General features: G+C 73.2%; 50 protein-coding genes (1 of these 50 cut by a window edge). 26 read left to right on the top strand and 24 right to left on the bottom strand.

The window, feature by feature from the left end; genetic code table 11:
* The 4 genes from dgcA to BM314_RS22725 form a co-directional block, all read right to left on the bottom strand.
* A protein-coding gene (gene dgcA / locus BM314_RS22740) for an N-acetyl-D-Glu racemase DgcA (RefSeq protein WP_056526441.1) crosses the window boundary here: on the bottom strand, window positions 1–233 show its start. Its footprint begins 751 nt before the window's first position; only the first 233 of its 984 coding nucleotides appear in the window; the start codon lies at window positions 231–233; its stop codon lies off the left edge, out of view.
* Window positions 234–396: 163 nt separating this feature from the next.
* Window positions 397–1,410 carry an N-acetyltransferase DgcN gene (gene dgcN / locus BM314_RS22735; protein WP_091980367.1) on the bottom strand — a complete coding sequence of 338 codons (1,014 nt, stop codon included), beginning with the start codon at window positions 1,408–1,410 and terminating at the stop codon, window positions 397–399.
* Between the two features lie 258 nt (window positions 1,411–1,668).
* The gene (locus BM314_RS22730) at window positions 1,669–2,220 is read right to left on the bottom strand and encodes a GNAT family N-acetyltransferase (RefSeq protein ID WP_091980365.1); all 552 of its coding nucleotides are present in this window, start codon (window positions 2,218–2,220) and stop codon (window positions 1,669–1,671) included.
* Window positions 2,221–2,473: 253 nt separating this feature from the next.
* Window positions 2,474–3,640 (bottom strand): type III PLP-dependent enzyme, encoded by a 1,167-nt coding sequence (locus BM314_RS22725; protein WP_091928082.1) that lies wholly within the window; start codon window positions 3,638–3,640, stop codon window positions 2,474–2,476.
* Window positions 3,641–4,398: 758 nt separating this feature from the next.
* Between BM314_RS22725 and BM314_RS22720 the strand changes: the two genes are divergently transcribed.
* From BM314_RS22720 to BM314_RS22690, 7 genes are all read left to right on the top strand, one after another.
* Window positions 4,399–4,905, top strand: a complete 507-nt coding sequence (locus tag BM314_RS22720; protein WP_091928081.1) for a GNAT family N-acetyltransferase — start codon at window positions 4,399–4,401, stop codon at window positions 4,903–4,905.
* A gap of 426 nt (window positions 4,906–5,331) precedes the next feature.
* Window positions 5,332–7,431 (top strand): methyl-accepting chemotaxis protein, encoded by a 2,100-nt coding sequence (locus BM314_RS22715; RefSeq protein WP_091980362.1) that lies wholly within the window; start codon window positions 5,332–5,334, stop codon window positions 7,429–7,431.
* 126 nt (window positions 7,432–7,557) lie between these two features.
* On the top strand, window positions 7,558–9,000 hold the full coding sequence (locus BM314_RS22710) for a polysaccharide biosynthesis C-terminal domain-containing protein (protein ID WP_091980360.1): 1,443 nt from the start codon (window positions 7,558–7,560) through the stop codon (window positions 8,998–9,000).
* A gap of 129 nt (window positions 9,001–9,129) precedes the next feature.
* Window positions 9,130–10,317 (top strand): FAD-binding protein, encoded by a 1,188-nt coding sequence (locus BM314_RS22705; RefSeq protein ID WP_091980357.1) that lies wholly within the window; start codon window positions 9,130–9,132, stop codon window positions 10,315–10,317.
* Between the two features lie 58 nt (window positions 10,318–10,375).
* Window positions 10,376–11,716, top strand: a complete 1,341-nt coding sequence (gene glcF / locus BM314_RS22700) for a glycolate oxidase subunit GlcF (RefSeq protein ID WP_091980355.1) — start codon at window positions 10,376–10,378, stop codon at window positions 11,714–11,716.
* Between the two features lie 590 nt (window positions 11,717–12,306).
* On the top strand, window positions 12,307–15,453 hold the full coding sequence (locus BM314_RS22695) for an Rne/Rng family ribonuclease (protein WP_091980352.1): 3,147 nt from the start codon (window positions 12,307–12,309) through the stop codon (window positions 15,451–15,453).
* 170 nt (window positions 15,454–15,623) lie between these two features.
* The gene (locus BM314_RS22690; protein ID WP_091980350.1) at window positions 15,624–16,868 is read left to right on the top strand and encodes a methyl-accepting chemotaxis protein; all 1,245 of its coding nucleotides are present in this window, start codon (window positions 15,624–15,626) and stop codon (window positions 16,866–16,868) included.
* 61 nt (window positions 16,869–16,929) lie between these two features.
* On the opposite strand, the gene BM314_RS31395 is transcribed toward BM314_RS22690, so the two are convergent.
* From BM314_RS31395 to BM314_RS22675, 3 genes are all read right to left on the bottom strand, one after another.
* Window positions 16,930–17,229, bottom strand: coding sequence for a DUF2934 domain-containing protein (locus BM314_RS31395; protein ID WP_020091154.1), 300 nt, complete (start codon window positions 17,227–17,229; stop codon window positions 16,930–16,932).
* Window positions 17,230–17,281: 52 nt separating this feature from the next.
* Complete coding sequence (locus BM314_RS22680; protein ID WP_020091155.1) at window positions 17,282–17,452, bottom strand: DUF3606 domain-containing protein; 171 nt, start codon at window positions 17,450–17,452, stop codon at window positions 17,282–17,284.
* A gap of 122 nt (window positions 17,453–17,574) precedes the next feature.
* Window positions 17,575–18,579 carry a 2-keto-3-deoxygluconate permease gene (locus tag BM314_RS22675; protein WP_091980347.1) on the bottom strand — a complete coding sequence of 335 codons (1,005 nt, stop codon included), beginning with the start codon at window positions 18,577–18,579 and terminating at the stop codon, window positions 17,575–17,577.
* A 380-nt stretch (window positions 18,580–18,959) separates the two neighbouring features.
* On the opposite strand from BM314_RS22675, the gene BM314_RS22670 reads away from it, so the two are divergent.
* Window positions 18,960–20,063 (top strand): four-carbon acid sugar kinase family protein, encoded by a 1,104-nt coding sequence (locus tag BM314_RS22670; protein WP_091980344.1) that lies wholly within the window; start codon window positions 18,960–18,962, stop codon window positions 20,061–20,063.
* Window positions 20,060–21,088, top strand: a complete 1,029-nt coding sequence (gene pdxA / locus BM314_RS22665; RefSeq protein WP_020091158.1) for a 4-hydroxythreonine-4-phosphate dehydrogenase PdxA — start codon at window positions 20,060–20,062, stop codon at window positions 21,086–21,088. The genes BM314_RS22670 and pdxA overlap by 4 nt, the downstream gene beginning before the upstream one ends.
* Before the next feature lie 100 nt (window positions 21,089–21,188).
* Here pdxA and yidD read toward each other — a convergent pair whose 3' ends face one another.
* Together yidD and BM314_RS22655 are read right to left on the bottom strand one after the other, a co-directional pair.
* Window positions 21,189–21,521 (bottom strand): membrane protein insertion efficiency factor YidD, encoded by a 333-nt coding sequence (gene yidD, locus BM314_RS22660; RefSeq protein WP_091980341.1) that lies wholly within the window; start codon window positions 21,519–21,521, stop codon window positions 21,189–21,191.
* Between the two features lie 4 nt (window positions 21,522–21,525).
* The gene (locus tag BM314_RS22655) at window positions 21,526–21,969 is read right to left on the bottom strand and encodes an iron-sulfur cluster assembly scaffold protein (RefSeq protein ID WP_020091160.1); all 444 of its coding nucleotides are present in this window, start codon (window positions 21,967–21,969) and stop codon (window positions 21,526–21,528) included.
* Window positions 21,970–22,209: 240 nt separating this feature from the next.
* Here BM314_RS22655 and folE point away from each other — a divergent pair, with 240 nt between their 5' ends.
* From folE to BM314_RS22635, 4 genes are all read left to right on the top strand, one after another.
* On the top strand, window positions 22,210–23,028 hold the full coding sequence (gene folE / locus BM314_RS22650; RefSeq protein ID WP_020091161.1) for a GTP cyclohydrolase I FolE: 819 nt from the start codon (window positions 22,210–22,212) through the stop codon (window positions 23,026–23,028).
* 20 nt (window positions 23,029–23,048) lie between these two features.
* Window positions 23,049–23,471 (top strand): phosphoribosyl-AMP cyclohydrolase, encoded by a 423-nt coding sequence (hisI, locus tag BM314_RS22645; RefSeq protein WP_020091162.1) that lies wholly within the window; start codon window positions 23,049–23,051, stop codon window positions 23,469–23,471.
* Entirely contained in the window at window positions 23,468–24,454 is a 987-nt protein-coding gene (locus tag BM314_RS22640; protein ID WP_091980338.1) for a patatin-like phospholipase family protein, read from the top strand. The genes hisI and BM314_RS22640 overlap by 4 nt, the downstream gene beginning before the upstream one ends.
* Before the next feature lie 91 nt (window positions 24,455–24,545).
* Window positions 24,546–26,117: an alkaline phosphatase D family protein gene (locus BM314_RS22635; RefSeq protein WP_091980335.1), complete on the top strand. Its 1,572-nt coding sequence runs from the start codon at window positions 24,546–24,548 to the stop codon at window positions 26,115–26,117.
* Between the two features lie 171 nt (window positions 26,118–26,288).
* On the opposite strand, the gene BM314_RS22630 is transcribed toward BM314_RS22635, so the two are convergent.
* Both BM314_RS22630 and BM314_RS22625 read right to left on the bottom strand, forming a co-directional pair.
* Window positions 26,289–26,720, bottom strand: a complete 432-nt coding sequence (locus BM314_RS22630) for a CBS domain-containing protein (protein ID WP_020091165.1) — start codon at window positions 26,718–26,720, stop codon at window positions 26,289–26,291.
* Between the two features lie 151 nt (window positions 26,721–26,871).
* On the bottom strand, window positions 26,872–27,693 hold the full coding sequence (locus tag BM314_RS22625) for a rhomboid family intramembrane serine protease (RefSeq protein ID WP_056526486.1): 822 nt from the start codon (window positions 27,691–27,693) through the stop codon (window positions 26,872–26,874).
* A gap of 348 nt (window positions 27,694–28,041) precedes the next feature.
* Here BM314_RS22625 and BM314_RS22620 point away from each other — a divergent pair, with 348 nt between their 5' ends.
* Together BM314_RS22620 and BM314_RS22615 are read left to right on the top strand one after the other, a co-directional pair.
* Complete coding sequence (locus BM314_RS22620) at window positions 28,042–28,641, top strand: PAS domain-containing protein (protein ID WP_020091168.1); 600 nt, start codon at window positions 28,042–28,044, stop codon at window positions 28,639–28,641.
* A gap of 229 nt (window positions 28,642–28,870) precedes the next feature.
* Window positions 28,871–29,512, top strand: coding sequence for a PilZ domain-containing protein (locus BM314_RS22615; RefSeq protein WP_020091169.1), 642 nt, complete (start codon window positions 28,871–28,873; stop codon window positions 29,510–29,512).
* A 27-nt stretch (window positions 29,513–29,539) separates the two neighbouring features.
* Here the strand turns inward: BM314_RS22615 and BM314_RS22610 are convergent, their stop codons facing one another.
* Together BM314_RS22610 and BM314_RS22605 are read right to left on the bottom strand one after the other, a co-directional pair.
* Entirely contained in the window at window positions 29,540–30,121 is a 582-nt protein-coding gene (locus tag BM314_RS22610) for an SCO family protein (protein WP_020091170.1), read from the bottom strand.
* 108 nt (window positions 30,122–30,229) lie between these two features.
* Window positions 30,230–30,748 carry a PRC-barrel domain-containing protein gene (locus BM314_RS22605; RefSeq protein WP_020091171.1) on the bottom strand — a complete coding sequence of 173 codons (519 nt, stop codon included), beginning with the start codon at window positions 30,746–30,748 and terminating at the stop codon, window positions 30,230–30,232.
* 180 nt (window positions 30,749–30,928) lie between these two features.
* Between BM314_RS22605 and BM314_RS22600 the strand changes: the two genes are divergently transcribed.
* From BM314_RS22600 to BM314_RS22585, 4 genes are all read left to right on the top strand, one after another.
* On the top strand, window positions 30,929–31,399 hold the full coding sequence (locus tag BM314_RS22600; RefSeq protein ID WP_020091172.1) for a tRNA (cytidine(34)-2'-O)-methyltransferase: 471 nt from the start codon (window positions 30,929–30,931) through the stop codon (window positions 31,397–31,399).
* Window positions 31,400–31,592: 193 nt separating this feature from the next.
* Complete coding sequence (locus BM314_RS22595) at window positions 31,593–33,020, top strand: protein adenylyltransferase SelO (protein WP_091980332.1); 1,428 nt, start codon at window positions 31,593–31,595, stop codon at window positions 33,018–33,020.
* 364 nt (window positions 33,021–33,384) lie between these two features.
* Window positions 33,385–33,612, top strand: a complete 228-nt coding sequence (locus BM314_RS22590; RefSeq protein ID WP_020091174.1) for a hypothetical protein — start codon at window positions 33,385–33,387, stop codon at window positions 33,610–33,612.
* A gap of 18 nt (window positions 33,613–33,630) precedes the next feature.
* Window positions 33,631–33,987, top strand: coding sequence for a hypothetical protein (locus BM314_RS22585; protein WP_091980329.1), 357 nt, complete (start codon window positions 33,631–33,633; stop codon window positions 33,985–33,987).
* Here the strand turns inward: BM314_RS22585 and BM314_RS22580 are convergent.
* The 4 genes from BM314_RS22580 to BM314_RS22565 all read right to left on the bottom strand — a co-directional run bounded on the left by BM314_RS22580 (window position 33,923) and on the right by BM314_RS22565 (window position 39,557).
* The gene (locus tag BM314_RS22580) at window positions 33,923–35,164 is read right to left on the bottom strand and encodes a GNAT family N-acetyltransferase (protein ID WP_091980326.1); all 1,242 of its coding nucleotides are present in this window, start codon (window positions 35,162–35,164) and stop codon (window positions 33,923–33,925) included. The genes BM314_RS22585 and BM314_RS22580 overlap by 65 nt on opposite strands.
* Window positions 35,165–35,174: 10 nt before the next feature.
* Entirely contained in the window at window positions 35,175–36,590 is a 1,416-nt protein-coding gene (locus BM314_RS22575; protein WP_091675739.1) for a lipopolysaccharide biosynthesis protein, read from the bottom strand.
* A 131-nt stretch (window positions 36,591–36,721) separates the two neighbouring features.
* Window positions 36,722–38,233, bottom strand: coding sequence for a 2,3-bisphosphoglycerate-independent phosphoglycerate mutase (gene gpmI / locus BM314_RS22570; protein ID WP_091980413.1), 1,512 nt, complete (start codon window positions 38,231–38,233; stop codon window positions 36,722–36,724).
* Between the two features lie 256 nt (window positions 38,234–38,489).
* Window positions 38,490–39,557 (bottom strand): glycosyltransferase family 2 protein, encoded by a 1,068-nt coding sequence (locus BM314_RS22565; protein WP_091980323.1) that lies wholly within the window; start codon window positions 39,555–39,557, stop codon window positions 38,490–38,492.
* A 305-nt stretch (window positions 39,558–39,862) separates the two neighbouring features.
* Between BM314_RS22565 and BM314_RS22560 the strand changes: the two genes are divergently transcribed.
* From BM314_RS22560 to BM314_RS22550, 3 genes are read left to right on the top strand one after another with little or no spacing between them, the layout of a single operon-like run.
* Window positions 39,863–40,756, top strand: a complete 894-nt coding sequence (locus tag BM314_RS22560; protein WP_244534881.1) for an ABC transporter permease — start codon at window positions 39,863–39,865, stop codon at window positions 40,754–40,756.
* Window positions 40,756–41,991 (top strand): ABC transporter ATP-binding protein, encoded by a 1,236-nt coding sequence (locus tag BM314_RS22555; RefSeq protein WP_091675731.1) that lies wholly within the window; start codon window positions 40,756–40,758, stop codon window positions 41,989–41,991. Before BM314_RS22560 ends, BM314_RS22555 begins: the two co-directional genes overlap by 1 nt.
* Before the next feature lie 15 nt (window positions 41,992–42,006).
* Window positions 42,007–43,695, top strand: a complete 1,689-nt coding sequence (locus BM314_RS22550; RefSeq protein ID WP_091980321.1) for a glycosyltransferase — start codon at window positions 42,007–42,009, stop codon at window positions 43,693–43,695.
* A 284-nt stretch (window positions 43,696–43,979) separates the two neighbouring features.
* Here the strand turns inward: BM314_RS22550 and BM314_RS22545 are convergent, their stop codons facing one another.
* From BM314_RS22545 to BM314_RS22515, 7 genes are read right to left on the bottom strand one after another with little or no spacing between them, the layout of a single operon-like run.
* Window positions 43,980–44,948, bottom strand: coding sequence for a glycosyltransferase family 2 protein (locus BM314_RS22545; RefSeq protein ID WP_091980318.1), 969 nt, complete (start codon window positions 44,946–44,948; stop codon window positions 43,980–43,982).
* Window positions 44,945–45,745 (bottom strand): polysaccharide deacetylase family protein, encoded by an 801-nt coding sequence (locus BM314_RS22540; RefSeq protein WP_091980316.1) that lies wholly within the window; start codon window positions 45,743–45,745, stop codon window positions 44,945–44,947. The genes BM314_RS22545 and BM314_RS22540 overlap by 4 nt, the downstream gene beginning before the upstream one ends.
* Window positions 45,742–46,878, bottom strand: coding sequence for a DegT/DnrJ/EryC1/StrS family aminotransferase (locus BM314_RS22535; RefSeq protein WP_091980314.1), 1,137 nt, complete (start codon window positions 46,876–46,878; stop codon window positions 45,742–45,744). The genes BM314_RS22540 and BM314_RS22535 overlap by 4 nt, the downstream gene beginning before the upstream one ends.
* A complete protein-coding gene (locus BM314_RS22530) occupies window positions 46,875–47,906 on the bottom strand; it encodes an NAD-dependent epimerase/dehydratase family protein (RefSeq protein WP_020091186.1) in 1,032 nt (343 codons plus the stop codon). The genes BM314_RS22535 and BM314_RS22530 overlap by 4 nt, the downstream gene beginning before the upstream one ends.
* The gene (locus BM314_RS22525; protein ID WP_091980311.1) at window positions 47,890–49,005 is read right to left on the bottom strand and encodes a DegT/DnrJ/EryC1/StrS family aminotransferase; all 1,116 of its coding nucleotides are present in this window, start codon (window positions 49,003–49,005) and stop codon (window positions 47,890–47,892) included. Before BM314_RS22525 ends, BM314_RS22530 begins: the two co-directional genes overlap by 17 nt.
* A complete protein-coding gene (locus tag BM314_RS22520; protein ID WP_020091188.1) occupies window positions 49,002–50,030 on the bottom strand; it encodes a Gfo/Idh/MocA family protein in 1,029 nt (342 codons plus the stop codon). The genes BM314_RS22525 and BM314_RS22520 overlap by 4 nt, the downstream gene beginning before the upstream one ends.
* A 13-nt stretch (window positions 50,031–50,043) precedes the next feature.
* Window positions 50,044–50,592, bottom strand: a complete 549-nt coding sequence (locus BM314_RS22515; protein ID WP_026604627.1) for an acyltransferase — start codon at window positions 50,590–50,592, stop codon at window positions 50,044–50,046.
* A gap of 354 nt (window positions 50,593–50,946) precedes the next feature.
* Between BM314_RS22515 and BM314_RS22510 the strand changes: the two genes are divergently transcribed.
* From BM314_RS22510 to BM314_RS22495, 4 genes are all read left to right on the top strand, one after another.
* A complete protein-coding gene (locus BM314_RS22510) occupies window positions 50,947–52,236 on the top strand; it encodes a polysaccharide biosynthesis/export family protein (RefSeq protein WP_091980308.1) in 1,290 nt (429 codons plus the stop codon).
* Window positions 52,237–52,334: 98 nt separating this feature from the next.
* The gene (locus BM314_RS22505; protein ID WP_091980306.1) at window positions 52,335–54,707 is read left to right on the top strand and encodes a GumC family protein; all 2,373 of its coding nucleotides are present in this window, start codon (window positions 52,335–52,337) and stop codon (window positions 54,705–54,707) included.
* Window positions 54,704–55,942 (top strand): glycosyltransferase, encoded by a 1,239-nt coding sequence (locus BM314_RS22500; protein WP_091980303.1) that lies wholly within the window; start codon window positions 54,704–54,706, stop codon window positions 55,940–55,942. Before BM314_RS22505 ends, BM314_RS22500 begins: the two co-directional genes overlap by 4 nt.
* Window positions 55,943–56,050: 108 nt before the next feature.
* Window positions 56,051–56,326 (top strand): IS5 family transposase (locus BM314_RS22495; protein ID WP_107353637.1); only part of this gene is annotated, 276 nt, incomplete at its 3' end.

Raw genomic sequence — 56,326 nt, 5'->3', positions numbered from 1 at the left:
GCGTCCCGCCCGATCCCGGCCGCGATCGCCTCCGCCTGGCCCTCGATCAGGGCGCTGACGCTCTCGACGCTCTCCCCGTAGCGCGGATAGGGCACGCACTCGCCGCGCCCGACCGCGTCGCCGTCCGCGATCGTCGCCACCACGACGGCGATCTCGGTGCGGCTGCCGCGGGAGATCGTGAAGGCGCCGGCGATCGGGAAGCGCTCGACGGCGAGGGTCAGGCGGCGGGCCATGTCGTACGGTCTCCGGTTCAGGCCTGCGGTCGATGCAGCCCGCTCCGTCATCACGGGCGGAGCGAAGTGACCCAGGGCAGCGAGCGGCCGGTTGGCATGGCGCTGCTGGATCGCTTCGCTCGGCTCACGGGGACGGAGTGAGAGCCGGCACAGGGAAGCGGTATCAGATCGCCGGGAAGTCGGCGACGATCTGGTCGACCAGCCCGTCGACGCCGAAGCGCACCGGGTCGGTGGCGGGCAGGCCGTGCTCGGAGCCGAGCGCGTCGAGGAGCGCCCGGGCCTCGCCCTCGGCGAGCGCCTGGGTGTTCACCGCGATGCCGACCGGCTTGATCCCCGGATTGGTCAGGCTGCCGAGCTGCACGGTGAGGTCGATCACCTGCCGGATGGTCGGAAGCGGGTGCTTCACGCCGCGCATGTTGGTGCGGGTCGGCTCGTGGCAGACCACGAAGGCGTCGGCCTGGGCGCCGTGCAGCAGGCCGAGGCTCACGCCCGCGAAGGACGGGTGGTAGAGCGAGCCCTGGCCCTCGATCAGGTCCCAGTGGTTCGGCTCGGCCTCGGGCGAGATCGTCTCGACGGCGCCGGAGATGAAGTCGGCCACGACGGCGTCGATGGCGACGCCCCGGCCGGAGATGAACACGCCGGTCTGGCCCGTGGCGCGGAAATCGGCGTCGAGGCCGCGCTCGCGCATGCCGCGCTCCAGGGCCAGCACGGTGTACTTCTTGCCGACCGAGCAGTCGGTGCCGACGGTGAGCAGGCGCCGCCCCGTCCGCTTCGTGCCCTTGCCGGTGGGGAAGCGCTCGTCGGTGTGGCGGACGTCGTGGAGCTGGCGGCCGCGGCGGGCGGCGGCCTCCGCGATGGCCGGGACCGCGCCGAGCTTCACGTGCAGGCCGCTCGCCACGTCGAGCCCGGCCTCGATCGCCGCGACGATCTCCTTGACCCAGTGGTCCGGCAGGACGCCACCGGCGTTGACGACGCCGATCACCAGGGTCCGGCAGCCCTTCGCCAGGGCCTCGGGCAGGGTCATGTCGGGGATGCCGAGATCGGCGGCGCAGCCCGGCAGGCGCATCTGGCCGACGCACCATTCGGGGCGCCAGTCCTTGATCCCGTAGGCGGTCTTGGCCGCCAGCGTGTCGGGCACGTCGCCCAGGAACATCAGGTAGGGCGTGGCGATCTGCATCGGTCGAGCAACCTTCTCCGGGAGGCCGGCGGACCGTCTATGCGGGATCGCGGGCGGCGTGCGCAATGCATGGGGCTGGCCAAGGCGGTCGATGCGGCCGCCCCACGGAGCATACCGGCTCTGCACGCCGTCATCGCGAGCGCAGCGAAGCGACCCAGGGCAGCGCGACGTCATTGAGCGGGGCGCGACCCTGGCTCGCTTCGCTCCGCTCGCGAAGACGGTTCGTCGCCTCAGATCGGCGGAGCGCCGAAGCCCCGTTCAGGCGGCGCGTCGTCGCGCCACCCCCGCCTCGTCGGCCACCGCGCCCACCGGCGCCGGCACTCCGGTCGCCCGGACCATCCCCTCGGCGCCCGCCAGCGCGCCCGCGCGCAGCTCGAGACCGAGGAAGCGCGCGCGCTCGAACGGCCCCGGCAGGGTCAGGCCCTCCGCGAGCGCCCGGTCGAAGCCGAAGCGCGCGTAGTAGGGCGCGTCGCCGACCAGCAGCACGGCGCCGTGTCCGAGGGATTCCGCCCGGCCGAGGGCCGCCTGCATCATCACCGAGCCGAGCCCCTGGCCCTGGATCGCCGGATCGACGGCGAGCGGGCCGAGCAACAGCGCCGGGCGGGCGAGCCCGGCCTCGACGTGCCACAGCCGCAGGGTGCCGACGAGCCGTCCCGCCCGGGTCGCCGCGAAGGCGAGGCCGCGGGCCGGCAGGCGGCCCTCGCGCAGGCGCTCCGAGGTCTTGGCGCGTCGATTGCCGGGAAAGCACGCGTCGAGCAGGCGCTCGCGCGCCGGGACGTCGTGGAGATGCTCCGCGCGGATCTCGATCATGGCTGTGCCCTCCCCGGGCCGGCGAGCGGGAGAAGCGATTGTCTGTGACCGAGAGCCGGACGCCCTCGGTCGACGCGGTGGTGGACGTCAGCGTCCAGCCGGGTCGCCCTCCCCGTCATCACGAGCGAAGCGACGTGACCCAGGGCAGCGAAACGTCGGAAGGCGTCGCGCGTCCCTGGATCGCTTCGCTCCGCTCGCGAGGACGGAGGAGCCTGCGTCCCTCAGCCGGAACCCGTCCTGATCCTAGGAAGGATCAGATGACGATCTGCTGAAGGGGCGGGAAGCCGTTGAAGGCCACCGCCGCGTAGGTCGTGGTGTAGGCGCCCGCCCCCTCGATCAGCACCTTGTCGCCGATCGAGAGCGAGACCGGCAGCGGGTAGAGCTGCCGCTCGTAGAGCACGTCCACCGAGTCGCAGGTCGGGCCGGCGATGACGCAGGGCTCGGTCGCCTCCCCGTCCCGCGCAGTGCGGATCGGGTAGCGGATCGCCTCGTCCATGGTCTCGGCGAGCCCCCCGAACTTGCCGATGTCGAGGTAGACCCATCGGACCTCGTCGGCCTCGGCGGACTTCTTCGACACGAGCACGACCTCGGCCTCGATCAGGCCGGCATTGCCGACCATGCCGCGGCCCGGCTCGATGATCGTCTCGGGGATCTGGTTGCCGAAATGCTTGGTCAGGCCCCGGAAGATCGCCTCGCCGTAGCTCTCCACGCCCGGCACCGCCTTGAGGTACTTGGTCGGGAAGCCGCCGCCGAGATTGACCATCGACAGGCCGATGCCGCGCTCCGCGCACTCGCGGAAGATCGCCGCCGCGGAGCCGAGCGCCCCGTCCCAGGCCTCGGTGTTGCCCTGCTGCGAGCCGACGTGGAACGAGATGCCGTAGGCCTCGAGCCCCTGGCGGTGGGCGTGCTCCAGCACGTCCGCAGCCATCTCGGGCACGCAGCCGAACTTGCGGGAGAGCGGCCAGTCGGCGCCCGCGCCGTCGCACAGGATGCGGCAGAACACCCGCACCTCGCCCGCCGGCACGCCCAGCGCGTCGGTGGCCCGGGCGATCTTCTCGACCTCGGCCTGGCAATCGACCGCGAACAGGCGGATGCCGAGCTTGAGGGCGCGGCCGATGCAGCGCTCCTTCTTGATGGTGTTGCCGAAGGAGATCCGGTCGGCGGTGGCGCCGGCGGCCAGCACCATCTCCATCTCGGCCACCGAGGCGGTGTCGAAGCAGGAGCCCATCTCGGCGAGCAGGCGCAGCACCTCGGGCGCCGGGTTCGCCTTCACGGCGTAGAACACGCGGGTGTCCGGCAGGGACCGCGCGAAGGCGGTGTAGTTGTCGCGCACGACGTCGAGGTCGAGGACCATCACGGGGCCCTCGTCCTGACCGAGGTCGCGGCGCACGCGCAGGTAGTCACGGATGCGGTCGGTCATGGTCGTCTCCCGGCACGGGTTCGCGAGCGCCCTACGCGGGGCGCGCTGTCGAAGGTGACGGCCCGAACGGGCCGCCGGCGTCAGGGGGCGATGCGTCGCGCGGACCCACGCGCTTTGGAGACGCGTGCGTCGGAGCGGGCGCAGAGCACCCGGAAGCTGCCGTGGATTGGAAGGGAGGACCCCCACCGCACGCCGGGCAAAGAGAAACAAGCCTCTTCGGTGCCGGCCTGTGGAGGGCCGACGAGACCAAAAAAGCCCGTTCGTCGTTGCTTTAAGCTGCGTCCCCCGTGGAGAGCGGGGTTCGCCGGTTTCGCCTCCGGCTGCCGGTTGTTGTCGGGGTCCGGTGTTGCCACCTGGATGCCGGCCGTAGGGATCCACCCTTGCGACCATCGATCCTTTAAGACCCCTGGCGGCTGTCCGGCAGTTGACCGGATGCCCACCAACCGACACGCGGCCACAGGCACGTGCGAAATTGGGCACGGCGCATATACGGAGACGGGACCCGCGCGACAAGGGGAAACCGCCCCGGAACGCCCGATTTTCCGCCCGCAATCCACACCCCGCGCGCTCCGTTGCAAAAACGACGCATCGACGACGCGCCCCGACCGCTTCGACGGGGCCGTGCGGGCTTCCCAAGCGGGGCGGAAGCGGGCATCTGACCAGACGGGGCAGAGTACTCAGGCGAGCGAGCGATGGCCGGGCCGACCAGATTCACCGCGACGGCGCGGGCGTGAGCGCCTCCCTGTGAGCGCCCGGTCATGAGCGCCCCCTTGCGCAGCCCGGTCGGCGACGGGCTCCCCGAGCCGACGATTCGCACCGCCACGCTCGCCGATCTCGACGCCCTCGTCGCCCTGGAGCACGCCGCCTTCGCCACCGACCGGGCCGAGCGCCGGGCGATCCGCCACGCGATCCGCTCGCCCTCCATGGACGTGCTGGCGGCCCTGATCGACCCGCCGGACCGGGATCCCGTTCCGGTGCTCGTCGGCGCCGCGGTGCTGGAGCGGCGGCGCGGCAGCCGGATCGCCCGGCTGGCCTCGATCGCGGTGGCGCCGAATCGCGGCGGCCTCGGCCTCGGCGGCCGTCTCCTCGACGCCGCGGAGGCCCGCGCCCGCGCCGAGGGCTGCGACCGGCTCCGGCTGGAGGTGCGCGCCGACAACGGCGCCGGCATCCGCCTCTACGAGCGCCGGGGCTACACCCGCTTCGCCGTGCGGCCGGACTATTACGAGGACGGGATGGAGGCGTGGCGCTACGAGCGCGCACTGTAGGCGCCGCGCGGACTGCCGCGCGGACCACCGCCCAGCCGCCGGCTGGCCCGCACACCGTCCCGGCGATAGCGAGATCGGGCCAGGCGCGTCCTCGCGCCACACTCCGTCATCGCGGGGCACCGGCAGGCCGACAGCGCTGAACCTGCGGCTCTTCGGGAGTGCGCCCGCAGGATACCTGGTCCCTCGCGCCGCGCCACGGACCGGCACAAGCCCGCCGCGCGGCCGGCGACCGCGCCGATATCGTCACGCGAGAATGCGGTCCAATTCCCGACAATACTCGCCAATTCCGTTATTTGTCTCATATTGCTTCACAATTCGGTCCATCTTCGATTTATAAATCCGTATTTCTGTCGAAGAATTTCGGTCGATTGCCTGACAAAACCTTACGTTCTAAGACAGAGCATCGCGGGACATGAGATCTCACCGATGACTCGCTGGCTGGGACGCTTCTCGATCCGGATTTTGCTGTGCCTGGTGATCGTCATCATGGCCTGCATGGCGCTGGGCAACGCGGTGCGGACACTCGTCGACGCGCGGGCGCGGGCGGCGGGCGCCGCGAGAGCCCTGACCCTGACGCAGGCGAGCCAGGGCCTCCTCCGGACGATCCTGCCGCTGCGGCTCGAGCGCGGATCGACCCTCGCCCTCGGGGGTGAGGCGCCGGCGGACGCGAAGACCCTGTCGACCATCGCGGGGAGCCGGCAGGCGCTGACCGAGCATTACGGCCGGGCCCGGCGCAGCCTGGGCGATCTGGCAGAGCCGGCGGTCAGCGCGACGCTCGAGCGCCTGAGCACCGCGCAGGCGGCGATGGCGGACCTGCGTCCCCGCATCGACGCGGCCCTCGGGCTGCCGCTGGCCCGGCGTGACCCGGCGCTGCGGGACGCCGCGATGGCCGCCTTCCAGGACCTGCTCGAGGCGCTGACGGCCACGCTGAAGGCGGTCGACGCGGCCATTCCCCGGTCCGATCCGGTGCTGCAGCGCTATCTCGCCCTCAAGCAGGCGGCCTGGGAGACGCGCGTCGCCAGCGGCAACGTCGCGGTCCGGGTACAGGCCTCGCTGGTCGCCGGCGCGGCGTGGTCCCTGCCCGAGACGGTCGCGGCGGCGGCGGAGCGGACCGAGCTTCTGTCCGCGTGGCGCCGCACCACCGAGGCCGCGGTCGACGTCTCGGAGACGGTGCGGGCCGCGTACGAACGGGCGAAGGCCGCCAATTTCGAGGGCGACACCGAGGCCATCGCGCGGGCGGTCTTCGACGCGCTCAGCACGCACGCGCCCCCGCGCCACACCTTCGCTGAGCTGCGCGACCGCAACACCGCGAACCAGCGCTCCCTCGTGGCCCTCTGCGACGCGGCCCTCGACGCGATGGTGGCGCGCGCCGAGGCCCTCGCCGAGGACGCGCGGGGCGACGTCGCGCGCAGCGGGGCGGCGCTGCTGGCGGTGATCCTGCTGGTGGCCCTCGGCCTGTGGACCCTGTTCGGCGGCGTGCTGCGCCCGCTCCGGGTGCTGACCGCCACGATGGGCGCGCTGGCCGACGGGGACGCCTCCGTCACGGTCCCGGCGCGCACCTACCGCAACGAGATCGGCGCCATGGCGCGGGCCGTCCAGGTGTTCAAGGACAACCTCATCCGCGGCCGCCAGCTCGAATCCGAGGCCGCCGAGGCGCGTCAGGCGGCGGAGGCACGGCGCCGGTCCGACCTGCGGGCGATGGCCGAGCGCTTCGAGCGGACGGTCGGCGGCGTCATCGCCCAGGTCTCGGACGCGGCCACCGCGCTGCAGGGCACGGCCCAGACCATGACGGCCACCGCGACCGAGACCGCCAGCCAGTCCAGCACCGTGGCGACTGCCGCCGAGGAGGCCGCCACCAACGTCGGCACTGTGGCGGCTGCGGCCGAGGAGCTCGGCGCCTCCGTGGAGGAGATCGGCCGGCAGGTCGAGGGATCGACCCGGCTCGCCCAGGGGGCCGTCGCGGAAGCGGGGCAGACCGGCGCGATGGTCCGGGACCTGAGCGACGCGGTCGCGCGGATCGGCGACGTGATCGGGCTGATCGCGGCGATCGCCGGGCAGACCAACTTGCTGGCGCTGAACGCCACGATCGAGGCCGCCCGGGCCGGCGAGGCGGGTCATGGCTTCGCGGTCGTCGCCGGCGAGGTGAAGGCCCTGGCCGCGCAGACCGCCCGGGCGACCGAGGAGATCGCGGGCCAGATCGCCGGCATCCAGGGCGTGACCGGCGGGGCCGTCGCGGCGATCGGCGCGATCACGGGGCGGATCCAGGAGATCAGCGGCGTGGCGAGCGCGATCGCGGCGGCGGTGGAGGAGCAGGGATCGGCCACCCGGGAGATCGTCCACAACATCGGGGAGGCGGCCGTCGGCACCGGCGCGGTGACCCGCACGATCCTCGGCGTCGCCGGGGCCACCGAGGAGACCGGCCGGGCGGCCAACGCGGTGCTCGCGGCGGCGTCCGCGCTGTCGCGCCAGTCCGAGACGCTCGCGGCCGAGGTCGCGCGCTTCCTCGACACCGTCCGGGCCGCGTGACCGGACGGTGCCGGGAGCCGCGCGGGTCTCCGCCCCGATCTCGCCCGTTTAGGGGAGTCTTACGGCTCGCGCGCTACAGCGTACGCAACGGGCGGGGGCAATCCCGCCGCGCATGAGTCGCCGTCCATGGCCGTGATCGTCGCCTTCGTCATCAATGCGGGGCTCAACTTCGTCCTCGGCCTGCTGATCGCCAAGCTGCTGGGGCCGGCGGATTTCGGCCGGTTCGCCCTCGCGACCACCGGCGCCATCGTGCTGAACACGGTGCTGTTCGAGTGGCTGCGCCTGTCGGCGACGCGGTTCTACTCGGGGCGCGTGCGCGTCGACGAGCCGTGGATCCGCCACGGGCTCGACCGGGCCTACCTGCGCATCGGCGCGCTGCTCCTGGCCGCCGCGGCCCTGTGCGGGGCCTTCGGCTTCGCCGGCGGCGCCGACGGGCGCGAGGCGGTCCTGTGCGGCACCGGCCTCGCGGCCCTGGGCATCGGCGTGTTCGACTACCACGCGGCCCTCGCCCGGGCGCGGTTCGACGGCAAGCTCTATCTCGGCCTCGTGGCGGTGAAGAACGTCCTGTCCTTCGCCATGATGGCCGCGGCGGCGTGGTGGCTGCCCCAGCCGGCCTGGGTGCTGGCGGCGGCGGGGCTCAGCCAGCTCCTCGCGGTGGCGGTGCTGCGCCACCCCCTGCGCGACCCGCGCACGCCCCTCGAGCGGCCGCGCCTGTCGACGACCTGGCGGGTCTTCGCGCGCTACGGCCTGCCGCTGATCGCCGCCAACACCGCCTACCAGTGCCTCGCCTTCGTCAATCGCGGCGCCATCGCGGGCCATGCCGGCTTCGCCGAGGCCGGCTACTTCGCCCTGGCGGCCGACGTCACCTCGCGCTCGCTGATGACGCTGGGCACCGCCCTCGACCTGCTGCTGTTCCAGTTCGCCGTGCAGGCCGAGGAGCAGAGCGGCCGCGCCGCCGCCGAGGCGCAGGTCGCCGCCAATGCCGGCACCGTGTTCGCCCTGCTGGCACCCTGCGCGGTCGGCTTCTGGGCGGTGCTGCCGGCCCTCCAGGGCCTGGTGGTGCCGGACGCCTATCGCGGACCGTTCGAGACCTACAGCACCGTGCTGATGCCGGGCCTGTTCTGCCTCGCGATGATGTTCTACGCCCTCAACCCGGTCTTCCAGATCCGCCGCAAGACCCTGCCGGTGGTCGCCGCCGCCCTGGTCGGCCTCGCGGTGAACGGCGCCGGCCTGCTGGTCCTCCCGGACCGGATGGGCGGGCTCGGCGTCGCGGTGGCGCAGACCGCGGGCCTCGCCGCCGCCGGAACGTGGCTCGGCTGGCGCGCCCTCACCGGCCCGGGGCGCATCGCGCTGCCCTGGGGCGAGATCGGCGTCGCCGCGCTCGCCTGCGCGGCGATGGGGCTCGCCCTCGCCCCCTTCCGGCAGCTGCCGCCCGCCACCGCCCTGGCCGTGCTGGTCCCGTCCGGGATGGTTCTCTACGGCGCCCTGGTCTGGATCTTCGACATCGCCGGCCTGCGCCGTCAGGTCCTGGCGCGCCTGCGCCCGGCGCGGACCGTGGCGGCGGAGTAGGCTCACGCGAGGGCAGCGCAGTGGAAATCCCGCCGCTGAAACCCCGCGACTCCGCCTGCGCTTGAATCCGCCGCCGGATCCGGCGACACCCGTCCTGGAATGGATACAAACAGGACCGGGACGGGAACGATGGGCGTCTACGAGCCCGGCACCGAGGCGGAGGCCGGGGAGATCGTGCGGGCGGCCGCCGGCCGCGGCGAGGGCCTGCGCCTCGCCGGCGGCGGCACCGCCGCGGGGCTCGGCCGGCCCGCACAGGACAGCGCGACGCTCTCCGCGCAGGCGCTCACCGGCGTCACGCTCTACGAGCCCGCCGAGATGGTGGTGGCGGCCCGGGCCGGGACGCCGCTCGCCGAGGTCGAGGCGCTGCTCGCCTCCCGCGGCCAGATGCTGCCCTTCGAGCCGATGGACCTGCGCGGCCTGTACGGCACCGCCGGCGAGCCGACCCTCGGGGCCGTGGCGGCGATCAACAATGCCGGCCCCCGGCGGATCAATGCCGGCGCCGCCCGGGACAGCCTGATCGGCGTGCGCTTCGTCAACGGGCGCGGCGAGGCGATCAAGTCGGGCGGCCGGGTGATGAAGAACGTCACCGGCCTCGATCTCGTGAAGCTGATGGCCGGCGCCCACGGCACGCTGGGCCTCCTCACCGAGGTCACCTTCAAGGTGCTGCCCGCCTGCGAGCGGGTGGCGACCCTGGTCTTCTCCGGCCTGGACGACACGCGGGCGGTGACCGCCCTGTCGGAGGCGCTGGGCTCGCCCTTCGAGCTCACGGGCGCCGCGCACCTCCCGGCCGGGATCGGCGCCCCGGAGGCGCGGACCCTGATGCGCCTCGAGGGTTTCTCCGACTCCATCGACTACCGCACGGGCGAGCTGCGGCGCCTGCTGAAGCGCTACGGCCAGCCCGAGATCATCGACGGCGAGGCCGGCGCCGCCCTGTGGCGGACGGTGCGCGACGCGGCGCCGCTCGCCGAGCCGCGGGAGGCCGCCCTGTGGCGGATCTCCACCGCGCCGACCCGCGGGCCGGCCCTGGCGGCGGCGGTCGCGGCCGAGCGCGACGCGCGCTGGTTCTTCGACTGGGGCGGCGGCCTGATCTGGCTCGCCACCGGCGCGGCGGGCGATGCCGGCGCCGCGACGGTGCGCCGGGCGGTGGGGGCTCAGGGCGGCCACGCCACGCTGGTGCGGGCCCCCGACGCCGTGCGCGCCGCCGTGCCGGTGTTCGAGCCGCTGGCCGAGCCGCTGATGCGGCTCACCGCCGGCATCAAGGCGGCGCACGACCCCGCCGGGGTGCTCAACCCCGGCCGGATGTACGCCGGACTCTGAAGCTTCAGATCCCGCCCCTCCCCGAGCGTGGGGAGCCGTGGCGCCGAGGACGCGACCCGTGCAGACCAACTTCGCCCCCGCCCAACTCGCCGATCCCGCCATGGCGGCGTCGGAGAAGATCCTGCGGACCTGCGTGCATTGCGGCTTCTGCACGGCGACCTGCCCGACCTACCTGCTGCTCGGCGACGAGCTCGATTCCCCGCGCGGGCGGATCTACCTGATCAAGGACATGCTGGAGGGCGGCAAGCCGGCCTCGCAGGAGGTGGTCAAGCACGTCGACCGCTGCCTCTCGTGCCTGTCCTGCATGACCACCTGCCCGTCGGGGGTGCACTACATGCACCTCGTCGACCACGCCCGGGCCCATATCGAGGAGACCTACGTGCGCCCCGCCGGCGACCGGTTCCTGCGGGCGCTGCTCGCCCAGGTCCTGCCCTGTCCGGGCCGCTTCCGCCTCGCGCTCACCGCCGCCAAGCTCGGCGCGCCGTTCCGGGGGCTGGTGGCCCGGCTGCCGCGGGTCGGCAACCGCCTCGCGGCCATGCTCGACCTCGCGCCGGCCGGGGCGCCGCCCCGCGAGCCGACGAACCGGCCCGGCCGGTTCCCGCCGGCGGGCGGCCAGGCGGCCGGGACGCCCGCCCGGCGCGTCGCCCTCCTCCGCGGCTGTGCCCAGAGCGTCCTGCGGCCGGACTTCAACGCCGCCGCGATCCGGCTGCTCAACCGGCACGGGATCGAGGTGGTGCACGCGAACGAGGGCTGCTGCGGGGCGCTGACCCACCACATGGGCAAGGAGGAATCGGCCCACGCCCACGCCAGGCAGGCGATCGACGCCTGGGACGCCGAGATCGCCGAGGGCCTCGACGCGATCCTGGTCACGGCCTCGGGCTGCGGCACGACCATCAAGGATTACGGCTTCATGTTCCGCGACGACCCTGCCTACGCCGAGAAGGCGCGGCGGGTCTCGAGCCTGGCCAAGGACGTGACCGAGTACCTCGCGCTGCTCGACCTGGCCCCCGTGGCCGAGACCGACCTCGTCGTGGCCTACCACTCGGCCTGCTCGATGCAGCACGGCCAGGGCATCCGCCTCGAGCCCAAGACGCTGCTGAAGCGCGCGGGCTTCACCGTGAAGGACGTGCCCGAGGGCCACATCTGCTGCGGCTCGGCGGGGACCTACAACATCCTGCAGCCGGAGCTCGCCGCGAAGCTGCGCGCCCGGAAGGTCGCCAACATCGAGCGCGTGCGCCCCGACGTGATCGCCACCGGCAACATCGGCTGCGCCACGCAGATCGGGAAGGGCACCGGCATCCCGATCGTCCACACGGTCGAGCTGCTCGACTGGGCGACCGGCGGCCCGAAGCCCGCGGCGCTCGCCGGGGTGACACCGCGGCTCGAAGCGGCGGAGTAGGCACACGCCTGTCGCGTGGCGCCGCGTTCACCGTGACAGGCCCGTGACATCTATTCACGTTGACCCTTGCCAAATCCGCGCAGCGGTCTGTAATGATGTCGACCCCTCTCCGGTCCCGCCGGTCGCCGCAACGGCCCGCGGACGTGACCGAATTCCTCGCGAAAGCGGTCGCGGTGTCGCGGCGGGCCCTGTCGGTCCGCTTGGCGGCGGCATGTGCCGCCCGCGATCGGGCAGGTGTCGCACGACGCGGCGGAGATCCTCCGCCGCACCCAGGAATTCACGGCCGGTCCCCCGCCGGCCGAGATTGTTTCGCGAGGTCGGGACCACGATGGACGGACGCACGGCCCAGCATAAGGCTGCGCGTGCCCCGGAGGCGCAAACGGTGCGTCACGCCGGTCCGTCCGTCCGCCCGGCCTGTTTCAACCCCAGGCGCCCAGGGCGCCGAACGGCGGTTGACGGCAATTTCCCCTCGAACCCATCCGCCTCGGCGACGAGGCCGGCATCCCGCCCGACAGCATTGACGTCGGGCGAGGCGCCGCCGGGACCACGGGCACGGAGAACGACGTCGGCCGCCATGCCGAGAGTCCGACATGGCCAACAAAATGCTGATCGACGCGATGCACCCGGAGGAGACCCGGGTCGTCACGGTCCACGGGTCTAGGGTCGAGGAGTTCGACTTCGAAGCCGCCAACCGGCGCCAGCTGCGCGGCAACATCTACCTCGCCAAGGTCACCCGGGTGGAGCCGTCGCTCCAGGCGGCGTTCGTCGAGTACGGCGGCAACCGCCACGGCTTCCTGGCCTTCAACGAGATCCATCCCGACTACTACCAGATCCCGCTGGCCGACCGGCAGGCACTCCTCGAGGAGGAGGCCCGCGACGCCGAGGAGCACCGCGAGCGCGAGGAGCGCCGTCGCCGGTCGTCGTCGCGCCGGTCCCGCGGCCGCCGTGCCGAGGCCCGCGCACGCGGCGCGGACGAGACCGTGAGCGCCGAGGACACGCACGCGGCGTCCGAGAGCGAGGATCAGGCCGAGATCCGGAACGAGTCGGGGATCGACCCGGCCGTCCAGCCCGACACGCTGTCCGAGAACCCCGAGGCCGTGCAGGAGGCCCTCGCCTCCGAGGCCGCCGCCGGCGACCTCCCGGAGGGTGAGCCGGCGCAGGCCGCCGAGCCCGCGACCGAGACCGCGCCGGTCGAGGCGCAGGCGGCCCCCGCCGCGTCGGAGCCGGTCGCCGCCGACTCCGCCCCGTCCGAGGACGCCCCCTCCGAGCCGGAGGCCCGCATCGCCGTGGCGGAGGCGCTGACCGTGTCCGACGCGCCGGACGAGACCGCCGCGCACGCGATCGTGACGGAGGAGAGCGAGGCCGAGGAGACCGCGCCGACCGCCGCCGACCCGTCGGCCGAAGCGTCGGACGAGGCCTCCGAGGAGGACGACGAGGAATCCGACGACGACGAGGATGAGGACGACGAGGACGAGTCCGACGAGGATGACGACTCGGACGAGGAATCCGATGAGGAGTCCGACGATCCCGACGCCGAGCCCAAGATCGCCCAGGTCGGCGGCAACGGTGACGCGCTGGCCGAGATCCCCGAGCGTCCGCGCCACTACCGCCGCCAGTACAAGATCCAGGAGGTGATCAAGCGCCGCCAGATCATCCTGGTGCAGGTGGTCAAGGAGGAGCGCGGCACGAAGGGCGCGGCGCTCACGACCTATCTGTCGCTCGCCGGCCGCTACTCGGTGCTGATGCCCAACACCGGCCGGGGCGGCGGCATCTCCCGCAAGATCACCTCGGCGGCCGACCGCAAGCGCCTGAAGGAGGTCGTGCAGGACCTGGAGGTGCCCGAGGGGATGGGCGTCATCCTGCGCACCGCCGGCGCCTCGCGGTCCAAGCCCGAGATCGCCCGCGACTTCGAGTACCTGATGCGCCTGTGGGAGTCGGTCCGCGAGCTGACCCTGACGTCGATGGCGCCGGCCCTCGTCTACGAGGAGGGCTCGCTGATCAAGCGCGCCATCCGCGACCTCTACAACAAGGATCTGGACGAGGTTCTGGTCGCCGGCGAGGACGCCTACCGCGAGGCCAAGGACTTCATGCGGATGCTGATGCCCGGCCAGTCCAAGGTCGTGAAGCCCTACCGCGACTCGACGCCGATCTTTGCCCGCTTCGGCGTCGAGCAGCAGCTCGACGCGATGTTCTCCACGCACGTCTCGCTGAAGTCCGGCGGCTACCTCGTGATCAACCCGACCGAGGCCCTGGTCTCGATCGACGTGAACTCCGGCCGCGCCACCCGCGAGCACGACATCGAGGACACCGCCCTCAAGACGAACCTGGAGGCCGCCGAGGAGGTCGCCCGCCAGCTCCGGCTGCGCGACCTCGCGGGCCTGATCGTCATCGACTTCATCGACATGGAGGAGAAGCGGAACAACCGCGCCGTCGAGAAGAAGCTCAACGAGTGCCTGAAGAACGACCGCGCCCGCATCCAGGTCGGCCGGATCTCGCCCTTCGGCCTCCTGGAGATGAGCCGCCAGCGGATCCGCACCGGCGTGCTCGAATCCTCCTCGATCCCCTGCGCCCATTGCGGCGGCTCGGGCTTCGTGCGCGCCACCGCGTCGGTGGCGCTGCACATCCTGCGCTCGATCGAGGAGGTGCTGCTCAAGTCAGCCTCCCACAACCTCGTCCTGCGCACCCGCACCGAGATCGCGCTCTACATCCTCAACCAGAAGCGCGGACACCTGCGCGAGCTCGAGGTGCGCTTCGGCGTGACGATCACGATCGCGGCCGACGAGCGGCTGGCGGCGACCACACCGTTCCAGCTCGACCGCGGTGAGCCGGCCCAGCGGGCGGAGGGCCCGGTCACGGGCGTGCGCGCCCAGGCGATCTCGCCCGCGATGGAGTTCGACGACGAGGACGAGGAGGCCGACGAGGCCGAGACCGAGATTGAGACCGAGACCGACGCCGAGGGCGAGGCCGACGAGGGCCGCGCCGAGGCCCGCGAGGACGGGTCGCGCGAGGAGGGCGAGGGCCGCCGCCGCCGCCGTCGCCGCCGCCGGCGCGGCGGTCGCCAGGAGGGCCGCGGCGAGGACGGGCGCGCCGAGGACGATCGCGGCGATGACGATCAGGACGACCAGCAGGACGACGGCCGCGACGACGCCCGTTCGGACGCGGAACGGAGCGATGGGGACTGGGACGGCGCGCAGCCGGCCGGGACCGAGGCTCCCGCTGCGGCCGTCGCCGCGGAGGCCGGCGAGGCCGACGAGGCCGTCGCAGGTTCGGACGAGGCGGCGCGGTCCGAGGACGAGGGCGGCCGTCGCCGCCGCCGCGGGCGCCGGGGCGGCCGCGGTCGCAGCGAGGGCCGCACCCGCGAGGCGTCCGAGACGGACGACGCGCCGGAAGCCGCGGGCGATGTCGTCGCCCTGTCGGCGGAGGAGCCGGTGAGCGCCCAGGCTGTGGCCGAGGCGATCGAGGCGGCGCCGGCCGCGGCCGCCGAGGACCGGACCGAGACCGCGGTGGACCTGCCGGTGACCGCGGTGGACCTGCCGGTGGCCCCGGTCGAGTCCGCGGCGCCGGCGGCCGATCGGGCGACCGTCGGCGCGCAGGCCGAGGCCGGCTCGCCCGAGGCCGCTCCCGCCGAGCCGGCGCCCGAGCCCGTGGCGATCGTGCTGACGCCGCCGTCCGATCCGGACCGGCCGAAGCGCGCCGGCTGGTGGTCGCGCACCAAGGCGGCCCTGACCGGCGAATGAAGCATTGCGCCCCCTGATAGAGCGCTATCAGGGGGCGCAACTTCTCGAAGTAGACGTGTTGCGCTGCACCGATGCCCCGCAACGCTTGTCGAGAGACTGGTCTATCCTTCACCATTGGTTGAAGGTTCTGTGTGACCATGCGCCCCGATTAGAGTGTCGGAGAGGCCCGCATGTTCAGTTTGCGCCGGCAGCGTCAGATCCCTGACGCGCTAGCAACCCCGGTGACGACGACCGCCCCGGTCGAGACGGCGGCGGTCTTGCCAGTCGAGACGGCCCCGACGCCCGTCGCGGAGCCGACCGTCGATCGGGAATGGCTGACTCTCCTGGCGCGCCTGTCCGCCTCCGCGTCCGACGCCGGCACCTCGATCGGCTGGATGACCCACGACGCCTCCGGCACCGCCGAGCAGGCCCGGCTCATCGCGGCCGCCAGCGAGGAGCTCGCCGCGACCACGGGTGAGATCGCCGCCCGCTCCTCGTCGGCGGCCGAGATGGCCGAGACGGCCCGGGCCGGCATCGCCACCTGCGTGGGCGACCTGCATCGCGCCACCGACGGCATGCGCGGGATCGAGGAAGGCACCGAGGAGATCGGCAGCCGGCTCGACAGCTTCTCCACCGCGGCGCTGCGGATCGAGGAGATGGCCGGCACGATCGCGGCGATCTCGGCCCAGACCAACCTGCTGGCGCTCAACGCCACGATCGAGGCGGCGCGGGCCGGCGAGGCCGGCCGCGGCTTCGCGGTGGTCGCCGCCGAAGTGAAGACGCTCTCGGCGCAGACCGCGAAGGCGACGGACGAGATCCGGGCGCGGGTCAGCGGCCTGCGCGAGGAGATGGCGGCGATGCAGGCCGCCGTGACGCGCAGCCGCAACGCCGTCGAGGCCGGCGCGTCCGCGATGGTTCGGGCCAATGCCCGCGTCGAGGCCGAGAGCGGCGCCGTCGCGAACGTCGCGGCGCAGATGCGTGAGGCCTCCGAGATCCTCGGCCAGCAGATGCAGGCCACCGGCGACATCGCCCAGAACGTCGGCCGCATCGCGGAAGGGACTGACAAGGCCCGCCGCGAGATCGGCGACGCCCTCGCGCAGCTCGGACGGATCGAGGATCTCGGCCGCACCCTGCTCGACCGGCAGACCGGCACCGCCGCGGATCAGCGGGTGATCCGCCTGTCGGCGGACTGCGCCGCGTGGCGGCGCGCCATCGCGGCGACCCTGGTCGGCATGCGCTCGACCGACACGCCGCCGGAGGGCATCCCCGCCGACGCGACGCGGCCGGCCGCCATCGAGAAGCCCCTGGCGCAGGCCCGCGAGCAGGCGGCCGCCCTGGTCCGCTACGTGCGCAGCCAGACCTGGGACTCGGCGACCACGGCGTTCGTCGCCTTCGAGGCGGCGGTGAAGGAAGCCCGGGCGGCGATCGAGGCCTGAAGGTCATCCGACCCCGGGTCCGCCGTGACCCGGGACCGTCTCGGATGAAGGTCGGAGACCGTCAGGCCGGCGGCGGATCGGAGCGCGGCGCTGCCGGCGCCGCGTCGGCCTTTCGGCGATCGCGCTCCTTGCGCAATTCCCGTTCGGCCAGCAGCCAGAACTCGATCTCGAAGCCCTCGGGCCTGTGGTTGCGCTCCCAGAGCTCGTAGGCCCGCTCGCGAATCTGCTCGAACGTGATCGTGTCGGACGACCGCGCCGAAGGCTGCGGTGCCGCCGCGTCGGTCCCGGACGCGGGTCCCGGCGCGGGCTCGGACCCAGACTCGGACCCGAGTGCGGATCCGTGCGCCGGTGTCCCCGCCATCGGATGATCCGGAGGCGGACGGAAATCGGGGGGCACTTCCATGGCGCCGGTCTCAGGCGGCCGGCTTGTCGAGATAGGCGGCGACGCTGGTGATCCGGCTGCCGACCATGGTCACTGCCTTGCGCAGCCTCTCCTCGCTGACTCCGAAACGCTGCGCCCACTCCTCGCGGGTGGCGCGGTCGTAGATGTCGATATGCGTCTTGCCTCTGGATTCGGTCGACATGCAGTGCCCGCTCCGGTTCGCCGTGAGACGCGGCCGTGCCGCGCTTCCTGGAGGGACAACCGGACTCGGAGACTTCGGTTGCCGCCGGTCGCGCGGGACGCGCAGCTAGACCGCGCGAGACGTCAGGGTGCGGTCGGAGCGGGGCTGGGGACCGGCGCCGGATCCTCCTCGGCCGCGTCCGGGCGGACCCGCCCCGCCACGAAGGCGGTCAGCAGCGGCACGAGCAGCGCCGTGACCACCACGCTTGCCGCCACCAGCACGGTGGCGGGGCCGGCGGCCTCCTTGTAGGCCGGATTGGCGGCGGCGATGATCGCCGGCACGGCGGCGGCGTTGCCGGCCGTCGAGGCGGCGGCGACGCCCGCCACGCCGTTGCCGCCGGTGAGGCGGTCGGCGACGAACAGGGCGGCCCCGGTGATCGCCACCACCGCCGCGCCGAGGCCGATGCCGAGGAGGCCCGCCTGCCAGATCTTGGCGAGGTCGAGCCCGAAGCCGAGGGCGAAGGCGAAGAACGGGATCATCACCGGCGCCGCCCCCGACAGGAAGGCGCGCATGTCGCGGTCGAGGTTGCCGAGGATCATCCCGATCAGCAGCGGCAGGATGCTGCCCACCAGGGTCGGCCACGGGAAGGCCGACAGGCCCGCCAGACCGAGCGTCACCATGGTGAGGAACGGCCCGGATTCGAGGCTCATGATCGCGTAGGCGCCCGCATCCTTCGGGCGGCCGAACTGGCCCATCAGGGCGAGGTAGAGCCCGCCGTTGGTGTCGTTCATGGCGGCGACGATCGCCAGCGTCGACAGCCCCGCGAAGGCGCCCCCGACCATCGGCGCCTCGCCGAGGATCTGCCCGAACACCACGCCCATGATCGCCGCGACGCCGACCTTGGCGGCCAGCAGGACGCCGCCCTTGCGGGCGATCGCCGGGGCGGCGCGGAAGTCGATGCCCGCGCCCATGCAGACGAAGAACACCGCCAGGATCGGCAGCGCGCCGTTGAACAGCGCGCCGGTGAACGAGCCGAAGAACGTCGCGGTGTCCGGGAAGAGCGTGTGGAGGATCGCGCCGAGGAACAGCGGCACCACCATCAGGCCGCCGGGCACGCGCTCCAGGGAGCGCTTGATGGGAATCTGCATGGGTCGCCCTTCCGGTGCCGGCCCGTTCCGGATCCTGGCACCCGCCTTCCCCCCGGCGGCCTGCTACATCCTTTCGACGAGTCCGCGCAACGCGCGGCCGGACCGGTGCACATGGTGACAACTGCGCGGGCCCATCCCTGCCTGGGCGCGGCCCGGCACGATCTGCGGCGGCCCGGATGTCGTCAGCGACGTCCCCGTCCCTGTCCGGCTCTCTGGACCCGGCGGCCTCGCCCGGGCGGCGGTCGATCCGAGGCGCGGGGCTGCCCGCTTGACCGCCGCGCCGGCCGGTCGGTATGCCGCGCGACAACCTGACAACGAGCACGCGAGCCGCGCTCGGCCGGGGGCGCGGCCGGCGCGGCTCCCGCCATGATCCGCCCGACATGACCCGCCTGCGCCTCATCGCCGACGATCTCACCGGCACCCTCGACACGGCCGCGGGCTTCACCGGCCTGTGCGGGGCGATCCCGGTGGCGTGGCCGGAGCTCCTGGCGGGGGATGGATCCGGCTGTTTCGCGATCGATTCCGGTACCCGGGAAGTCTCGGCCGCGGAGGCCGACCGGATCGTCGGCGCCCTCGCGCCCCGGCTGGACGGGGCCGACATCGCCTTCAAGAAGGTCGACAGCCTGCTGCGCGGCCCCTGGGCTGCCGAACTCGCGGCCGTGCTTCGCACCGGGACCTGGGGGCGCTGCGTGGTGGCGCCGGCCTTCCCGTATCAGGGACGCCGCACGGAGGGCGGGCGGCAGCTCGCCCGGCGCGGCGCGGGCTTCGAGCCGGTCTCGGGCGACATCGCCGAGGGCCTGCGGGCGGTCGGGCTGCCGGCGCGCCGGGCCGACGTGTCCGACGGGCCGGTGGCGGGCGTCGCCGTCTACGACGCGGCGAGCGACGCCGACCTCGCCCGGGTCGCGGATCTCGGCGGCGGCGGGCCGGTGCTCTGGTGCGGCAGCGGCGGCCTCGCGGCGGCCCTGGCGCGCGGCGTGGCGGCGCCGGGCGACGACCGGCTCGCCGGCCCCGTCCTCGGGCTGTTCGGCTCGGACCGGCCCGAGACCGCGGCGCAGCTCGCGGCCTGCGGCGCCCACCACCTCGTCCTGTCGGCGCGCCATCCGGACCATGCCGGCGCGGTGGCCGCGCGCCTCGACCGGGACGGCGTCGTCCTGGCGAGCCTCGCGCTGCCCGAGGGCACCGGCCGGGAGGAGGCCGCGGCGCGGATCGCCCAGACCTTCGCGCAGGTGGTCGACCGCGTCCCGCGGCCCGGCACGCTGCTGGTGGCCGGCGGCGAGACCCTGAAGGCGCTGTGCCTCGCGCTCTCCGTCGCGCGCCTCGACGTCACCGGGCAGATCACCCCGGGCCTGCCCCGCTCGACCCTGCGGGGCGGACGCTGGGACGGGCTCGCGGTCGTGTCCAAATCCGGCGCCTTCGGAACAGAGGGCGTCTGGCGCGATCTACTTCACGGCAACGGCTTTCCGCGCAGCAGGAGCGACGCGTGACCTCACATCTCGCCATCACCATGGGCGATCCGGCCGGCATCGGCCCGGAGATCATCGTCAAGGCCGCCGCCCGGCTGAAGCACCGGATCGACGCGGGCGACCTCAAGCTCGTCGTCATCGGCAGCGCCCCCTCCCTGCGCCGCGCGGAGCGGGCGCTCGGCCTCCTGCCCGATCCCGTTCCCGAAGTCGCCGAGGACGGCGATTGGCCGGCGCTGTGCTGCCTCCAGGCCGACGCGGAGGGCGCGCCGATCGAGCCGGGCCGGCTCTCGGCCGACGGCGGCCGCTTCGCCTACAAGGCGATCGAGGCCGGCGTTCGCCTCGCCCTGGCCGGCCGGATCGGCGGCATCGTCACCGCGCCCCTCAACAAGGAGGCGCTCAACAAGGCCGGCTACCACTATGCCGGCCACACCGAGATGCTGGCGGAGCTGACCGGCGTGCGCGGCTCGGTGATGATGCTGGCCCACGGCAACATGCGGGTCTCCCACGTCACGACCCACGTCGCCCTGGAGGACGTGCCCAAGCGCCTGACCCCGGAGCGCCTGCGCCTCGTCATCGACCTCACCGACAGGGCGCTGAAGGGGCTGGGTCTCGCCCGGCCGAAGATCGCGGTCGCCGCGCTCAACCCCCACGCCGGCGAGGGCGGCCTGTTCGGGCGCCAGGACATCGATGTCAGCGCGCCGGTGATCGAGACCGCCAACGCCGACGGGCTCGACGTGCACGGCCCGGTGCCGGGCGACACGGTGTTCGTGAAGCTGCGGGCGGGCCAGTACGACGCGGTGGTGGCGATGTACCACGACCAGGGACACATCCCGGTCAAGCTCCTGGGCTTCGAGATCGACCCGGCCACGGGCAAGTGGATGGACCTGTCAGGGGTGAACATCACCCTGGGGCTGCCGATCATCCGCACCTCGGTCGATCACGGCACCGCCTTCGACATCGCCGGCACCGGCGTCGCCAACGAGCGCAGCCTGATCGAGGCGATCGAGTTCGCCGAGAAGCTGGCGGCGAACCGTCAGGCCGGTTGAGCGCGGGGCGGGCGCACGGGATCTCCGAAAAGCGATCTCCGATCCGCCAGCCCGACCGCCCGGCACCCGTGTTTCACGTGAAACAAAGCAGGAACGAAATCTACCGCGCCTCGGCCTCCTGCCCCACGGCCTCGCAGGCGAAGGGCGACGGCGGCGCCTCGACGCCGCGCCAGCGACCGTAGGCCCAGGGGCGGTACCACGCCGCCCGCGCGGGCACGCGCTCCGGGACTAGGTCGATGCCGTGGGTGCCGAACGGCCCGCAGCGGCAGATCCGGGCGAAGCCCATCCAGCCGCCGGGCCAGAGGCCGTGCCGGGCGATGGCCGTATCGGTGTACTCGGAGCAGCTCGGCCAGTGGCGGCACTGGCGCCCGATCAGGCCCGACAGCGTCAGCTGGTAGCCGCGGATCGCCCAGTGGGCGGCGCGCCGGACCATCCCGTCAGGCGGCCTGCCGCTTGGCGGCGATCTGGTCGAGGGCGTCCACCACCGCGTCGAAGGTCAGGAGCGTCGAGGCGTGGCGCGCCTTGAAGTCCCGCACCGGCTCGAGCACCGCGAGGTCCGACCACGCGCCGCCGGGCGCCGGGCCGTTCTCCTTGAGCATCGACCGCATGGCCGCGCGGACGCCGCGCAGCTCGTCCGCGCTGGCGCCGACCACATGCCGGCCCATCAGCGACGAGGAGGCCTGTCCCAAGGCGCAGGCCCGGACCTCCTGGGCGAAATCCGCGACCCGGCCGTCCTCGCCCAGGACGAGGTCGACCGTCACGGTCGAGCCGCACAGGCGCGAATGGGCCGTGGCACTCGCGTCCGGGTTCTCGAGCCGGCCGAGCCGGGGGATGTCGGCGGCGAGTTCCAGGATACGGCGGTTGTAGATGTCGTCGAGCATCGGGTCCTCGGCCGGAGGCACACTTCCCATCGGGACTCTGCCGCGTGCATCGCGCATTGCGCGTTACCCCGCGAACGATGATATAGGCGCCATACGGCCGCTTCGCGAGGAGGCGGGCCGTCGACCAGGGTCGCGCCAACGGCCACGGTGGTTCCCACGGCCTTTCGTCCATCCCGGGGCGCCGGCTTGAAACCTTTTCGAGCCCGGGATCTTCCCTCGAACGCCCGACGCGATCCGACGATGTACGCCAAGCCCGACAGCACCCCGATGAAATCCCGCATCGCGCGGGCCGGAGATGCCATGGATGCCGCGCTCAAATCCTTGTCCTACCAGGGTGACGGCCAGGGTTTCGACCGGAACGGGGGCGACGGGCAAGGGCTGAACGGCATGCGCAATGACAATCGGCCGGTGGATGAGGGCCGTCCCGTCGAGGTGGCGCCCGAGCCGGCCTCCGCGACCCGCGTCCCGGACGGGATCGAGACCGGCCGCCCGAGCCGCGCCGAGGCCGAGGCCGCCGTGCGCACCCTCCTGCGCTGGGCCGGCGACGACCCGACCCGCGAGGGCCTGCTCGACACCCCGGCCCGGGTCACCAAGGCCTACGAGCAGCTGTTCGGCGGCTACGCGGTCGACGCCGAGAAGCTGCTGGAGCGCGTGTTCGAGGAGGTCGAGGGCTACTCGGACATCGTGCTGGTGCGCGACATCCCGTTCCACTCCCACTGCGAGCACCACATGGTGCCGTTCATGGGCCTTGCCCACATCGCCTATTACCCGACCCGGGGCGTGGTCGGCCTGTCGAAGCTCGCCCGCGTGGTCGACACCTTCGCCCGCCGCCTGCAGACGCAGGAGACCATGACCGCCCAGATCGCCGACGTGATCGAGAGCATCCTCAAGCCCCGCGGCGTCGCCGTGATGGTCGAGGCCGAGCATCTCTGCATGGCGATGCGCGGCGTCCAGAAGGCCGGCGTCTCGACCATCACCAGCCAGTTCCGCGGCGTCTTCAAGGACAACGCCAACGAGCAGGTCCGCTTCCTGACCCTGGTGCGCGGCGGCGCCAAGTAGCCCCGGGCGACGCCTCGACCATGACCGCGCGCGACACCGCCTTCGCTCCCCCCGGCACCCGGGCCGAGATCGAGGAGGGCACGGCCCTCACGCCCCGGTTCGACCGCGACGGCCTCGTCGCCTGCATCGCGGTGGACGCGCGGGACGGGCAGGTGCTGATGCTCGCCCACATGAACGCCGAGTCGCTGGCCCGCACCCTCGAGACCGGCGAGGCGTGGTACTGGTCGCGCTCGCGCCGGGAGCTCTGGCACAAGGGCGCGACCAGCGGCCAGATCCAGCGCGTCGTCGAGATGCGGGTCGACTGCGACCAGGACGCCCTGCTGATCCGCGTCGAGGTCGGCGGCGACGGCGGCTGCTGCCACACCGGCCGGCGCGACTGCTTCTACCGCAGCGTCGTCCGGGAGGCGGACGGCCGGGTCGTCCTGAAAGCCGCCGGGCGATGAACCGCCCTCTTGCCACGCGGTGGCAAGACGAGTCCGCCGACCCGCATTTCCCGCCCGGAACCGTCGAGCCGGTCCGCGCGCCGCCGAGCCCCGGCCCGCAGGTCGGGCTCGCCCTCGGGGGCGGCTCGGCACGGGGCTGGGCGCATATCGGGGTGATCCGCGCCCTGGAGGAAGGCGGCATCACGCCGACCGTGGTGGCCGGCTGCTCCATCGGCGCCGTGGTCGGCGCCTGCTACGCGGCCGGGCGCCTCGACCGGCTCGAGGCCTTCGCCCGGGCGCTGACCCGGCGTCGGGTGGTGGGGCTCATCGACCCCCGCCTGCCGGGCTCAGGCCTGATCGCCGGCAACCGCCTGCGCCAGCGCCTCGCCGCGGATCTCGGCGAGCGCCGCATCGAGACGCTGCCGATCCGCTTCGGCTGCGTCGCCACCGAGTACGGGACCGGCCACGAGGTCAGCCTGACCGAGGGCCCGGCGGTGGACGCGGTGCGCGCCTCCTACGCGATCCCCGGCCTGTTCCCGCCGGTGGCCCATGACGGCCGCGTGCTGATGGACGGGACCCTGGTCAACCCGGTGCCGGTGGCGCTCGCCCGGGCGCTCGGGGCCGACCTCGTCATCTGCGTGAACCTCAACGGCGACACCGGCGGACCGGTGGTGCGCGAGGCGCCGCACCCGGCCCCGCCGCGCCGGGGCTTCCTGCAGGTCGTGCGCGGGCGCCTGCCGGGCTTCGACCGACCCGAGCCCGAGATCGCCGTGCCGGGCATCGCGCGGGTGGTGCTCGACGCGTTCAACACCACCCAGGACCGGATCTCGCGGGCCCGGCTGGAGCGCGACCCGCCGGACGTGGCCATCGGCCCGGATCTCGGGGCCTTCGGGCTGTTCGACTTCCACCGGGCCGCGGAGGGCATCGCCCTCGGGCACCGCGCCGCCCGCGCCGCCCTGCCCCGGATCCGGGCCGTGCTGGAGGGCGCGGCCGCGCGGGCCTGAGGGATCCGGGCGCGCTCCGTCCGGGAGGGGGCCGTCATCCGGCTGTCGTGGCCGCCTGCGATGGGCGCCCGTGCATGCTGGAGGACCTCCAATGTATACGAGTCGCCGTCAGATCCTGCTGTCTGGAGGCGCCGGCCTCGTCGGGCTGGCCACGGGCCTCGGACGGCCCGGCCTGAGCCGCGCCGCCGACCGGCCGCTCCTGACCCACGGCCTCCAGTCGGGCGACGTCGGCACCGACTCGGCGGTGGTCTGGGCCCGGTCCGACCGGCCAGCCCGGGCGATCATCGAGTGGGCGACCACCGAGAGCTTCGCCGACATCCGCGGCGGCGTCTTCGCCGACGCCCTGCCGGAGACCGACGGCACCGTGAAGGTGGCGCTGACCGGGCTGCCGGCCGGCCAGGACGTGTTCTACCGGGTCCGCCTGGAGGACGTCGCCGCGCCGACCATCGTCGGGCCGGACCAGGTCGGGCGGTTCCGGACCGCGCCAGCGGACCGGCGCTCGGTGTCGTTCTGCTGGTCGGGCGACACGGCGGGCCAGGGCTGGGGCATCGACGAGGCCCGCGGCGGCATGACGATCTACTCCGCCATCCTGAAGAACCGGCCGGACTTCTTCATCCATTCCGGCGACACGATCTACGCCGACGGGCCGATCCAGTCCGAGGTGAAGCTCCCCGACGGCAGCCTGTGGCGCAACCGGGTGACCGAGGAGGTGGCCAAGCCGGCCGAGACGCTCGCGGAGTTCCGGGGCCGGCACAAGTACAACCTCACCGACCGGAACGTGCTGGCGATGAACGCCGCCGTGCCGATCCTGGCCCAGTGGGACGACCACGAGGTCACCAACAATTGGTGGCCGGGCGAGCCGCTGACCCGGGCCGAGCACCTGAAGAAGAAGTACGCCGACCCGAACGTGCTGGCGCTGCAGCTGCGGGCGGCGAAGGCCTTCCACGAGTACATGCCGATGCGCTTCGAGCCGTCGGAGCCCGGCCGGGTCTACCGCAAGATCGGCTACGGCCCGCTGGTCGACGTGTTCATGCTCGACATGCGCTCCTACCGGGGCCCGAACGGCGAGAACCGGCAGACGGCGTACGGGCCCGAATCCTACTTCCTCGGGCCGCAGCAGATCGCGTGGCTGAAGCGGGCGCTGCTCGAGTCCCGCGCCACCTGGAAGGTGATCGCCGCCGACATGCCGCTCGGCCTCGTGGTGACCTACGACACCGACCGCAATTTCGGCTCGGAGGCGGTGGCGCAGGGCGACGGGCCGCCGCTGGGGCGCGAGCTGGAGATCGCTGACCTGCTGCGCTTCATCAAGAGCGCGGGGATCCGCAACACGGTCTGGCTGACGGCCGACGTGCACTACACGGCCGCCCACTACTACGACCCCGACAAGGCGCAGTTCCAGGATTTCGAGCCGTTCTGGGAGTTCGTCTCCGGGCCGCTGCACGCCGGCACCTTCGGGCCGAACGCGCTGGACAACACGTTCGGGCCGCAACTGCGCTACGTGAAGGCGCCCGACAAGGGCCAGGTGAACCTGTCGCCGGCCGCCGGCTACCAGTTCTTCGGCCACGTCGCGGTGGACGGCGCCACCGAGCAGATGACCGTGACCCTCAAGGACGCGGCCGATACCGACCTCTGGCACGTCACGCTCGATCCCGTGAAGGCGTGAGGCGGACCGCGGGCGGTACGGGCTCGCGATGTCGGCCTGCTCGCCCGTCGACGAAGGGGCGCGGGTCCCCTCTCCCGCACGGGAGAGGGAGCGCGTCGCGCCGCAGCGGCCTGCCCTGAACCGGCGCGGCCCGGGGGCGGAGGGCGAGAGAAACGCGCGGTGCCGGCGCCCCTACGCCATCGTGATGTAGTCGCGCAGGGCCTGGTGCTCGGCCTCGACGGTGGCGATCTTGCGCGCCACCACGTCGCCGATCGAGACCAGGCCGATCAGCCGCCCGTCCTCGCAGACCGGCACGTGGCGGAAGCGCCCGTCGGTCATGAGGGTCATGACCTCCTCGATCGTGGTGGTCCGGCCGCAGGTGGTGACCGCGGTGGTCATGTGGGCCGAGACCGGCGCGTCGAAGGCCGAGCCCCCGTGCCGGGCGAGCGCCCGCATGATGTCCCGCTCGGAGATGATGCCCGCCACCGTCCCGTCGGCCTGGGCGACCACGAGGGCGCCGATCCGCTTGTCGGCGAGGATCTGGATCACCTCATCGAGGGTCTTGTCGGGGCCCACGGTGACGACGGAGCTGCCCTTCTCGGCGAGGATGCGTGCGACGGTCATGGCTCTCTCCCTGTGTGACGCGGCCGGTGCGCCGTCAGCCCGCGGCGCCCTGATGGCGTTCTCGGCCGGGTTGGCCCGGCTCGTTCACATTGTGGCGAGTGTGTGATCGATCCGGCCGGATGGCAAGGTGCCGGGCGTCGATGGCAGGGACTCAGTGCCGGCGCGGCTCCCGGGGATCCACCAGGGGGAACAGGAAGAAGCCCGCGATGAAGCCGCCGAGATGGGCGTCCCAGGCGATGGCGGCGTTCTCGCCGACGAGCGGCACGCTGACGAGGCCGAAGAGCAGGTTGGTCAGGAGCCAGATCACCAGGAACGACACCGCGGTCCGGTTGCGCAGCAGCTCCGGGATCGTCTCGGCGGGACGGGGCGGCGGCACCTGCCAGGCCGGCGCGCCGTAGCCCGAGACCGGCGGCTGGAACACGAAGCGCGCGGCGGCGGCCATCAGGGCCGAGATCCCCGCCGAGGCGCCGACCAGCGGCCCCGCGCTCAGCGGGTCGATCAGGATGTGGAGAAGTCCGCCGGCCGCCGTGCCGGCCAGCGCGAGCACGCACCAGCGCAGGGCGCCGCAGCGGCGCGCCACCGGCGCGCCGAAGGCCGCGAGCCAGACGCTGTTGAAGATCACGTGCATCCACGAGCCGTGCAGCAGCCCGTAGGTGACGAGCGTCCAGGGCTGGAGCGCGTGCTCGCCCACGATGTAGCGGGCGAAGGCCTCGCGGGCCGCCTCCAGGCCGGGATCGCCCGGATCGGCGGCGGCGCGGATCACCTCGGAGGCCCGGCCGGGATCGAACCAGAGGGTCCAGCGCGCCGGGACCAGCGCGAGGTCGAGGACGAGGCGGATGTCCCAGGTGTCCGGCAGCAGGAACTCGCGCACCGCCTGGATCGCCAGGAGCAGCCCGATCGACGCGGTGACGATGCCCGGCATGTTGAACACGGGCACGCGGCTCTGCCGCGGGAAATCGGGGGAGGCGTCCATCGCCGCACCATGTCGGGGCGCGGCGCGATCGGGCAAGCCCCGGCGACGTATTGAAGCTCGCAAATACCGGTCGGATCGCGGTCCGTATCGCGCACCGCCCCGTCTTCACTCCGGATCCGTCCTGGACGGCCGCGGCGCGCCCGGCGGGGTGCGACGATTGTGTCGCCGGCCACGACGCGCTACCCCCCGCCCCGCGCGGCGCCGGCGGGACCGGCGGCGCGCGGGTGCGGGAGCCGGCACGGCCCGTGCGCCCGGACGCGGTGAACGCCCGGATCGGCCGGTCACACCCCCGCGGATGTGCCAGAATGATCCGGGGATGAACCACAGGCGTTGAGAATCGGGACACCGATGAAGCATCCCACCAGCCGCATGCTCCACGCCTACTGGGAGCGCCTGCGCGGAGAACGGGCCGCGCCGGAACGCGCCGAGATCGAGCCGGGCGAGATCCGGCACCTCCTCGCCGACAGCCTGATCCTGGAACTCGACATGCCGAGCCGCTCCGCGAGCATCCGGCTCGCGGGGACCCGGGTCTGCGCCCTGTACGGCCGCGAGCTGAAGGGCGAGCCCTTCGCCAAGCTGTGGGGCTCCCGGGCGACGGATCCCTGGCGGATCGTCGAGATCGTGGCCAGCGACACGCTGGGCGTCGTCGCGGGCCTGCGCGGCACCAACGCGGCCGGCGAGGCGGCGGATCTCGAACTCCTGCTCCTGCCCCTGCGCCACCGCGGCCGGACGCAGGTCCGCGCCCTCGGCACCCTGAGCCTCGACGGCGCGCCGCACTGGCTCGGCCTGCGCCCGCTGGTGGAGGCGGAGACCACCTCCCTGCGCATCCTGCCCAGCCGCCGGACCGAGCCCGTCCCGCCCGCCCGCACCGCCGTGCGCACGAGCGCGGGCTACCCCGGGCCGGTGCGCCACGGCCACCTCCTCGTCCACGCCGGCGGGCGCGCCTGAGAACCGTATTCGTCCAAGGTTACGCCCGGTCCGGGACGGCCAGTTCGATCGAATCGGCGCGTGCACCCGAGGAAAGCTTCGGCGCACAAGTCGATCGCGCACGACGCGGCAGGGCTCGACAATGGATGTTTCTACAAGGCCGATCGATCCCGAAGCAGGAAAAAAGGGTTTCGTAACTGTCCGTGCCTAGTCTGCACCGGCCATTCTCCGGCGCAGGACCAATCTCGGAATGATCGCGGTCGAGGCCACCGCTGGAACTGATCTGCGCGGCCTCGCCGCCGAGCCGGCGCGCGGTGCCGCCGACCAGCGCCGCCACCAGCGCGTGCGGGTCGCCGTGCTCGGCCGCTACATGCTGGCCGATCGCCGGGAATATCCCTGCCAGACCGTGGACATGTCGCCGGGCGGCGTGCGGCTGACCTGCGCGGTCAAGGGCGCGGTCGGCGAGCGCGTGGTGCTCTACCTGGAGCATATCGGCCGCATCGAGGGCGTCGTCGCGCGCACCTGCCCGGACGGGTTCGCGGTCCAGCTCAACGCCACGTCGCGCAAGCGGGACAAGCTCGCCTCCCAGCTCACCTGGCTGGCGAACCGGGAGATGCTGGGGCTGCCGGAGGGACGCTCGCACGAGCGCCTCGTGCCGACCAACACGGCGGTGGTCCTGCGCGTCGAGGGCGGCCGCGAGATCCGGGCGCGCCTCATCGACATCTCGATGTCGGGCGTGGCGATCTCCTGCCCGGTGCCGCTGCCCCTCGGCGCCGCCGTCACGGTGGGCAGCACGCCGGGCCGGCTGGTGCGCTACTTCGAGGGCGGCTTCGGCGTGCAGTTCCTGCTGCCGCTCTCCCCCGACCGCTTCCACGCCGGGATGACGCTCTGACGCGCGTGCGGCCGGACCGGCCGGCGGTCAGATCTTCTTGGCGAGCTGCGCGGCGACCTCGTCGGCCGGCCGGGTCAGGTCGAGGGCGCCGAGGAAGCGGTTCTGCGCGTCCATGATGTACACCAGGGCGGTGTGCTCCATCGTGTAGTCGCCGTCCTTGGCGGGCACCTTGCGGGCATAGGCCCGGTACGCCTTCTCGGTGGCGGTGACCTGCTCGGGCGTGCCGGTGAGGCCGGTGATGCGCGGGTCGAAGCTCGACAGGTAGGTCTTGAGGCTCGCCGGATCGTCCCGCTCGGGATCCACCGTGACGAAGGCGACCCGCATCGTCTTGCCCTTCGACCCCAGGGCGGCGAGCACGTCGGAGATCTGCTGCAGGGTGGTCGGGCAGACGTCCGGGCAGTGGGTGAAGCCGAAGAACACGAGGTGCGTCGCGCCGGCGAAGTCGCGCTCGGTGACGGTGCGCCCGTCCTGGTTCACCAGCGTGAACGGGCCGCCGACGCTCGGCACGCCCACCGGTGCCTTGTCGGGCAGGAACGCGAACACCGCCGCCCCGGTCAGGCCGATGAGGCCGAGGCAGAAGGCGAGGAGCGGGACGAGGGCGCGGCGCATGGGACGGGTTCCGACCTCCGGGGAGGCCGGCACAGCACACAACGGCGCGCGGAGGCAAGCCGGCGCGGTGCCGCCGGCCGACCGATCGGCGCCGCGCCGGCGCGACCGCTACGGCTTCGAGGCCGGCTCCCCCGCGGGGCTCGCCGGGGCGGCGCCCTTCGGCGGCTCCTTGCCGAGATAGACGTATTCCGGCGCCGCCCGGAGCTGGTCCTTGGTCGTGTCGATCCGCGCCTGGAGGGTCTTGCCGTCGGTGCGGTCGAGCTTGAGCACGGACGGGTCGACCGCGACGTATTTCGAGCCGATCCCCAGGAAGCCGCCGACCCCGATGATCCAGGCCTTCACGGCCCCCTTCTGGTCGAGGACGAAGTCGGCGATCTGCCCGATGGTCTCGTTGGCGCCGTTGACGACGCTGGAGCCGATCAGCTTGCTGGCGACCATGTCGTCGGGGGCCTGGGCCACGAAGGTCGGGCGCAGGCTGTCGGCCATGGTGGCGGGCTGGCCGGGGACCGGGGTCGCGGCGGCGCCGCCGTCCGGCTTGGCGCCGTCCGATCTGGCGCCGTCGGTCTGCGCCGAAGCGGTGGCGAGGCCGGCCAGCAGGAGGGCCGAGGCGAGGAGCGGGGTGCGCATCGGAGCAGGTCTTTCAGACGGGGGCCGCACAGGGGGGTCGCGCCGCCTCAAGGTTCTGGCGGGGCTTAAGTTCCGCGCGGTCTCGGCCCCGGCGGGGGCCGGCCCGGCGGTTTGCCGGCTGCGCGTCGGCGCCGGGGGCCTTTGACGGCGGGGCCTTCCGCCCCGCACAAGGCCGGCGCCATGCTCCGCCTCGCCCTCTACCAGCCCGATATCCCGCAGAACACCGGCACGATGCTGCGCATGGCCGCCTGCCTCGGGCTGGCGGTGGAGATCGTGGAACCCGCGGGCTTCGACGTCTCGGACCGCCACCTGCGCCGCTCGGGCCTGGACTACCTCGACCACGTGGCGATCACCCGGCACCGCTCCTTCGCGGCCTTCGCGGCGTGGCGGGCCGAGGCCGGGATCCGGCTCGTCCTCGCCACCACGGCGGGCGCCGTGCCCTACACGGACTTCGCCTTCCGCCCGGACGATTGCCTGATGGTCGGGCGCGAATCCGCCGGCGTGCCCGAGGCGGTGCACGCGGCCGCCGACGCCCGGATCGTGGTGCCGATCCGGGCGGGCCTGCGCTCGCTCAATGTCGCGGTCGCGGCCGCGATGATCGCCGGCGAGGCCCTGCGGCAGGTGTCCGGGACGGCCCGACCAGATCTCTAGGATCGTGACGCCTCTCGGGTCGGCCGCCGTCTTCGCGAGCGGAGCGAAGCGATCCAGGCAGCGCCACGCTCGGCCGATGTCCCGCTGCACTGGGTTGCTTCGCCGCGCTCGCGAGGACGGGATCGGCAACGGATCGCGTCCGGCTCGCTTGGTACAACGGGACTCATCCTCACCCCGCGAGACGCGCCGCCGCATGGACGACACCGCCTTCACGCCCTCCCGGCGCCACGCCGATCTGGGCCCCGCCTTCTTCGATCCGGTGACGCCGGCCCGGTTCCCGCGGACGATCCTGCGCTACCGCAACCAGACTTGGGCGAAGCGGGTCGGACTGGGCGGCCTGTCCGAGGCGGCGTGGATCGCCCATTTCGGCCGGTTCGAGCCCCTGCCGGGCAGCTTCGAGACGCCGCTGGCCCTGCGCTACCACGGCCATCAGTTCCGCGCCTACAATCCGGACCTCGGCGACGGGCGCGGCTTCCTGTTCGCGCAGCTGCACGACCGCCTGGACGGGCGCCTCCTCGACCTCGGCACCAAGGGCAGCGGCACGACGCCCTGGTCGCGCGGCGCCGACGGGCGGCTCACCCTCAAGGGCGGCGTGCGCGAGGTGCTGGCCACCGCCCTCCTGGAGGCGCAGGGCGTCTACACCTCGAAGAGCTTCAGCCTGATCGAGACCGGCGAGGACCTCGTGCGCGGCGACGAGCCCTCGCCGGCACGCGCCTCGGTGCTGGTGCGCCTGTCCCACGGCCACATCCGCATCGGCAGCTTCCAGCGCTTCCTGGCGCTCGGCGAGCCGGACAACATCGCCCGGCTCCTCGACCACACGATCGCGACCCACCGGCCGGAGCTCTGGCGCGACGGCGTTGAGGATCGCGCCGTCGGCTTGCTGGAGGACGTGGTCGCCCGGGTCGCCCGGATGGGCGCGCAGTGGGCGGCGGCCGGCTTCGTCCACGGGGTCCTCAACAGCGACAACATCAACGTCACCGGTGAGAGCTTCGATTACGGGCCCTGGCGCTTCCTGCCGCATTACGATCCGGACTTCACGGCCGCCTACTTCGACGAGACCGGGCTCTACAGCTTCGGCCGCCAGCCGGAGGCCCTGTTCTGGAACCTCGCCCGGCTCGCCGACTGCCTGCTGGTGCTGGCCCCCCAGGCGCGCTTGGAAACGGCGCTCTCCGGATTCGGGCCGGCCCTGCAGGAGGCGTTCGCCGAGGCCCTGTTCCGCCGGCTCGGCCTCGCCCCGGCGCCGCGGCCGGAGACCGACCGGCTGGTCTCGGCGGTCTGGCGGTTCCTCGCGGAGACGCGGGCGCCCTTCGAGCGGTTCTTCTTCGACTGGTACGGCGGCCTCGCGAGCGCGACCCGCGCGCAGGCCGGGCCGTCCGCCGGCCACTACGCGCACGAGGCCTTCGCGCCGGTGCGGGCCGCGCTGGAGCCGCTCGCGCCCGCCCCGGGCGCGCGGCTCGACCATCCCTACTTCGCGGAGGCGCCCTGCACGCTCCTGATCGACGAGGTGGAGGCATTGTGGGCGCCGATCGCCGCGGCGGATGACTGGTCCCTGTTCGAGGCCAAGCTCGCGGGGGTCGCCCGGATGGCCGAGGCCTGCGGCACGGCGCCCGCCTCGGTCTGAGCGGCCTCCTCCTCGGCGAGCCGTCGGCGCTCCTCGGCGTAGCCCCCCGCGATGGCGAGATCGACCAAGCGCCGGGTCAGCCGGAAGGCCAGCCAGAACAGGGCGAGGCAGAGAAGCGTCGCGGCGGCGGCCTTGAGCGGGTCCACGGGGTTCCTCCGGTGATGTCTCCTCGGGCGGAGCGGCCCTCTTAGTGCCGAGGCGGGCCGCGGGGCAATTGGACTTCGTGCCGAGATCGAGCCCGCGGCGCGTCGTCCCGGGCTCGCCGCGCGGCGCCGGACCGGATACCCGGCCGGAACATGCTATGGCGGCCGGCGGCCGGATCCCGATATCCGGCGCTGAAGATCCCTCGATCAGGCGGATACCCGTGCGCGAGACCTTCCACATCGAAGTCCTCGGACCGGAGCCGGACGAGATCCAGACGCGGATCTCCGTGCGGGTCGGCAGCCTGGAGAGCGCGCAGGAGCGGGCCCTGCGGCTGTTCGCCCGCGCCCGGGTGCCGCAGCGCTCGGGCGAGCCGGCCGAGGCGGTCCGGGTGATCGACGGCGCCGGCCGCGAGGTGTTCTATCGGACGCGCTTCGACGCGGGGGATTGAGGCGCGAGGACACCGCCGATGCGCACAGCCCTGATCCTGCCGGTCCTCGTCCTCGCGGCCGGCGCGCTGTTCCTGCGCAGCTACACCCTGCCGCCGGCCCCGGACCGCCGGGGCGGGACCACGCTCCTGCTGACCTGGCCGAACCGCCCGGCCTTCGGCAGCCCCCGGGCCGACTGCCTCGCCGGGCCGCCCGACGAGCCGGTCCTGCCCTGCCTCATCGCCTCCGTCGCCCGGGCGCGGGACGACGGGTACACGCTGCTGCAGCTGCCGTTCTGCGCGACCTGCTACGACCTGTCCGGGCGGATCGCCGTCACGGGCCACGACGCGGCGGCGACGCGGGCGCGGCTGGAGCAGATCGCCCGCTTCGGATGGTGAGACGCGCCCGGGCAACGCGCTCCCGGGCCCGCTCCAGGATCCGGGCCACCGGGAACAGCGGATCGCGGCCCGCCTCCACCAGCAGATGGGCGATCGGCCGGCGCGCGGTCCAGAAGGTGGTGCCGAGGGCGAAGTCCGGCGGCGCGCAGGAATCGATCCGGTCGATCGGCCAGTCGCCCCCGGCCACCGCCTCGGTCAGCCGGTGGACGAGCTGGACCCCCGGCGCGGTCTCGGGCCGCGTCTCGTCGTTGGCGATCTTCAGCACCCAGGCCTCGCGGCCGGTGACCGGCAGGATCAGGGAGGCCAGGAGCCGGTCGCCCCGGCGCAGGCGCGCGATCCGCACGCCGTCCGCGGCCCCGAGATCGGCACTGAGATCGGCACTGAGATCGGCCAGGGCGGCGCGCAGGAAGGCGATCTCCGCCGGCCGCTGCGCCAGGCTCGTGCCGGCCTGACCTTTCCAGCCGGCGGCCTCCAGGGCGACGTGGGCGTCGAGGGCGGGGCCGAGGGATTCGGGCGCGGCGAGGATCTCGAAGGTCACGGGCCCCGCCGCCTCGAGGCGCGCGCGGGCGCGGCGGAGCTTGCGGCGGCGCTGCCCGGAGAGGTGCCCGAGATAGGAGGCCCGCGCCTCCGGCCCGAGGCCGGTCAGGTCGAGCAGGCCGCGGTCGTGCGGCCAGTACGCGGCGCGGCGCCCGCCACACGCCGTCAGGAGTTCAGGCAGGGGGCCGTCGGTCGGAGCGTTCGGCAGGAGGAGGCGCGGCGGCAGGCCGAGGGCGCCCGGCGCGGCGAGCAGCCCCGCCAGGGCGGCCTCCGGGGCGGCGCCGTCGAGGAGCGGCGCCCCGAACGGGGCGTAGCCGTGGGTCCAGCCCACGAGCAGCGGCAGCGGCACGCCCCAGCGGCGGCGCGACGGCCGGAACGGCCAGGCGGCGAGGAGCCGGGCCCCGGGCGCCTCGGGGGGCTGGTCGGCGACGAGCAGGAGCCGGACGCCAGCCCCGAAGGCATCGCGGGCCGCCAGGGCGTAGCCCGCCTCGTAGAACGGGTTGCGCACCAGGCTCGCCCGACCCAGGGCCCGCCAGGCCGGGACCCAGGGCGCCGCCCCGTCGAGGAGCCGGACCGCCGCCACGAGCCCGCCGGGAAGCGCGGCCGTGTCCGATGGGGTGTCCGACGCGGGGCCTGCCATCGCGGGACCGTCAGGCCGCGAGACGGTGACGGATCGCGCCGGCGAAGCCGAGCACGTCGTAGCGCCACGCCGTCACCCCGGCGGCGGCGGTGAGCAGGACGAGGCGCAGGGCCTGTCCCGGCGGCAACAGGCCGCCGGGGACCAGGGCGATGCCGGCATTCACCGCGCCGCAGGCCAGCGCGATCCCGGCGATGCCGGCCATGTCGGCGAGCGGCAGCGGCATCGTCGTGCCGGTCCGGCGGGCGCCGAGCACCAGCACGAGGCAGGCCGCGCTCTGGCCGCCGGCGAAGGCGAGGGCCGCCCCGGCGGCGCCGAAGCGCGGGATCAGCAGGAGCGACAGCGCGGCGACGGTGGCGAGGGTCGCGAACGCGGCGGCCGCCTCCAGGCCGCTGGAGCGGGCGAAGTAGATCACCTGCCCGAAATAGTAGGCGCGGAACATCATCAGGATGCTCGCCAGGATCAGCACCGGGGCGAGCTCCCGCGCCTCGGCCCGGTAGTCGGGCCCGAGCAGCACCGCCACGACCAGATCGTCGAAGCACAGGAAGAACACGGCCCCGAAGGCCGCGATCAGCGTCATGGCCCGTGCGGCGTCGCGCAGCACCCCGGAGGCCGCCGCCATCCCGCCCACCCGCGCCTCGCGCTTGGCGATCGAGATCAGCGACAGGGCGATCGCCTCGCCGAACACGATGAAGCTCTGCTTCAGGAAGTCGGCCAGGGCCCCGTAGGCGCCGAGCCCCGCCGGCCCCACCGTCTTGGCGATGATCAGCCGGTCGAGGCTCTGGGCGAGCGCCGCCGTCCCGAAGGACAGCACCAGCGGCCAGCCGTAGGCGAACAGCCGCAGCGCCTCCGCGCGGCTGCCGCGGCCGGGCATCATCGGGGCGATCGTGGCCGCGGCCGGCAGGGAGGCCAGGGCGTTCGCGGCCGCCACCGCGAAGGCGAGGTGCAGGGGATCCTGCGAGAGGTGCAGCGCCAGGCTGCCGAGGGCCAGGATCAGGACGGCGCGGCTCATCACCGAGGCCGCCACCGCCCCGGCCCGCAGGCGGGTGCGGGCGATCTCGGTGGAGCCCTCGAACAGGGTGGTCCCGAAGGCCAGCGCCAGGATCGCGGCCGCCATCCGCGCCGGCATCAGGCCGAGGGCGGCGGCGAGCGCGCTGCCGAGCCCGGCGAGGAGCAGCGTGCCGCCCAGGATCCGCACGACGGTGCCGACCTGCGCGGGCTCGCGCGCCTCGTCGTAGAGGGCGAAGAACGCGAATTTCGGCCACTGGCAGGTCGCCCCGTAGAGCACCAGCGCCCAGGACAGGACGTACAGGTAGGTGCCGTAGCTCTCCACCGGCGCGAGCCGCGTGAACACCGCCACGGAGGCCATGTTCAGGGCGGCCGCGAAGCCCCGCGAGCCGACATAGATCAGGCTGTGCCGGGCGATCATGTCCTAGAACCGGTCAGACGCACCACGACCTCGCACCACGCTGGGACAGACCGGCCCGTGGCGGGAGGTAACGCAGGGACGGCGCGCATGACAGCCCGGGCTCTGCAGGCGGCGTGCCGCCGGCCCCGCCCTCAGCCCTCGCCCCGCGGGCGGATCAGCGACGTGCCGGTCATCTCGGCCGGCTGGTCCAGTCCCATCAGGTCGAGGAGCGTCGGCGCCACGTCGGCCAGCCGTCCGTCGGCCAGGGTCACGCCGTCGACGCCGACGAGCGCGGCGGGCACCGGGTTGAGGGTGTGGGCGGTGTGCGGCTCGCCGGTCTCGGGATCGCGCATCATCTCGCAATTGCCGTGGTCGGCGGTCACCAGCAGCGCCCCGCCCTGGGCCGTCACCGCCTCGACGACGCGGCCGAGGCAGGTGTCGACGGTCTCCACCGCCGTCACGGCGGCCGCGAGGCTGCCGGTATGGCCGACCATGTCGGGGTTGGCGAAGTTCAGGATGATGAGGTCGTAGCGCCCGGAGCCGATCGCCTCCACGGCGCGGTCGGTGAGTTCGGGCGCCGACATCTCCGGCTGCAGGTCGTAGGTCGCGACCTTCGGCGAGGGCACGAGGATCGCGTCCTGCCCCGCGAAGGGCTCCTCGCGGCCGCCGTTCATGAAGTAGGTGACGTGCGGGTACTTCTCGGTCTCGGCCATGCGCAGCTGCGCGCGCCCGGCCCGGGCCACGGTCTCGCCGAGGCCGTTGGGCAGGTCGAGGGCCCCGAACAGGGTCTCGGCGAAGGCGTCGATCTCGACGCTGTACTGGACGATCCCCAGGGCGGCGGCGAACCGGACCGTGCGCGCGCGCTCGAAGCCCGCGAAGGCCGGGTCGAGCAGCGCCTCCAGGATCTGCCGGGTCCGGTCGGCGCGGAAGTTGAAGCTCAGGATGCCGTCGCCGTCCCGCATGCCGGCGTAGTCGCCGATGATCGCGGGCCGCATGAACTCGTCGGACACGTCCTGCGCGTAGGACGCGGCGACCGCCTGCCCGGCCCGCTCGAACCGGGTCCCGCGCGCCTCCGTGAGGGCGTCGTAGGCCGTCTGGACCCGCTCCCAGCGCCGGTCGCGGTCCATGCCGAAGTAGCGGCCGCACAGCGTCGCGATGCGGGCGCCCTTCGGGAGGGCGGCCGCGACGTCGGCGATGCAGGTGGCGGCCGAGCGGGGCGGCATGTCGCGCCCGTCGGTGAAGCCGTGGAGCCGGACCGGGATGCCGGCCGTCGTCAGCGCGCGCGCCAGCGCGACGGCGTGGTCCTGGTGCGCGTGGACGCCGCCGGGCGAAAGCAGGCCGACGAGGTGGCAGGTCCCCCCCGACGCGCGCAGCGCCTCGATGAACCGGACCAGGGCCGGGTTCCGGGCGAGGGAGCCGTCGGCGACCGCCGCGTCGATCCGCGGCAGGTCCTGCAGGACGACGCGGCCCGCGCCGATGTTGAGGTGGCCGACCTCGGAATTGCCCATCTGCCCCTTGGGCAGGCCGACATCGGCGCCGAAGGTCGTCAGCCGCGACCGGGGGCGCTCCCGCATCAGACCGTCGAAGACCGGCGTCCTGGCCTGGTGGACGGCGTTGTCGGCCACCGCGTCCCGCAGACCCCAGCCGTCGAGGATCACGAGCATCACGGGACGCGGGGTACTGTCGGGCACGGTCACAACTCTCCTGGGCTGCCGCGCGCGGCGCGCGGCCGGTCTCCGGGCCCTGACGCGGCCGGATCGTTGCGCGTGTCGATAATCGCCTTGGTCGCGCGAGACCACCGCCCCGAAGGGCCAATGGGCGACGGATGCGAGAGAGCGTCGGGCTTCTGACATGCCCCGGCCGCGCTCCGCACATGGCGGGGCGCGGCCGGCGGGGCGCGGCCGACGAGGACTCAGGCGGTCAGTTGACGCGCGCCGCGTCGGATCCCGGCGGGAGGCCGAGCAGGCGGCGCTTCCTTCGCAGGGCGGCCCGGAGCAGCGTCCGCCGGTAGCCCGGATAGGACAGGAACCCCGCCGCCCAGGACAGGTGCATGGTCACGGCCGCCGGGCCGCTCATGACCAGGACGGGTTCCCGCGCCTTCAGCGCGAGGGCGAGGCCGCTCAGGACGCAGCCCCCGGCATAGAGCAGCAGCGGGATCAGCAGGGCGGGCATCAGGGCCGCCAGCGGCAGGGCCGCGACGGCGTAGAGCAGGACCAGGGCCGGCAGGATCTGGCGGGCGCGCGGCAGGCTGGCGTGCTTCTCGAGGGTCCGCGCGCAGCCGCGCCCGTACTGGAGGTACTGTCGGGCGAGGCTGCGGAGGCAGGCGCGCGGGAAGTACGTGATGGCGAGCTCGGCGGCGAGGTAGATCCGCCCGCCCGCCGCGCAGAGCCGCCGGTCGAGTTCGGCATCCTCGTTGTGGGTGAAGGTCTCGTCGTAGCCGCCGACCCGCAGGAACTCGCGCCGGTCGAAGGCCGCGTGGTGGCCGTGGGCGACGTAGCCCGAGATGCCGCCCTGCCGGTGGGCCGAGCCGCCGTTGCCGAGGCGGCTGTTCTGCGCCGCCGCGATCGCCCTCTGCAGCGGCGTGACCCCGACGGTCCGCAGCGGCACGACCACAGAGACGGCCTGGCGCAGGCGCATCGTGCCGACGAGGTTCTGCACGAATCCCTTCGGATAGACGGCGTGGCAATCGGCGCGGACGAGGTAGGCGGAGGCGGGATGCGCGAGTCGCGCGGCGAGGTTGATCGCCGCCGCCTGGATGCGGCGCTCGTTGTGGACGAGCCGGATGCGGGGGTCGCGGGCGCTCAGGGCGGCGACGATCGCGCAGGTGTCGTCGCGACTGCCGCCGTCCAGCACCAGCAGCTCGCAGGCGATGGCGTCCCGGTCGGGCAGCACCGACGCGATGGCGTCGGCGATGTGCGCGGCCTCGTTCAGGGCCGGCATGGCGATCGTCACGAGCGGAGCGCCGGCGGCGCTCACGGGGTCCTGCATGGCGGTTCTCCCGAAACCTGGTCCCGGTCGCCGGCCGATGAGGGCCGGTCGTCCCGGACGGGGACCGACGCCGCGTGCGGCGCGCCCCCGAGGTCTCATTTGTCGTGATTGGCTACGATTACGGTCGTTGATCACAACCACCACTTCAGTCGGCCGGACCGATACGACGAAAGGTGTAATTCGGACCGCCGCACCGCGATGATAGCCCGTTCCGGCGGGACGACCGGGCGGCACGACTTCCGATTCGCACCGGATCCCCGAGCTCGACCACGGGCTCAGAGCGTCATGCGGGACCGCCTCGAATGATGAAATCTTTGGATGCGCTTGCCCTCGGCACGTCGGAACGCGGGCCGACCGAACAGCGGACCGACCCGTCGACGCTGCGGGTGACCGAGATCGCGCCCGACGACCGGATCGTCGCCTTCGACGCGGTCGGCCTCTGGCAGTATCGCGACCTGCTGCGCGTCCTGATCCTGCGGGACCTGAAGGTGCTCTACCGGCAGACCGCCATGGGCGCCTCCTGGGCGATCGCGCAGCCGCTCTTCACCGTCCTGATCTTCACGGTGATCTTCGGCCACTTCGCCAAGATCCCCACCGACGGCGCCCCCTACGCACTCTTCGCCGGCAGCGCGGTCGTCCTGTGGACGTACTTCTCCGAGGCGGTGCGGCGCAGCGCCAACGGCCTCGTGGCGGAGGCCGAGCTGATCCGGAAGATCTACTTCCCGCGGCTGGTCATCCCGCTGGCGACGGTGGTGTCGCCGATGGTCGACTTCGCCATCGCGCTCGGCGTGCTGCTGGCCCTTATGGCTTGGTACGGGGCGGTGCCGGACTGGCACCTCGTGCTGGCCGTCCCGACCCTGATCGTGACGGCGATGCTCGCCCTCGGCGTGAGTCTCTGGCTCGGGCCGATCAACGTCCGCTTCCGGGACATCAAGCACACGCTGCCGTTCGTGATCCAGATCTGGATGTACGCCTCGCCGATCGTCTACGCGTCGAGCATCGTGCCCGCCTCGGTGCGCTGGATCTACGCGCTCAACCCGATGGTCGGCCTGATCGAGGCGTTCCGGTTCGCCATCCTGGGCGGCACGCCGCCCGACGCCTTCGCGGTCGCCGTCTCGGTCACGGCCGCCTTCGCCCTGCTCATCAGCGGACTGATCTTCTTCCAGCGCATGGAGCGCTCCTTCGCGGATGTAATCTGATGTCGATGGCAATCAGCGTTCAGGATATCGGCAAGCAGTACTGGCGCGCTCCCCGCGCCGCGCACCAGAACTCGCTGCGCGACGCGCTCAGCGAGGGCGTCCGCGGCCTGGTGACCCGCCGCGCGGCGGCGCGCCCGTCGCAGGAGAGCTTCTGGGCGCTGAAGGAGGTCAGCTTCGGCATCCGGCACGGCGAGAATGTCGGCATCATCGGCCTCAACGGCGCCGGCAAGAGCACGCTCCTCAAGCTCCTGTCGCGGATCGCCGCGCCGACCACCGGCCGGATCCGCCTCGAGGGCCGGGTCGGGGCCCTGCTCGAGGTCGGCACCGGTTTCCACCGTGAGCTGACCGGCCGCGAGAACATCTTCCTCTACGGCTCGATCCTCGGGATGGACCGTCGGGAGATCGCCGCGAAGTTCGACGCGATCGTCGCCTTCTCGGAGATCGGCGACTTCATCGACATGCCGGTGAAGCGCTACTCCAGCGGCATGTATGTCCGGCTGGCCTTCTCGGTCGCCGCGCATCTCGAGCCCGACATCCTGCTCCTCGACGAGGTGCTGGCGGTGGGCGACTACACCTTCCAGCGCAAGTGCATGGACTTCGCCCGGCGCCTCCAGGGCAAGGGTTCGACGATCCTGCTGGTCTCGCACAACATGTTCAGCATCAAGACCATGTGCGAGCGGGTGATCTACATCAAGGGCGGCCGCGTCGCCTACGACGGCCCCACCGACGAGGGCCTGACCCACTACGAGCGGGACAGCTACCTCGCCGACACCGCGTGGTTCCGCCCCGACACCGGCGACCTGCCGGTCCGGATCAGCGACGTGACGATCGCCGACGAATCCGGCGCGCCGCGGACGCTGTTCCGCCACGGCGAGCGGATGCGGATCCGGGCCCGCTACAGCGCCGCCGAGCCGATCGCCGACCCGCACGTCCTGTTCTCGATCACCCGGTCCGACGAGCTGCTCTGCTGCAATTTCAGCACCCAGGCGGACGGCACCGGCCTGACCGCCCTCGCGGGCGAGGGCGAGGTGGAGCTGCTGACGCCGCCGCTGACCCTGACCGCCGACACCTACACGGTCTCGATGGTGGTCCGGCAGCGCGGCTTCGAGCGGCTCCTCGCGGCCAAGATCGGCGGCCGCTTCCATATCGAGCACCCCGTCTTCGCGCCGGACGTCTTCGGCGTGTTCCACGAGGCGGGGACCTGGACAACGAACGGCGCCGCGTCGCAGCGCTGAGGCCCGGAGGGCGTGATGGTCAAAGGCGCGTTTGAACCCGTCCGTGACGGCGACGGGGAACCTGCGGGCGGGACGGCGTCCCGCGCCGGGCGGATCCGGTCGAACTTCGCGGCCTTCGATGCCCGGGTGCGGCACGCGGAGCGTCTCGCGGCGGCCGGCGACCATGCCGGCGCGGCCGTGGAGACCGCCATCGCGGCGACCCTGGCGGCGCACCGGCACTGCGGCGTGTTCGCGAGCCCGCGCCTCGAACGGTTGATGACCGGGATCGGCCGGACCCTCGACGGCGGCGGCCCGGACGGCGCGCGGGCCGACGGGGCTCCGTACCGGCGGGTCCTCCACGTCTGCACGCAGCTCGCCCCGGTGGGCGGCCTCACCAAGATGCTCGCGCTCTGGATCGGCGCCGACCGCAACCGGGTCAACGGCGTCGCCCTGACCCAGCATCGCGGCCCGGTCGACGGGCGGATCACCGCCGCGGTGCGCGAGAGCGGCGGCGGGATCCACCACCTGAACCACCACAAGGGCGACAAGCTCGCCTGGGCGCGGGAGCTGCGCCAGATCGCGCGCAGCTACGACGTCGTCGTCCTGCACATCCACTGCGAGGACGTGGTCCCGCTGATCGCCTTCGCGGATCCGGCGAAGAGCCCGCCGGTCCTGCTCCTCAACCACGCCGACCACCTGTTCTGGATCGGGACGCGGATCAGCCACGCGGTTATCAACCTGCGCGAGGCCGCGCGCCGGCTCGCCGTCGCGCGGCGCGGCGTCGATCCGGCCCGCAGCCTCCTGCTGCCGACCCTGATCACCCTGCCCGAGCGCCAGCGCGCCCGCAGCGCGGCCAAGCAGGCCCTGGGCGTCCCGGAGGACAGCGTCCTCCTGGTCTCGGTGGCCCGGGGGGCCAAGTACCGCAACGTCGGGCCGGTCACCTACGCGGATCGCCACGTCGACCTGCTCGCGGCACATCCGCAGGCCCGGCTCATCGTGGTCGGCCCCGGCGAGCGGGCCGACTGGGAACGGGCCCGGGCCGCCACCGGCGGGCGCATCACGGCCCATCCCGAGCTGTCGGACCCGCGGGTCTTCTTCGAGGCGGCCGACATCTACGTCGATTCCTACCCGTTCGTGTCGTCGACCTCGATGCTGGAGGCCGCCGCCTACGGGCTGCCGCTGGTCACGCGGTTCGAGGCGCCCGCGGCGGCGGAGATCGTGGCGATCAACCATCCGGGGCTCGACGTCACGGCCCGGGTCGCCCACGACCAGGCCGCCTACGAGGCCCACCTCACGGCGCTCATCACCGACGCCGCGGCGCGGGACGCCGCGGGCGCCGAGAGCGCCGCCGCGGTCGCGGGCCTCTACGCGCCGGCCGCCTGGCTGGCGGGACTCGACGCGATCTACGCGCAGGCGCTGGCCCTGCCCCGCCTGCTCCCGGAGGCCGGCGCGCCCGGCCCGGCCGAGGCGCCCCATCTCGGCGAGCCCGACCTGCGCCACCAGGACATGTTCGGCTCGGACTTCCCCGTGTCGGAGATGACCAAGAACTACATCGGCATGCTGCCGCTGCGCCAGCGCGTCGCCTCCTGGCTGGCCCTGCGTCGCGCCGGCGACTTCTCCGGCCTCTGGGAGCCGGTGCGGCTTCTCTTCCCGGAATGGCTGGTCCGCAACGTGAAGGACCGGTTCGGCCCGATGCGGCTCCGGGCGCAGATCCCCGGCGCCTGAGGCCGCCCCCGGGCCCGGGTGGCCGCGGATCGGTCACGCCGGACGGCGCGCGCGTCGCGGGAGGCCGGGTCGCCCGCCCGCGCCTCCACAGCCCTCACCGGTCTGCGGGACGAAGGCCCGCGCGCCGCCGCAGGGGCGGCGGAGCCGCCAGGACCGCGCGGAATCCTGGGCGGCCCGCCGAACACCACAGGGACAGCGCGAGCGCGCTCCGCGGCGCGGGCCCCTGGAGGGTCCGCGCCGCGGAGCGACAGCCTTGTCGGGCTCAGCGCGTCCTCGTCCTCGGCTCAGCGCGTCTTCGGGTCGGCGGTCAGCGGCCGCGCGGCCGCCCCGGCGGCCAGCGCCAGCAGGGCCGCGCGCACGCGCGTCGGCCGGAAGGCCTGCCGGATCGCCCGGTGCGGCATCAGGCGGACAGCCGTGAGGAACGCCCCCGCGGCGGCGCGGCGATCGCCGCGGGCCATGTGGGCCTCGGTGGCGTCCAGCAGGGCGTCGTAGTAGCCCTGCACAGTCCCGAAATAGAGCCGCAGGGCCGCGAGACGCGAGACGCCGAGCGCCGGCGCGTGGCGTCGGAAGACGAGGCGGGTGAAGTGGATCCGGCGGGCGATCAGGCGGTCGAAGGTCCCGGCCGGACGCTGCCGGAAATGCACGCAGGGCGCGGCGACGAAGCCGACGCCGTGGCCGCGGACGGCACGCAGCTGCCAGTCCCAGTCCTGATCGCCGAGCAGGGCCTCGTCGAACAGGCCGATCGCGTCCACGACGGTCCGGCGCACCACCGTCGCCCCGATCTGCGGGAAGTAGCCGCTCAGCATGCGGCGCAGCAGCGCGCCCTTGTCGGACGGAAGTTCCGGCGGCCAGGGGCCGTAGGTCGGCACGAGGTCGTGGTCGGCGGTGACGATCTGCCCGAACACGACCCCGAGTTCCGGATCGGCCTCGAACAGGCGCAGATGCTCCCGGATATGCGCCGGCTGCCAGACGTCGTCGTCGTCGAGGAACGCCACGTAGGGCGCGCTCGCCCGGGTCAGGCCGGCATTGCGGGCCGCGCCGGCGCCGGGCCGGTCGACTGGGACGTGGATCGCGCCGAACGCGGCGGCGACCTCGGCGGCCGGCCCCGCCGCGCCGTTGTCGCCGACGATGATCTCGAAGGCGAGGTCGGGGCCCTCCAGCGCGCGGATGCTCGCCAGGGCCTCGCGCAGGAAGGCGGGCCGGTTGCAGGTGGGCACCACGACGGAGACGCGGCGCCGCGCGGGTCGGTTCATACCCACTCCTCCCAGGCGTCGTAGGCGCCCCGGAGCAGGGCACCGAAGACCAGATCGTTGTCGAACTGCGTGACGAAGCTGCGCGCCACGGTTCCGGCGGGACGGGTCTCCACCGCCTGCGCGTAGACGATCCGGTAGCCCGCCTCCCGGGCCGCGTGGGCGGCCGCCCGCGTCCAGTTCGCCGACTGCCCCAGGGGGATCGCGAAGGAGTCGGGCAGGACGCCGAGGCGGGCCCCGATGGCGCGCCGGGATTCCTCCAGCTCCTCGGCCGCCTCTTCCGCGCTGAGGCGCCCGAAATCCGGGTGGGTCACGGAATGGCTGCCGATCTCGACCCCGTTGGCGGCCAGCGCCTCGATGGCGCGCCAGCCCAGGATGCCCGGCGGCGCGCTCTCGGGCCGGTCGAGCCAGCCCGACACGATGAACAGGGTCCAGGGGATCCCGAGCTCGCTGAGCACCGGCGCCGCCCCGCTGAGGACGCTGCGCCAGCCGTCGTCGAAGGTGATGGCGAGATCCCGCGCGCCGCCGCGCCCGTCGGCGATCGTGGCCGCCGGCACGAAGCGGTAGCCGAGACTGAGCGCGCGCTCGAGCTGGTGGCGGAAGCGCGCGGGAGAGACGTCGTTGACGCCGCATTCCGACTGGCCCACCGAGTGGTAGCAGAGGATGCGGCCGCCCGGCGCCGGGCGCCGGATCCGGGCGAGGGCGAGCGTCGTGCGCTCGCAGGCCATCCGGGCGGCGGCGACGCGCGGACGCGTCAGGCCGACCGTCCGGGCGAGGCTCTTGACCGGTGCGGGGATCATCGCAGGGCGTCGCGCAGGCCGTCGACGACCTGGTCCTGCTCCGCCTCCGTCATCGCCGCGTAGAGCGGCAGCAGGATCGCGTGGTCGCGCGCCCGCTCGGATTCGGGCAGGGCGAACCGCCGCGGCGCCTCGGCGTAGGGCGGCTCCAGATGCGCGCACATGATGCCCCGGCGGGTGGCGATGCCGCGGTCGAGCATCGCCTGCATGACCGCCTGCTGGTCCGCGTCGTCCGGGAGGCGGACGCAGTAGCTCTGCCAGTTGCTGCGCAGCCCCATCGGCTCGGGCGGCGGCGTCACCCCGGGGAGGTCGGCCAGCCGCGCGCGGTAGCCGTCGGCGAGGGCGCGGCGCCGGGCGATCAGGTCGGGCAGCCGCTTCAGCTGCTCCCGGCCGATGGCCGCCTGCACGTCCGTCATCCGGTAGTTGAAGCCCGCGATGGAGTACGCCTCGACCACCACCTTGGCGCTGCCGTGGCGGGCGATGTCGGAGACGCTCATCCCGTGCTGGCGCAGCAGCCGGAAGGTCCGGTCCCACGCGGCGTTGGCGGTGGTGATCATGCCGCCGTCGCCGGTGGTCAGCACCTTGCGCGGGTGGAACGAGAAGCAGGCGATGTCGCCCGCCGGGCTGCCGATCGGCCGCCAGACGTCGCCCTGGAGCCGCTCGGAGCCGATGGCGCAGGCCGCGTCCTCGATCACCGGGATGCCGGAGCGGCGCCCGATCGCGGCGATCGCCTCCAGGTCGCAGGGCATGCCCATCTGGTGGACGCAGACGATCGCCTTCGTTTTCTCGGTGATCGCCGCCGCGGCGGCGTCCGGGGCCATGTTGTAGGTCGCCGGGTCGATGTCGACGAAGATCGGCGTCGCCCCGCACTGGGCGATGGCGTTGGCGGTGGCGATGAAGCTGTGGCTCACCGTCACCACCTCGTCGCCGGGGCCGACCCCGACGGAGAGCAGGGCGAGATGCAGCGCGGTGGTGCAGTTCGAGACCGCGCAGGCGTGGGGCGCGCCGACGATCGCGGCGAACTCCGTCTCGAAGGCCGCGACCTGCGGCCCCTGGGTCAGCCATCCGGAGCGGACGACGGCGGCGGCGGCCTCGGCCTCGGGGGCGCCGACTTCGGGCTTGGCGATCGGGATCATGCGAGCGCCCGCCGCAGGTGTTCCGAGCGGGACTCGTCCTGCCACCAGGCGACGAGGTCGGCGAGGCCCTCGGCCGCCCCGATCTTCGCCTCGAAGCCGATCAGCTCCTTGGCGAGGCTCGTGTCGCAGAGGCGCCGGGGCACCGGGTTCACGGCCCGCTCGGCCTCGTGGACCAGCGGCGTGCCGTCCCGGCCCATGATCCGGGTGAGGTGGCCGGCGAGGTCGACCAGCGAGGTCTCGACGCCGGTGCCGACGTTGAGCACCACGTCGGTGGCGGGCGAGATCGCCGACAGGATGTTGGCGCGGGCGATGTCGCGGACATGGACGAGGTCCATGGTCTGCAGGCCGTCGCCGAACACGATCGGCGACTGCCCCTCGGCCAGGCGCTGCATCCAGCGGACCATGACCTCGGTGTAGCGGCCGGTCAGGTCCATCCGCGGGCCGTAGGCGTTGAAGTACCGGAGCGCGACGTAGTCGAGCCCGTGCATGTCGTTGAACGAGCGCAGGAGGCCCTCGCCGAAGGACTTGGCGGCGCCGTACAGGGTCCGGTTGTCGTAGGGGTGGTGCTTCTCGGTCGTCGGGAAGACCTCCGCCATCCCGTAGACCGAGGCCGAGGAGGCCATCACGACCTTGGCGACGCCGGCCTCGACGCAGCTCTCCAGCAGGTTGAAGGTCGCGGCGGCCATCACCTCGAAGGCGTGGCGGGGCTCCGCGGCGCACTGCGTGATCCGGAGGGCCGCCTGGTGGAACACCACGTCGGTGCCCTTGACCAGCGTGTCCATCAGGGCGCGGTCGCGGATGTCGCCCTGGACGAGGCGGACGCGGCCGGAGCCGAGGGCGTCCCCGAGGTTCTCGGGGCGGCCGCGGATCATGTTGTCGATGGCCACGATCTCGTCGCAGCCGGCCTCGACCAGCAGGTCGATGATGTGGGAGCCGATGAAGCCCGATCCGCCCGTGACCAGGATCCGGGTCCCGCGCAGGTCGCCGCTGAACCGGCTTCCCTTGGTGACCTCACGCAGCTTGGGCATCGGCGACCTCGCAGTAGCTGGCGACGGCCCGGCAGACGGTGTCGATCTGCGCGGACGTCATCTCGGGGAACATCGGGAGGGACAGGGTCCGGGCGGCCAGCCGCTCGGTGACCGGCAGGCGGCCGGCACCGTCGTCGAGGTGGCTGTAGGCGGGCTGCCGGTGGACCGGGACGGGGTAGTGGATGCCGGTGGCGATGCCGGCCGCGTTGAGGTACTGGCGCAGCCCCTCGCGGTCCGCCGTCGACACGGCGTAGACGTGGAACACGTGGTCGAGGCCGGCGGGGGCCGGAAGCTCCAGGCCGAGGCTCGCGAGCCGCGCCCCGTACTCCGCCGCCACCGCCTGGCGGGCGCGGGTCCAGCCCTCCAGGTGCGGGAGCTTGACCCCCAGCACCGCGCCCTGGACGCCGTCCATGCGCAGGTTGAAGCCGTGGCGGACGTGGTTGTACTTGCCCTGCTGGCCCCAGTCGCGCAGGCAGCGGGCCGCCTCGGCGAGGTCGTCCCGGTCCGTGACGATGGCGCCGCCCTCGCCATAGGCCCCGAGATTCTTGCCGGGATAGAAGCTGAAGCAGCCGAGATCCCCGATCGTGCCGGCCTTGCGGCCGCCGCGCTCGGCGAGATGCGCCTGGGCGGCGTCCTCGACGAGGGCGATCCCGTGGCGCCGGGCGATGGCGCCGAGCGCGTCGAGATCGGCCATCCGGCCGTGCAGGTGCACCGGCAGGATCGCCTTGGTGCGGGGCGTGATCGCCGCCTCGACCAGGGCCGGGTCCATGGTCCAGTCGACCGGGTCGATGTCGACGAGGACCGGGGTGGCGCCGGCGTACAGCACCGCCGCGACCGTCGCCACGAAGGTCGACGAGACCGTGATCACCTCGTCGCCCGGACCGATGTCGAGGGCGAGGAGGGCGAGGTGCAGGGCCGCGGTGCCGCTGCTGACGGCGACCGCGTGGCGGGCGCCGCAGGCTTCGGCGAAGGCCGCCTCGAAGGCGCTGACCGCCGGGCCGAGGACGAAGTCGCCGCTGCGCAGGACGTTGAGGACCGCGGTCTCGACGTCGCCGCCGATCGCCGCGTACTGCGCCTTGAGGTCGAGGAAGGGGATCACGAGGCCCTCGCAAGTGGCATGAGGTCGATGGGGGTGCCGTTCTGGCGCAGGGAGCGCATGGCGGCTTCGAGCATCTCGACGACGCGCAGGCCGCTGTGGCCGTCGGTCATGGGCGCGGTGCCGTTCTCGATGGAGTCGGCGAAGTGCTCGATCTCGACGATCAGCGCCTCGCGGAAGGACAGGTGCGGCGACCACATGTCGCCGGTCCGGTAGGAGACCATCAGCTCGGTGATGTCGTCCGAGCCGCCGCCGACCGTGACGCCGCGGTCGTAGACCTTGACCTTCTCGATCGGGTCGAGGTCGTTGTAGACGATCATCTTCTTGCTGCCGCCGATCAGCGTCTGCCGCACCTTCACGGGCGCGAGCCAGTTGACGTTGATCTGCGCGACGACGCCGCGCGGGTAGAAGACGGTCAGGTGGGCCATGTTCTCGGGGCGGCCGCTGAAATGGCCGGTGCCGCTCGCCGAGATCGCCACCGGGGCGAGGTCCAGGATGTGGTCGAGGATGGCGAGGTCGTGGACCGCCAGGTCCCAGATCACGTTCACGTCGCGCTGGAACAGGCCGAGGTTCACCCGGGTCGAGTCGTAGTAGAACACGTCGCCGATGGCGTCGGTCGTGATGAGTTCGTGGATCTTCTCGACCGCGCCCGTGTAGACGAAGGTGTGGTCCACCATCAGCCGCAGGTTGCGCTTGGCCGCCTCCTCGATCAGCAGCCGGGCCTCGAAGGCCGAGGGCGTGATCGGCTTCTCGATGAAGACGTGCTTGCCGGCCCGCAGCGCGTTGATGGCGATCTCGAAGTGCGAGCTCACCGGCGTCGCCACCATGACGGCGTCGATCGCGGGATCGGCCACGAGGTCGCGCCAGTCCTGATGGAGCTGGACGGCGGGGTAGCGCTTGCCGGCCCGGCCGAGCGCGGCGGGCGACTGGTCGGCGATGGCCACCAGCTGGCAGCGCTCGCTCTCCGAGGTGCACCGGGCGAGGTTCGGCCCCCAGTAGCCGTATCCGACGATACCGATCGAGATCATGACTGCATTCCCCTCAAGCAACCTGCAGAGGCTCGGCCGGCTCGGGCCGCGGCGACTGGACGGAACGGGCGCGCGCGGCGCTCTCGGCGCGCTTGGTGCGGGTGTCGCCGACGACCCGCGCGGGGCATCCGGCGACGATGGCGAAGGCCGGGACGTCCCGGGTGACGACGGCACCGGCGCCGACCAGGGCGCCCTCGCCGATGGTGATCCCCGCCACGATGGTGGCGTTGGAGCCGATGGAGGCGCGGGCCTCGACCACGGTCTCGACGAGCTCCCACTCGCCGTCCCGCTTCAGGCTCCCGTCCGCGTTGGTGGCTTCCGGGTAGAGCTCGTTGGTGAAGACCACGCCGTGGCCGACGAACACCTCGGCCCCGATCGAGACGCCCGCGCAGATGAAGCTGTGCGAGGAGATCTTGCAGCGCGGGCCGATCCGGCTGCCGCGCTGGATCTCCACGAAGGGGCCGATGCGCGAACCGCTTTCGATTCGGCATCCATAAATATTGACTAGATCCGGGTAGAAGATCCCCACATCCGCCCCAATATCTGCATCGGTAATCGGCATACCCGCCGCTCCTTCCGCCGAACTTCTGTGCGTCAAAACTGCACAGAGCTGCGGACGGCCGGGAACCCAGGCTTTCGATGCGGTTCGTCCGTCGAAAGGCGAACGGCGCCCATCCGGTGTGACCCCTCCCCGGCCCGGCGCACCGTTCGGGCCAGGGGGCCTACGTCGAAAGGCGAAGCCCCCGCCCCGGCAAGGATGCCCGCGCCCGCCATTTGGAGGAGTCCCGGCTGGCTCGGCCGTTACGCATCATGCCGTCTCAGCCCTCATGAGCCCGTGAGGCCGGCGCGGTCCTGCCGCTCGACCGCCGCGCCCGGGTTCCGAGGGCGAGCCTTAAGGGGACGATGCGTGTCGAAGATGTCGACGAAGACCGCGGCAACCCGCGCCACCGCCCGCGCCGGCCGCGCCGGTCTCGCGGCGTGCCTGCTCGCCGTGTCGGCGCTGCCGGCGGCCGCGGAGTACCGCATCGGGCCCGGCGACACGATCGAGGTCACGGCCCTCAGCATCCCGACCTTCAAGCAGGAGGCGACGGTCTCCACCGACGGCACTGTCATGGTCCCGCTGCTCGGGGACGTCCCGGCCGCCGGGCTCACCGTCGCGGAGCTGCGCCAGAGCCTGCAGAAGTCGCTGCCCGCCAAGGCGGTGCGGCAGCGCAACTCCGAGGGCAAGGAATCGATCGCCGTGCTCGAGCCCGACGAGATCGGGGTGCGGATCTCGAAGTACCAGCCGGTCTACCTGAGCGGCGACGTGACCAAGCAGGGCGAGCACCCGTTCCATCCGGGCATGACCGTGCGGCAGGCCATCGCCCTGGCGGGCGGCTACAACCTCCTGCGGTTCAGGATGGAGAACCCCGTCGTCGAGACGGCGAACCTGCGTGCCGAGTACGACAGCACCTGGGCGAGCATCCAGCGGGAATCCGCCACGATCTGGCGCCTGAAGGCGGTCGTCGCCGCGTCGCGGGGCGACAAGTCCCCGCCGCCGGCGGACGTCGCCCCGGGCAGCCGCGCGACCCCGGCGCAGAAGCTCGCCGAGCAGCAGCTCCGGGTGCAGATGACCGACATCGCCAAGGAGAAGGACCATCTGCAGCGCTCCCTCAACCGGACGCAGACGCAGTTCACCAGCCTCAGCGATCAGCAGGTCAAGGAGAAGGAGGGCGTCACCGCCGACGCCGAGGATTACGACACCGTGCGGGCGCTCTTCCAGCGCGGCGCCGTGGTCACGACCCGGCTGACCGACGCGCGGCGCGCCGTCCTGCTCTCCTCGACCCGCGCGCTGCAGACGACGGTCCAGCTCACCCAGCTCGAGCGCGACAAGAGCGACGTCGCCCGCAAGCTCGAGCGGGTCGACGACGTGCAGGCCATGGACGCCCTGGAGAAGCTCCAGGTCGCGGAGAACAACCTGGCGACGTACCGGTCGCGCCTGAACAGCATCAACGACAAGCTGGTCTATACCGGCGCCCTCCGGGCGCAGCTCCTGTCCGGAAGCCGCGCGCAGGCGGCGATCGCGGTCTTCCGGCAGAGCGGACCGGCCAAGACGCAGATCGACGCCGCCGAGGACACGGAGCTGCTGCCGGGCGACGTCGTGGAGATCGCGCTCAAGCCGGATCCCGCCATGCGGGGCGTCGGCGACGGGGCCGGCCAGAACTGACCCACCTGCCCCGGCTCGACGCGCCCATCGGGCCGAGCCGGCGTCCCCTTTGACGGATAGCGCCCCGAGGCGGTGACCGCCGCGGTGAGGAGAGATCCATGAACCGACACTCGACCAGCGCGTCCTTCCTGCCGATCGGTGCGACCCGCCCCGGTGGGACCGGAGCCTGGCGCGGCCAGCCCTTCTCGCCCGAGACGGAGTCCCAGGTCTCGATCCTGACCATCGCGCGGCAGAACTGGCGGTCGATCCTGGCCTTCGCCGCCGTCGGGCTGGTCTGCGCCGGGATCTACGTCGCGACGGCGCCGGCCATCTTCACGGCCCGGGCCCGCGTCTACATCGAGAGCCGCTCCAGCCCGGTGACGGCCCGCGACACGCCCAATGCCGGGACGCCGCTCGAGATCGCCGAGGTCGAGAGCCAGGTCGAGTACATCCGCTCGGAGAAGATCGCGCTCGCCGCCGTGCACCGGCTCGACGAGTCGGCCCTGAAGGATCTGGCGGCGCCGACGCACCCGCTCGTCGCGAAGGTCCGGGAGTTCGTGAAGGCCGCCAAGGCGCTGCCCCTCCGGCTGATCGGGGCCGAGCGGCCGGTCCAGGAACCCGCCCCCGTCAGCCCGGACCTGCGCCAGGCGCGGACGCTGCGCGAGAACGTGGAGGCCAGCCGCATCGGCGCCGCCTACGTGATCGAGGTCGGCTACAGCGCGGACAATCCCGCCACGGCGGCCGCCGTCGCGAACGCGGTGGCCGGGGCCTATGTCAGCACCGAGCTGGAGAACCGGGCCCAGGTCTGGAAGGTCGCCGGCGAGTGGATGCTGCCGCGCCTGAAGGAACTCCAGCAGCGCGCCAGCCAGGCCTCGCGCGAGGCCCAGACCTACAAGGCCGAGCACACCATCATCGACCTGGGCAAGCGCGGCCTCGTGGGCGAGCAGCAGGTCGAGGAGCTCAACACCGCGGTGGCCGCAGCCCGGTCCAAGACCGTCGACGCCCGCGCGGTGCGCGACCAGATCCGCGGGCTCCTCGATTCCGACATCGCCGATCCGGGGATCACTGAGGCCTTCAAGGACAGCGTCATCATCCAGCTGCGCCGGCAGTACGTCGACCTCGTGCAGCGCGCCGACGACCTGAAGCGCCGCCTCGGCCCCGACCACGAGGCGGTCCAGGCGATCCAGCGGGACATCCTGGCGGCCAAGCAGTCGCTGCGCACCGAGCTCGAGCGCCTCGCCGTGTCTCTCGACCACGATTACGAGGTCGCCAAGGCCCGCGAGGACAGCATGACGGCGGCCTTCGACGCGCTGATCTCGAAGACGCTGATCATGAGCAACGCCCGCGTCAAGGCGCGGGAGCTCGACCGCACCGCCGAGACCTACGACCAGATCTACACCAACCTGCTCCAGCGCTACATCGACGCCGTCAACCAGCAATCCTATCCGCAGCCCTCCGCCCACGTGATCACGCCCGCGACCGTGCCGGAATCCCCGAGCGCGCCCCGCGGCAGCCTGATCATGCTGCTCGGCCTCCTGGTCGGCACCGGGTTCGGCGTGAGCGGCGCCTTCGCGCGGCACTGGTTCGACCGGACGATCCGCACGCCCCGGCAGCTGACCGGCCACGGCCTGACCTGCCTCGCCGCCCTCCCCGAGCTGCGGCGCGAGCCCGGCTTCCGGGCGGCGCTGGCCCTGGCGCAGGCCCACGCCAACGAGGCGCAGCGTCCGGCCAGCATCGAGGCGTTCCGGGCGAGCGCCGTGCGGTTCATGCCGCAATCGGTGTTCGTCGAGCGCCTGCACAGCCTCAAGGCCCACGTCCTGGGCAGCGACCGCCGCGGCCCGGTCTTCGCGATCGGCGTCACGTCCGTGGGGGCCGGCGCGGGCAAGACCCTGTTCGCGAGCAATCTCGGCCAGCTCCTCGCCCGCGCCCGCGCGAGCTCCGGGCGGGTGCTGATGATCGACGCCGACGTCCGGCAGGGGACGCTCTCGCGGCTCAGCCAGGCCACCGAGCAGCGCGGCCTCCTCGACGTGCTCGCCGGCCGCTGCGGCGCCACCGAGGCGGTCCGCCCCCAGCCCGGCGAGGTCCGCCTGCTCGCCTGCGGCAACCGCCACCCGAACGATCCCCATTTCAGCGATCTGATGACCCCGGAGGGCGTCGCCGCGGTGCTGGGGGACGGACGCCCCGCCCTCGACCGCCCCGCCCTCGACCGCGTCGTCGTCGACCTGCCCCCGGTGGACGAGCTCCCCACGCTCCGGCCGCTCCTCGACACGCTCGACGGCCTGATCATCGTGGTGGAGGCGGGCCGGACCAGCATCGACGACGTCGCCACCGCCGTGCACGATCTCGAGTCGAGCGGCAGCACCGTCCTGGGCGTCGTGCTCAACAAGACCAACGACGGCCAGACGGTCCGGCGCGGCGGATTCCGCGGCGCGCTGAGCCGCTGGACCGCGGCCCGGCGCAGCGCCCGCGGCGCGACCCAGGCGGCCTCGTGACCGGCCCGCGCGCCGAAGGTCTCGACCGGGTGGCGGCCTTCGTGCCGGCCCGGGGTGCCCCGACCCCGGCCTTCGCGGTTTCCGCGACCCCGCGCGGCCGCCGCGTCGCCTTCTTCGGGCACGACCGGGCCGAGCCCACGGTCCGGAAGCGGGTCGACGCCATCCGGGACGCCGGGTGGTCGGTCATCGTGTACGCGTTCGAGCGGGACCGCCCCGGCGCGGTGCCGGCCGAGGCCCCGGTGGCCGACGACATCGTCCCCCTCGGCCTGACCGTCGACCGCAACTACGCCCGCCGCCTGCCGCGCCTCGCCGTCGGCATCGCCCGGGCGCTGCGCCGCCGGCGCGACCTGCGCGCGGCGGATGTGATCTACGTGCGCAACCTCGACATGGCCCTCGTGGCCTGGACCGCGGCGCGCCTCGCCGGGAGCCGCGCGCGCCTCGTCTACGAGGTGCTCGACATCCAGCGGCTGATGGTGCGGCCGGACGCGCCGGGACGGATCGCCCGCGCGGTCGAGCGCTGGATCCTCGGCCGCAGCGACCTCCTCGTCGTCAGTGCCCCGGACTTCATCGACCGGTACTTCCGGCCGGTCCAGGGCTTCGCCGGCGCGTGGCACCTCCTCGAGAACAAGGTCATGGGCCACCGCCTCGGCGAGGTGACGGCCCGGCTCGATCGCACCCGGACGGCGGAACCGCCCTGGGTGATCGGCTGGTTCGGGACGCTGCGCTGCCGCCGGAGCCTGACGATCCTCGCCGCCATCGCGGACGCCCTCGGCGACTCGGTGCGGATCGTCCTGGCCGGGCGCCTCTCCGAGGAGGACATCGCCCCGCGCGCCCTGGCGGACACGCTGGACGGCCGGCCGAACATGTCGTTCCGCGGCCCCTACGCCAATCCCCGCGACCTTCCGGAGATCTACAGCGGGATCCACTTCAGTTGGGCCGTCGATTACCTCGATGATGGACTGAATTCGGACTGGCTACTGCCGAACCGGCTCTACGAGGGCGGCCTGTGCGGCGCCCTGACGCTGGCGCGCGCCGCGACGGCGACCGGACGCTACGCGGTGTCGGAGCGCCTGGGCTGGGCGTTTCCCGAGCCGCTCGCCGATTCGGTGACGGCGTTCCTGCGGACGCTCACGCCGGAGGCCTACGCGGAGCGACATGCCGGCCTGCTCGGCCGCGACCTCGGCACGTTCGTCGATGTCGGCGGCATGCGCGATCTCCTGGTCCGGCTGGACTAGAGCCGTGCCCGATCGCGTTGCGATCGGGCACGGCTCTAGGTCGCGAACCCATAACGGCTGGCACGGTTGAACCGCGGCGTCGTTAGCCCTCGGAGCAGGAGGGCCTTGATGGCGCGGTTTGATCTGACGGATGCGGAGTGGGCGGTGATCGAGCCGTTGTTGCCGACGGACGTGCGCGGCAAGGAGCGCGTGGATGACCGGCGGGTGCTCAACGGGATCTTCTGGCGGCTGCGCACGGGCGCGCCCTGGGCTGACATCCCGGCGCGCTACGGCCCACATACGACCTGCGGCAACCGTTTTCGGCGCTGGCGCAAGCGTGGCATCTGGGATCGGCTTCTGGACGCGGTGTCAAAGGCTTACGACGGCGACCTGCAGATGATCGAC

It is taken from the genome of Methylobacterium sp. 13MFTsu3.1M2 (genome assembly GCF_900112625.1).
Lineage (GTDB): Bacteria > Pseudomonadota > Alphaproteobacteria > Rhizobiales > Beijerinckiaceae > Methylobacterium.
This window is presented reverse-complemented; position numbering and strand designations above follow the sequence as displayed.

Excerpts from the sequence above, each read along its gene's own strand:
- BM314_RS22630 (WP_020091165.1), bottom strand. The coding sequence starts at position 26,720 with ATGACCGTCGCACGCATCCTCGCCGAGAAGGGCAGCTCCGTCGTCACC.
- BM314_RS22715 (WP_091980362.1), top strand. The coding sequence starts at position 5,332 with ATGACTCGCTGGCTGGGACGCTTCTCGATCCGGATTTTGCTGTGCCTG.
- BM314_RS22575 (WP_091675739.1), bottom strand. The coding sequence starts at position 36,590 with ATGATCGCCCGGCACAGCCTGATCTATGTCGGCTCGCGGGGCTTCGCG.
- BM314_RS22695 (WP_091980352.1), top strand. The coding sequence starts at position 12,307 with ATGGCCAACAAAATGCTGATCGACGCGATGCACCCGGAGGAGACCCGG.
- BM314_RS22675 (WP_091980347.1), bottom strand. The coding sequence starts at position 18,579 with ATGCAGATTCCCATCAAGCGCTCCCTGGAGCGCGTGCCCGGCGGCCTG.
- BM314_RS22730 (WP_091980365.1), bottom strand. The coding sequence starts at position 2,220 with ATGATCGAGATCCGCGCGGAGCATCTCCACGACGTCCCGGCGCGCGAG.
- BM314_RS22535 (WP_091980314.1), bottom strand. The coding sequence starts at position 46,878 with ATGATCCCGATCGCCAAGCCCGAAGTCGGCGCCCCCGAGGCCGAGGCC.
- BM314_RS22635 (WP_091980335.1), top strand. The coding sequence starts at position 24,546 with ATGTATACGAGTCGCCGTCAGATCCTGCTGTCTGGAGGCGCCGGCCTC.
- gpmI (WP_091980413.1), bottom strand. The coding sequence starts at position 38,233 with ATGCTCGTGATCCTCGACGGCTGGGGTCTGCGGGACGCGGTGGCCGAC.
- BM314_RS31395 (WP_020091154.1), bottom strand. The coding sequence starts at position 17,229 with ATGGCGGGGACACCGGCGCACGGATCCGCACTCGGGTCCGAGTCTGGG.
- BM314_RS22560 (WP_244534881.1), top strand. The coding sequence starts at position 39,863 with ATGAAATCTTTGGATGCGCTTGCCCTCGGCACGTCGGAACGCGGGCCG.
- BM314_RS22600 (WP_020091172.1), top strand. The coding sequence starts at position 30,929 with ATGCTCCGCCTCGCCCTCTACCAGCCCGATATCCCGCAGAACACCGGC.
- dgcN (WP_091980367.1), bottom strand. The coding sequence starts at position 1,410 with ATGCAGATCGCCACGCCCTACCTGATGTTCCTGGGCGACGTGCCCGAC.
- folE (WP_020091161.1), top strand. The coding sequence starts at position 22,210 with ATGTACGCCAAGCCCGACAGCACCCCGATGAAATCCCGCATCGCGCGG.
- BM314_RS22680 (WP_020091155.1), bottom strand. The coding sequence starts at position 17,452 with ATGTCGACCGAATCCAGAGGCAAGACGCATATCGACATCTACGACCGC.
- BM314_RS22505 (WP_091980306.1), top strand. The coding sequence starts at position 52,335 with ATGAACCGACACTCGACCAGCGCGTCCTTCCTGCCGATCGGTGCGACC.
- BM314_RS22655 (WP_020091160.1), bottom strand. The coding sequence starts at position 21,969 with ATGCTCGACGACATCTACAACCGCCGTATCCTGGAACTCGCCGCCGAC.
- BM314_RS22605 (WP_020091171.1), bottom strand. The coding sequence starts at position 30,748 with ATGCGCACCCCGCTCCTCGCCTCGGCCCTCCTGCTGGCCGGCCTCGCC.
- BM314_RS22670 (WP_091980344.1), top strand. The coding sequence starts at position 18,960 with ATGACCCGCCTGCGCCTCATCGCCGACGATCTCACCGGCACCCTCGAC.
- BM314_RS22610 (WP_020091170.1), bottom strand. The coding sequence starts at position 30,121 with ATGCGCCGCGCCCTCGTCCCGCTCCTCGCCTTCTGCCTCGGCCTCATC.
- BM314_RS22690 (WP_091980350.1), top strand. The coding sequence starts at position 15,624 with ATGTTCAGTTTGCGCCGGCAGCGTCAGATCCCTGACGCGCTAGCAACC.
- BM314_RS22555 (WP_091675731.1), top strand. The coding sequence starts at position 40,756 with ATGTCGATGGCAATCAGCGTTCAGGATATCGGCAAGCAGTACTGGCGC.
- hisI (WP_020091162.1), top strand. The coding sequence starts at position 23,049 with ATGACCGCGCGCGACACCGCCTTCGCTCCCCCCGGCACCCGGGCCGAG.
- BM314_RS22585 (WP_091980329.1), top strand. The coding sequence starts at position 33,631 with ATGCGCACAGCCCTGATCCTGCCGGTCCTCGTCCTCGCGGCCGGCGCG.
- BM314_RS22620 (WP_020091168.1), top strand. The coding sequence starts at position 28,042 with ATGAAGCATCCCACCAGCCGCATGCTCCACGCCTACTGGGAGCGCCTG.
- BM314_RS22540 (WP_091980316.1), bottom strand. The coding sequence starts at position 45,745 with ATGATCCCCGCACCGGTCAAGAGCCTCGCCCGGACGGTCGGCCTGACG.
- BM314_RS22545 (WP_091980318.1), bottom strand. The coding sequence starts at position 44,948 with ATGAACCGACCCGCGCGGCGCCGCGTCTCCGTCGTGGTGCCCACCTGC.
- BM314_RS22705 (WP_091980357.1), top strand. The coding sequence starts at position 9,130 with ATGGGCGTCTACGAGCCCGGCACCGAGGCGGAGGCCGGGGAGATCGTG.
- BM314_RS22510 (WP_091980308.1), top strand. The coding sequence starts at position 50,947 with ATGTCGACGAAGACCGCGGCAACCCGCGCCACCGCCCGCGCCGGCCGC.
- BM314_RS22710 (WP_091980360.1), top strand. The coding sequence starts at position 7,558 with ATGGCCGTGATCGTCGCCTTCGTCATCAATGCGGGGCTCAACTTCGTC.
- BM314_RS22580 (WP_091980326.1), bottom strand. The coding sequence starts at position 35,164 with ATGGCAGGCCCCGCGTCGGACACCCCATCGGACACGGCCGCGCTTCCC.
- BM314_RS22565 (WP_091980323.1), bottom strand. The coding sequence starts at position 39,557 with ATGCAGGACCCCGTGAGCGCCGCCGGCGCTCCGCTCGTGACGATCGCC.
- BM314_RS22640 (WP_091980338.1), top strand. The coding sequence starts at position 23,468 with ATGAACCGCCCTCTTGCCACGCGGTGGCAAGACGAGTCCGCCGACCCG.
- BM314_RS22520 (WP_020091188.1), bottom strand. The coding sequence starts at position 50,030 with ATGATCTCGATCGGTATCGTCGGATACGGCTACTGGGGGCCGAACCTC.
- BM314_RS22615 (WP_020091169.1), top strand. The coding sequence starts at position 28,871 with ATGATCGCGGTCGAGGCCACCGCTGGAACTGATCTGCGCGGCCTCGCC.
- BM314_RS22550 (WP_091980321.1), top strand. The coding sequence starts at position 42,007 with ATGGTCAAAGGCGCGTTTGAACCCGTCCGTGACGGCGACGGGGAACCT.
- BM314_RS22530 (WP_020091186.1), bottom strand. The coding sequence starts at position 47,906 with ATGCCCAAGCTGCGTGAGGTCACCAAGGGAAGCCGGTTCAGCGGCGAC.
- BM314_RS22725 (WP_091928082.1), bottom strand. The coding sequence starts at position 3,640 with ATGACCGACCGCATCCGTGACTACCTGCGCGTGCGCCGCGACCTCGGT.
- BM314_RS22625 (WP_056526486.1), bottom strand. The coding sequence starts at position 27,693 with ATGGACGCCTCCCCCGATTTCCCGCGGCAGAGCCGCGTGCCCGTGTTC.
- yidD (WP_091980341.1), bottom strand. The coding sequence starts at position 21,521 with ATGGTCCGGCGCGCCGCCCACTGGGCGATCCGCGGCTACCAGCTGACG.
- BM314_RS22595 (WP_091980332.1), top strand. The coding sequence starts at position 31,593 with ATGGACGACACCGCCTTCACGCCCTCCCGGCGCCACGCCGATCTGGGC.
- BM314_RS22515 (WP_026604627.1), bottom strand. The coding sequence starts at position 50,592 with ATGCCGATTACCGATGCAGATATTGGGGCGGATGTGGGGATCTTCTAC.
- BM314_RS22720 (WP_091928081.1), top strand. The coding sequence starts at position 4,399 with ATGAGCGCCCCCTTGCGCAGCCCGGTCGGCGACGGGCTCCCCGAGCCG.